This is a genomic window from uncultured Jatrophihabitans sp., assembly GCF_964244045.1.
In the GTDB taxonomy this organism is placed as follows: domain Bacteria; phylum Actinomycetota; class Actinomycetes; order Mycobacteriales; family Jatrophihabitantaceae; genus Jatrophihabitans.
Genome location: NZ_CAXTHK010000001.1, coordinates 162,999 through 220,669 on the forward strand (window position 1 = coordinate 162,999; position 57,671 = coordinate 220,669).

Sequence of the window (57,671 nt, forward strand, 5' to 3'; positions counted from 1 at the left end):
GGGCGAGTGCCGGCGGTGTCGCTTCGACTTCCGGCGCCGGTTCACGCCAGCACGTCGGCAGATAGGAAAAGAAGAGCTGGGCCTGCTCGATCGCGTCCTCGTCGTCGACCGCGAGGTTGTCCCCGCACCCCGATACGGTGGCGTGCATGCGCGCACCGCCCATCTCGTCGAGAGTGACCTTCTCGCCGACGACCATCTCGGCCATGCGCGGCGAACCGAGGTACATCGAAGCGTTGCCCTCGACCATGATGACGATGTCGCAGAACGCCGGGATGTAGGCGCCACCGGCGGCTGACGGCCCGAACAGGCAGCAGATCTGCGGCACCTTGCCCGACAGCGCGACCTGGTTGCGGAAGATCCGCCCGGCCCCACGGCGGCCGGGGAACAGCGCCACCTGATCAGTGATGCGGGCACCTGCGGAGTCGATCAACCAGAAAATAGGCAGTTCTTCGGACAGCGCCCGCTCGGTGATCCGGATGATCTTCTCGACCGTCCGCGCGCCCCACGAGCCGGCCTTCACCGTCGGGTCGTTCGCGACGACGAGTGCTGGGCGCCCGTCGACCAGGCCCTGGCCGGTGACGACACCGTCAGCGGGCAGGCCGGCCGCCAATGCGTTGGCCAGCTGACCGTCCTCGACGAAGCTGCCTTCGTCGACGAGCAGGGCGATGCGGTCGCGGACGTACAGCTTGCCCTGCTGCGCCAGCTTCGCCGCCGCCTTCTCGGGCGGCGCCAGCGTCGAGTCGCGGGCGACCGCGATGTCCTTACTGCTCATGCGACGGGCAAGCCGAGCCCGCGGGCGATGAGCATCCGCTGGACCTCGGAGGTCCCCTCACCGATCTCGAGGATCTTCGCGTCGCGGTAGAACCGGGCCACGGGGTACTCCTCCATGAAGCCGTTGCCACCGAAGACCTGCGTGGCGGTGCGCGTGGCGGTGACCGCGGCCTCGGTGGCGTACAGCTTGGCGATCGACGCAGCCTGCTTGAGCTTGGCCGGCGCGGTGCCGGCGTCCTTCAGCGCAGCGGCCTTGTACGTCAGCAACCGGGCGGCCTCGACCGCGACGGCGAGGTCGGACAGCTGGAACGCCACGCCCTGCCGCGACCCGATCGGGGTGCCGAACGTCGTGCGGCCCTTGGCGTAGTCGACGGAGAGGTCCAGGCAGGCCTGCGCCAACCCGACCGCCAGTGCGGCGATGGCGATCCGGCCGTCGTCGAGCACGGCCAGGAACTGGCGGAACCCGTCGCCGCGGCGCCCGAGCAGGTTCTCCTCCGGCACCCGGCAGTCCTCGAAGGTCAACCCGTGAGTGTCGGAGATGTGCCAGCCGAGCTTCTCGTACGGAGGTTCGACGACGAAGCCGGGCGTGCCGGCCGGCACGATGATCGAAGAGATCTCGTTCTCGGCTGTCTTGGCCGTGACGGTGACCAGCGACGTCATGTCGGTGCCGGAGTTCGTGATGAAGGCCTTGGCGCCGTTGATCGTCCAGTAACCGTCGTCCAGGCTTGCTCGGGTGCGGGTGGCACCGGCGTCGGAACCTGCCTCGGGCTCGGTGAGACCGAAGCCGGCCAGCGCGCGGCCGGCCACGAGGTCGGGCAGCCACGTCTGCTTCTGCTCGTCCGTGCCGTAGGTCAGGATCGGGTTGATGCCCAGCCCGACGCCGGCCTCGAGGGTGATGCCGATGGACTGGTCGACGCGGCCGAGCTCCTCGATGGCCACGCACAGGCTGGTGAAGTCACCGCCCGCGCCGCCGAACTCCTCGGGCACGGCCAGGCCGAACAGCCCGAGGTCGCCCATCTGCCGGACGATCTCCAGCGGCAGGTGGTGGTCGCGGTCCCACTGGGCGACGTGGGGTGCGACCTCGCGCTCGGCGAAGTCGCGCACCACCTTGCGGAAGTTCTCGTGGTCGTCACTGAGCTCGAAAGCGGTCATCGCGGTACTCCCCACGTCAGCCTTGACGTTTACGTAAAGGTAAGGCGACTATAACGGCATGACCGCGACGGACGCCATACCCCGCGACGCGGACCGGACCTGGACGGTCGGGCAGCTCGCCGACGAGCTCGGCGTCACGACCCGCACCCTGCGGCACTGGGAGGCCGAGGGTCTGCTGACGCCCTCGCGCATCGGCCCGAACCGGGTCTACGGCGTGCGCGACCGCGCCCGGCTGCGGCTCATCCTGCGCGGGCGGCGCTTCGGGATGACGGTGGCGGAATGCCGCGAGATCGTCGACATGTACGACGGCGCCGGCTCGTCGGAACGCCGCCAATTGACGACCTTGCTCGGTCGGCTCGACGAGATCGCCGACGACCTCACCCGTCGCCGCGCCGACCTGGACCGCACGCTGCGCGAGGTCACCGACGTCGCGGGGCGGTGCCGCGACCGCCTCGCCGAACTCGCCCACTGACGCCCGCGCCCTCCCGACTTGTCCGCCCTACGACCTGCTCAGACGTGGCTCAGGGCGGACAACTCGCAAGGGGTGGGGAAGTTGTCCGCCCTACGACCCGCTCAGACGTGGCTGAGGGCGGACAACTCGCGGGGGACGGGGAGCGCGACCTGCCGGCGGTCGTAGCGGAACGACGCGACGGCCACGCCCAGACCGAGCAGGGCCAGCACCGCCGCCACCGCGTTGGGTGACGAATAGCCCCAGCCGAAGCCGATGGCGAGACCGCCGAGCCAGGCACCGAGTGAGTTGGCGATGTTGAACGCGGCGTGGATCGAGGCCGACGCCAGATTCGGCGCGCCGCCGGCGATCGTCACGATGCGAGCCTGGATGGCCGGCAGCATCGCCATGCTCGTGAACGGGAAGGCGAAGATCGTGATGGCTGAGGCGATCTTGTCGTGCGAGGTCAGCAGGAAGGCCAGGGCCACCACGACCTCTGCGCCCAATGCCGCGAAGATCGTCGGCATGAGCGAACGATCGGCCAACCGAGCGCCGACCACGTTGCCGGCTGTCATGCCCAGTCCGAAGAGCACGAGCAGCCAGGTGACCGACGAGTCGGCATAACCGGCCACGTGCGTCATCATCGGCGCGATGTAGCTGAAGCTGGCGAACATCGCCCCGCCGCCGATGGTGGCGATGCCGAGCGCGAGCCAGACCGGCGGCGTGCGGAAGACGCGTAGTTCACGGCGCAGGGCCTCCCGTCCGTGGTGCTCGACCGGGACGCGCAAGACGAAGGCGGCGATCAGGGCTGCGCACAGTATTTCGACTGCGGCCACCGCGACGAACACGACCCGCCAGCTGGCGGCCTGGCCGAGCCAGGTCGTCGCGGGGACGCCGACGATGTTGGCGATGGTCAGGCCGGCGAAGACGGCGGCCATCGCCTGGCTGCGACGCTCGGGGACGACCAGCCGGGCGGCCACCACTGACGCGACGCCGAAGAACGCGCCGTGTGGCAGGCCGGCCACGAAGCGCAGCACCAGCACGCTGGCGAAGTTCGGCGCTACGGCCGAGCCCAGGTTGCCGACGGCCAATGCCACGGCCAGGGCGATCAGCAGACCCTTGCGGGGCAGGTGCGACGTCAGGGCGGTGACGGTGGGCGCCCCGACCACCACCCCGAGCGCATACGCCGAGATCAGGTACCCGCCGTGCGGGATGGAGGTGTGCGGGTCGTGGGCGACGTCGGGCAGCAGGCCCAGCATCACGAACTCACCGGTACCGATGCCGAAGCCGCCCACGGCCAGGGTGAGGAGTGCCCGGCGAGCCGGGCTCAATGCAGGCATGGACGAACCTTCGAACGGGAGGTGGGCAATCCCAGTAGAACCGAAAGCGGTTACGGCTTTGTTCCGAGGGCGCCCTGACGCGACGCACCTCACGGCCCGGTAATCTGCGCCGGGGCGTTGTGCCGCCAAGCAATCAGGAGGCTGAACCGTGCAGAAGGTGCTCATCGCGAACCGGGGCGAGATCGCGGTCCGGGTCATCCGGGCCTGCCGCGACGCCGGGTACACCTCGGTGGCCGTGTACGCCGAGCCGGACCGTGACGCGTTGCACGTCCGGGTGGCCGACGAGGCGTTCGCACTGGGCGGCAACACCCCCGGCGACAGCTACCTGGTCATCGACAAGATCATCGAGGCCTGCACGAAGTCCGGCGCCGACGCGGTGCACCCCGGTTACGGGTTCCTGTCCGAGAACGCCGACTTCGCCCAGGCCGTGATCGACGCCGGGCTGACCTGGATCGGCCCGTCCCCGCAGGCCATCCGGGACCTCGGTGACAAGGCCGTGGCCCGGCACATCGCGGCCCGCGCCGGCGCGCCGCTGGTGGCCGGCACCAAGGACCCGGTCGCCGGGGCGGATGAGGTCGTCGCCTTCGCGCAGGAGCACGGGTTGCCGATCGCGATCAAGGCCGTCTACGGCGGCGGCGGGCGGGGCATGAAGATCGCCCGCGAGATGGACGAGGTCGAGGAGCTCTACAACTCCGCTGTGCGCGAGGCCGTCTCGGCGTTCGGCCGCGGCGAGTGCTTCGTCGAGCGCTACCTGGACCGATCCCGGCACGTCGAGGCCCAGGTGCTGGCCGACACCCACGGCAACGTCATCGTGGTCGGCACCCGCGATTGCTCGCTGCAGCGCCGCAACCAAAAGCTGGTCGAGGAGGCCCCGGCGCCGTACCTCACCGACGAGCAGCGCGCCAAGATCCACGAGAGCGCCAAGGCCATCTGCAAGGAGGCCGACTACTACGGCGCCGGTACGGTCGAGTACCTCGTCGGCAACGACGGCGTCATCAGCTTCCTGGAGGTCAACACCCGCCTGCAGGTCGAGCACCCGGTCACCGAGGAGACCTCGGGGATCGACCTCGTCCGCGAGCAGTTCCGCATCGCCGAGGGCGAGAAGCTGCGCTTCACCGAGGACCCGACCCCGCGCGGGCACGCCTTCGAGTTCCGCATCAACGGTGAGGACCCGGGCCGCAACTTCCTGCCCGCCCCCGGCACCGTCACGAAGTACGTCGAGCCGGCCGGGCCCGGCGTGCGCGTCGACTCCGGCATCGAGGGCACCTCTGTCATCGGCGGTGCCTTCGACTCGCTGCTGGCCAAGCTGATCGTCACCGGCGAGAACCGCATCGAGGCCCTCGAGCGGGCCCGCCGGGCCCTGGACGAGTTCATCGTCGAGGGCATGGCCACCGCACTGCCGTTCCACCGCGCCGTGGTGCGCGACCCCGCGTTCGCCACCACCGACGACGAGCCGTTCACCATCTTCACCCAGTGGATCGAGAAGGAGTTCGACAACCAGATCGAGCCCTTCGCCGGTGGCGCCGACGCCGACGAGCCGCAGGCCGCCCGCGAGACCGTGGTCGTCGAGGTCGGTGGCAAGCGTCTCGAGGTCTCGCTGCCCGCCGGGTTCGGCGGCGGCAGCGGGGGCGGCGGCCGCAAGGCCGCGCCCAAGCGCTCGGCCAGCAAGAAGGCCGGCGCTGCGGCGTCCGGCGACTCCCTCACCGCACCCATGCAGGGCACCATCGTCAAGGTCGCGGTCAGCGACGGCGACACCGTCGAGGCCGGTCAGACCATCGTGGTGCTCGAAGCCATGAAGATGGAACAGCCCATCAACGCCCACAAGGCCGGCACCATCACCGGCCTGCAGGCCGAGGTCGGCGCCGTCGTCACCTCCGGCTCGGTCCTCTGCGAGATCAAGGACTAGTCCTTGGACTAGTCCGCCTCCCCGGACTTCACTGTTGTTGTCGCGCCTGAGCGTCTGATGCGGTTACGCCGTCGCCGGTTGTTCCAGCGCTGCGGCCCAGGCCTCAGCGGTCCGCCGATACGCGCTCGGCCGGTTGTTCGTCGTCGGCGGCGAAGTCGGCCGGGCGGAAGCGCCCGTCCTGCAGGTGCGCCTCGATCTTCTCCAGGCTGCGGCCGGTGAGCTCGGGCATCCGACGCCACACGAAGATCCACGCTGCCACGTTGAACGCGGCATAGAGCCACATCGTCTGCCCGACCCCGATGGTGTTGATCACCGTCAGCACCGTCAGGGTGATGAGCATGTTCGTGCTCCACAGCATCGTGGCCTGCACGCTGGTGCCCGCCGAGCGGACGGCCAGCGGGTAGATCTCCGCCCCGGTCAGCCACCCCATGAGCTGCAGCCCGCCGGCGTTGAAGAACATGAACACAATCAGGCAGGCGATGATGAACGGGATGTCGGAGCGGCCGCTGTTGCCGGTGACGAACAGGGTGCCTAGGACCGCCAGTGCCGCTGCCGCACCCGGGATCATCGTGAGGGTGAGGCGGCGGCGCCCGATGCGGTCGACGATGTTCAGCCCGATGATCATCATCACCAGGTAGGTGACACCGAGGGCCACGCTGACCCGCAGTGCGGCCGAGTGCGAGAACCCGTTGTCGGTGAGGATCGTCGGGGCGTAGTAGATGATCATCTCGATGCCGCTGAGCTGGGTGAAGATCGCGATGCCGCAGCCCACGATCAGCGCCGGCCGCACCCACTGCTGGGTGAGGCCGTGCCAGCCGCGTCGGCTCTCCGAGACGCCCCGCTCCTCCTTGTCCAGGTCCAGGATCTCCTGCAGCTCGCTGTCGATGTCGGCGCCGTCCGCACGCACCCGCTTGAGCACCTCTTGTGCTTCGTCGCGGCGGTCGTGCTTGACCAGCCACCGCGGGCTCTCCGGCAGCATCAGCATGACCAGGAACAGCACCACCGCCGGGACGCAGGCCGACCCGACGGACACCCGCCAGGACACGCTCTCGCTGGCGCCGACGAGGGTCGACACGACGATGCCCACGCCGATGCCGACCTGGAAGGTGAGCACCAGGGTGCCGCGGTGCTTCGCCGGCGCGAGCTCGGCGACGTACATCGGCACCGTCTGCGTCGCGCCACCCACGGCGAAGCCGAGGATGATCCGGGCGGCCGAGAGGAGCAGAGCACTCGGCGCCGCGGCCGAGGTCAGGGTGCCGACCACGAAGATGCAGGCCAGGATGAGGACGGTCCGCCGGCGGCCCAACTGCTCAGACAGCCGGCTGCAGATCAGCGCCCCGAGGGCCGCGCCCAGCAGGATGCTGCCGGCGATCACCTGCTCCATGCCGCTGCCGGTGTGGAAGTCCTTGCGGATCTGCAGCAGTGCGCCGGAGATGATGCCGGTGTCGTAGCCGTAGAGCAGCGAGGAGATGGCAGAGACGGCGGCGGCGAGCAGGACCACAGCGGTGAAACGCTGCGACTTGCTGTCGGACCTGCTGTCGGACCTGCTGTCCGGCTTGTTGTCGGCGGTTGCGGACATCAACGCTCCTCGGTGGGGCGGCGGCGGTGCGCAGTGTTACGCACGTCACGCCAGCGTTCCCGGACGGACGCCTCCGCACACACCTGATTTCCGGCAAAGGCGAGAAGCCGGGCCCGAACGGGAAGGACGCAGGTCATGACCGCGTCCAACACCGTTCCGCAGCTGTCCGCGGCGTCGCTGCCCGAGCTCGCCCCGGACATCGACGCACCGTGTTACGACCGGACGAAGGTCCAGGTCGGCATCGTGCACTTCGGCGTGGGCGGCTTCCACCGCGCCCACCAGGCCACCTACCTGCACCGGCTCATGCAGCGCGGCCAGGCCCTGGACTACGGCATCTGCGGAGTCGGCCTGCTGGCCGGTGACGCCCGGATGCGTGACGTCCTGCACTCGCAGGACGGGCTGTACACGGTGATCGAGCAGGCCGCGGACGGCACCCGGACGGCCCGCGTGGTGGGGTCGATCGTGCGCTACCTGTTCGCCCCGGACGACCCGGCGGCCGTCCTCGACGCCCTCACCGACCCCGCTGTGCGCATCGTGTCGATGACCGTGACCGAAGGCGGCTACTGCCGGGACCCGCACGGCGACTTCGACCCCGACCACCCGGACGTCCGTGCTGACCTGGCCGGCACCGACGCCCCGCACACGCCGTTCGGCCTCGTCGTCGACGCGCTCGCCCGGCGCCGGGCGCAGGGCACGGCCGCGTTCACGGTGCTGTCCTGCGACAACGTGCCGAACAACGGCCGGATCGCCCGGGACACCGTCTGCGGTTTCGCGGCGCTACGCGACAACGATCTCGCCGACTGGATCCGCGAGTCGGTGTCGTTCCCCGCCTCGATGGTCGACCGCATCACCCCGGCCACCGCGGACTCCGACCTCGACGAGGTTGCCGACCGGCTCGGCGCCCGCGACGAGTGGCCCGTGCTGTGCGAGTCCTTCACCCAGTGGGTCGTTGAGGACGAGTTCCCGACCGGCCGCCCGCCGCTCCAGGACGTCGGCGTCCAGCTGGTCGACGACTCCGAGCCGTACGAGACGCTCAAGCTGCGGCTGTTGAACGGCGGGCATCAGGCCCTGGGTTATCTGGGCGCGCTCGCCGGACACCGCTACGTCGACGACGCCGCCGGTGATCCGCAGCTGAGCTCGTTCTTCACGGCCTACACCGACGAGGTCATCCCGACCCTGCCGGCCGTCGAGGGCATCGATGTCCCGGCCTACCGCGACGAGCTGCTCGAACGCTTCGGCAACCCCGCGGTGCGCGACACCCTGGAACGCATCTGCTCCTACAGCTCCGACCGGATCCCCACGTTCGTGCTGCCTGCGCTGCGGGACAACCTCGCGGCTGGCCGCGATGTGCGGGCTGCGGCGCTGCTCCTCGCGGCCTGGGCGCGCTACTGCGAGGGCGCGGCCGACGACGGGACGCCGCTGGAACTGGTCGACCCGCGCGCCGACCAGCTTCGGGAGACGGCCGACCGGCGCACGAAGGACCCGCTGGCCTTCCTGCGCGACCGCTCGCTGTTCGGTGATCTCGTCGACGACGCCCGGTTCACCGACCACTACGCCACGGCACTGGATTTGCTGGTCACCCGCGGTGCGACGGCCACCTGCGGCGATTACACCTGATCTTCGCGCTTCGCCCTGATGCGATCGATGATCTCGCCGCGCCGGCGGGCCAGCGTCGCCATCTCCTCGGTCCGGCGGCGCACCGCGTCCTCGTCCACGCCCAAGGTGAAGACCATGGCCCAGCCACCGTCGCCCTCGAGCTCGGGGATGCGCTCGACGAGCCGCTCCTGCTCGACGTGGTGCGTGCCGGTGAAGGAATGGTCATCATCGACCACGGCCACGAGCACGTGCCCGTCGGGCACCTCGGGCAGCGCAGCGACGATGTGTTCGGCGTGGTCGGCGAACACCGCCGCTGCGTCGACGGTGCGCCCGGCTCGATCCCGGGCTTCGGGCGAGAGGTCGCCGTGCATGGCCATGGGGTCCTCCTCTAGGAACGTCAGGTGAGGTCGTCATGCAGCATCAACCGGCGGGCGGCCTCGGCGATCGAACCGGACAGCGCCGGATAGACCCCGATTGTTCCCGCCAGGTCGTTGACCGTGAGCCCGCGCTGCACGGCGAGCGTCAACGGAAAGATCAATTCCGACGCGGCCGGGGCAACGACGACTCCACCGATCACCGCACCGGTGGCCGGGCGGCAGAACAGCTTGACGAAGCCCTCCTGATGGCCCTGCATCTTGGCCCGCGCGTTGGTGGACAACGGCAGGGTGACAGACCGGGCCGGCACCTCGCCGGACTCGATGGCCTGCGACCCGATGCCGATCGTCGCGATCTCGGGGTTGGTGAAGATGTTGGCCGCCACCGTCTTCAACCGCAGGGGCGCGACGGCCTCGCCGAGCGCGTGCCACATGGCGATTCGGCCCTGCATACCGGCGACCGAGGCCAGCAGCAGCACGCCCGTGCAGTCACCGGCGGCATAGATCGACGGCACGTTCGTGCGCGACACCCGGTCGACGCCGATGTAACCACGCTCGTCGAGCTCGACCCCGACGTGCTCGAGTCCGAGCCCATCCACGTTCGGCACCGAGCCCACACACATCAGCGCGTGCGAACCGTGCACCTCGCGACCGTCGGCAAGCTCGACCACCACGCCGTCGTCGGTGCGGCGAACTGCGGCAGCACGAGCCTGCTTGACCAACGTTCCGCCGCGCTGGGTGAACACCTTCTCGATGACGTCGGCGGCATCGGCGTCCTCGTTGGGCAGCACACGGTCGCGGCTGGAGACGAGGGTGACGGGCACGCCGATCTCGCTGTACGCACTGGCGAACTCCGCACCGGTGACGCCGGACCCGACCACGACCAGGTGCTCGGGAACGTCGGCGAGGTCGTACATGTCGCGCCAGGACAGGATGCGTTCGCCATCCGGGACGGCGGTGGGCAGCACGCGCGGCGTGCCGCCGGTAGCGAGCAGTACGACGTCGGCCTCGACCGCCTCCGACACCGATCCGTCGTCGCCCACCACCTCGAGGCGGTGTGCCCGAGCGGGCTGCTCGGGGGCGAACCGTCCTCGGCCGGCGACGACGCTCACGCCCTCACGGATGAGTCGTTTGGTGATGTCGTCGGACTGCTGCTGGGCGAGGTCCTTGATGCGCCGGTCGACCTTGCCGAAGTCGACCAGCACCTCGCCCGAGCTGCCAACGCCGACGCGGGGCGCATCGCGCAGGGCCGTGACGCGGTCGCTGGTGGCGATGAGCGTCTTGCTGGGCACGCAGTCGGTGAGCACGCAGGCGCCACCGATACCGTCGCGGTCGATCACCGTCACCTGCGCACCGAGTTGCGCGGCCACCAGCGCCGACTCGTATCCGGCCGGTCCGCCACCCACGATCACGATGCGCATCACCACACTATTGTCCCCGCTCCAGAAACCCACTCCCAGCGTCAGGTAGGTACGCTCCCCCGGACCGGTCCGCCGCGAGCAGTGCGGTGGCGGCGTGAGGAGCACGGTGAGCGGTTCGTCCGGCGGGCTGTACGCGGCCTACGGCTCCAACATGGACCCCGAGCAGATGCTCGAGCGTTGCCCGCACTCCCCCGCCGCCGGCACCGGCTGGCTCACCGGCTGGCGGCTCACCTTCGGCGCCGAGGAGCACGGCTGGGACGGCGCGCTGCCGATGATCGTCCCGGACTCAGCTGGGCAGGTTTTCGTGGCGCTGTACGAGGTGTCGACGCAGGACCTCGCGCTCCTCGACTCGTGGGAGGGCGCCGACACCGGCCTGTACAGCCGCATCAAGCTGCGCGTCTCGACGCTGGAGGCTGACGTCCTGGCCGCCGGCTACATCCTCGATGGCTACGAGGGCGGCCTGCCCTCCGCCCGGATGATCGGGTTGATCGCCGACGCCGCCGAGGCGGCCGGCGCACCCACCGAGTACGTGGACGAACTGCGCGCCCGGCCCTGCCGCTCGCTCGGCGAGTAGCCGGGACCACAGCCTCTGTAGGGACTACAGCCTCTCGCCGTTGTCGGAACGACGGGCTACGTTCCTCGCATCGTCTGGGTCCGGGGGGAACTCGATGCGCAGGTCTTTCGTCGCCGCAGTATTGGCCGCAGTGTTGCTGGTGCCTGCGCTGCTCGCCGTTCCGGTCGCCGCAGGCGCGTCGGCCGCGGGTTCGTCCGGCGTCCCGCACTTCGACCACGTCGTGGTGGTCGTCGAGGAGAACCACGCAGAAGGCGGGATCATCGGCAACGCGAACGCGCCGTACATCACCTCGCTGGCCCAGCAGAATGCCAACTTCACCCAGTCCTACGCCGAGACCCATCCCAGCGAACCGAACTACCTCGCGTTGTTCTCCGGCTCGACGCAAGGGCTCACCGACGACAGCTGCCCGCACTCGTACTCGGCCCCGGACCTCGGCTCGTCGGCGCTCGCGGCGGGCGTCGGTTTCACCGGCTACTCCGAAGCTCTACCGTCTGCCGGCTACACCGGCTGCGGCAGCGGCACGTACGCCCGCAAGCACAACCCATGGGTGAACTTCCCGGCAGTGCCTGCGAGCGCCAACCAGCCCTTCGATGCTTTCAGCGCACTCTCCCCCAATTACTCCCAATTGCCAGGCGTCTCGTTCGTGATCCCCAACCTCACCCACGACATGCACGACGGGACGATCGCGCAAGGCGACACGTGGCTGCAGCAGAACCTCGACGGCTACATCACCTGGGCCAAGACGCACAACAGCCTGTTCATCCTCACCTTCGACGAGGACGACGGCGGTGCGGCGAACCGCATCCCGACGATCTTCGCCGGGCAACGGGTGGCACCCGGCACCTACGCCGAGCCGATCAACCACTACAACGTCCTGCGGACGATCACCGACGCCTACGGTCTGGCCGCCCCAGGCAACGCCGCCACGGCCACGCCCATCACGGACGTGTGGTCGGCCCCGGCCGGTGACACCCCGCCGACCGCGGCGTTCACGAGCTCGTGCACCGGTCAGACCTGCAGCGTCGACGCGTCGGCCTCTGCCGATCCCGACGGCACGATCGCGAGCTACAGCTGGACCTTCGGCGACGGTACGACCGGGTCGGGCAGGACGACGACCCACACCTACGCCGCCGGCGGCAGCCACGCGATCACGTTGACCGTCATCGACAACCAGGGTGCGTCCGGCGCGGTCGCCCACTCCGTGACGACAACCGCACCCGCCGGCGCCGCTTTCGTCTCTGACACCTTCAACCGCACCACCGCGAACGGCTGGGGCGCTGCCGACGTCGGCGGGGCTTACACGGTGCTCGGCACGGCCGCGGACTTCTCGGTCGCGCCGCGTGCGGGTGTCCTCCGGCTCGCGAAGGTCGCCGCCACCCACACCGTTTACCTGCCGACGGCCACGAGCACCGACACCGATCTCGTGGCTACCGTGGCTCCGGACAAGGTACCGGTCGGTGGGCCGATCTACTCCCACTTGACCGGTCGACGGGTCGGCGCCGGGAACGAGTACGACGCTCGTTTCACTCTCACCGCCGGCGGCCAGGTCAATCTCTCCCTGGTCCGTCTCGTCGGTAACGTCGAAACGTCGTTGACGCCTGACACGACCGTCTCGGGCCTGACCTACGCGGCCGGCACCGGAGTGTCCGTTCGCCTGCAGGTAACCGGAACCGCGCCTACGACGTTGCGGGTGCGCGCGTGGAGGACGGGGACCAACGAACCCAGCACGTGGAACACCTCGGCGACCGACGCGACAGCCGCCCTGCAGGCCAGTGGCGCCGTCGGGTTGACGGAGTACCTGTCGAGCAAGGCCACGAACGCGCCGATCGCCGTGTCGGTACCGACCCTGACCGCGACGTCAACCACCTCGACGCCCAACACTGCGCCGGTCGCCGCATTCACCTCAGCCTGCACGCAGCTGTCCTGCTCACTCGACGGCTCCGCCTCGTCAGACACCGGGGGGTCGATCGCGGGCTGGGCGTGGGACTTCGGCGACGGCGCCATCGGGTCCGGCGCTCGCACCAGCCATGCCTGGGTCACGGGAGGCACCTATTCCGTCACCCTCGTCGTCACCGACGACCACGGCGCCACCGCGAGCATCCAGCACAGTGTCACGGTGACGACACCTCCGCCGGAGCAGCCGCCGTCGGCCGCGTTCATGTCGACGTGTTCGGCACTGTCGTGCACGTTCGACGGTTCGGGATCGAAAGACGGTGACGGCGATCCGGTGGTGGCCTGGGCCTGGGACTTCGGCGACTCGACCACCGGCTCCACGGCGACGCCGACGCACGCCTTCGCGACCGGCGGCACGTATTCGGTTCGTCTCGCCGTCACCGACGACGACGGCGCCACGGCCTCGGTGACGCATGCAGTCACTGTCGCCTCAGGACCGACTGTCCTTGCCTCGGACACCTTCGCGCGCACCGTGTCCGGCGGGTGGGGAAATGCTGCGATCGGCGGGGCCTGGAAGATCGCGGGTACCGCAGCAGACACATCCGTCGCCCCGGGTGCGGCGTCGATGAATCTGGCCACCGGACAGACGATCTCGGCTTACCTGCCCTCGGCGTCCGGTTCGGCCGCCGATCTGACGACCGATTTCATGCTGAGCAAGCTCCCCACGATCGGGCCGGCGTACCTGACTGTCGTGGTGCGCCGCGTGGGCACGGCCGAATACGCCGCGCGACTGACGGTCGCAGCGAGCGGCGCGATGAACCTGTGGCTCGTGAGGGTCGTCGGCGGCGTCGAGACGTACCTGACACCCGAGACGCGGGTGGCCGGCCTCACCGTGGTGGCCGGCAGCCGGTTGGCCGTGCATGTGCACATCGCCGGGACGAGTCCGACCACGTTCCAGGCACGGACGTGGCTGTTGTCCGGCACCGAGCCGAGCACCTGGGGTGCGAGCACCACCGACTCGGCCGCTGGACTCCAGGCGGCAGGATACCTCGGGGTACGGTCTTATCTCTCCAGCCGAGCGACCAACGGCCCGCTCATCGTGTCCTTCGGGCCGCTGCGAGCCACCGCAAGCTGAGACCAGGGCTGTGCGCGCGGGATGACGACATCGCGACCGGGCGACGCCGGCTTCATCGAAGCGGTGTTCTCGACCACGTCGTTCCTCGGCATGCTGGGCGGCGAGGATCGCAGCGCCCTTCTGGCGGCATGCCGAGTTCAGGAGTTCACTGTCGGTCAGCCGATCTTCCTCGAGGGCGGGTTGGACGAGCGGGTGGCCGTGCTGCTGAGCGGGCGCGTCAAGCTGGAGGCGCACGCCGTCTCGGGACGCAAGGTGCTGCTCGGCTTGCGTGGGCCCGGTGACCTGCTGGGTGAGATGCGGGCATTCGACGGACAGGGGCGTTCGGCTCGCATCGGCCCGACGGACGACGTCGTTGCCGGGGTTGTCCCGATGGAACGGTTCCGCACGCTGGTCGGCGAGCACCCGCAGATCGCCCTCGCCGCATTGCGCGTGCTCACGGGGCGTCTGCGTGAGGCGGACCGTCGTCGGCTCGACCTGGGCACGAACGACGCCATCGGCCGCGTGTGTGCGTGCCTGCTCGATCTTGCGCAGCAGTACGGGACCCCCGTCCGCGACGGAGTCGAGATGGCCTCTCCGCTGACCCAGGAGGAGCTCGGAACGTGGGCTGGGATCTCGCGGCCGGCGACCGCGCGAGCCCTTCGCCGCTTGCGCGAGGACGGGGTGGTCGAGCAACGCGGCCGACACCTACGAGTGAACGACGTGACTGCGCTGGTTCGGCTCGCCGATCGCTGACGTCAGCACGCCGCGGAACCCTCGTCAGCCGTGCACACTGCTCGCATGCACGTCGGGGACGCGGGTGACACGGGGGACGACGCCGGGGTGGGTCCCGGTCGCGTGCTGCGCGCCTTCCTCGTTGCCGACATCCGCGGCTACAGCACCTTCGCCGAGCTTCGGGGCATCGAGGCGACGGCTGCGCTGGCCGGTCGCTTCGTCGACATCGCCGCCAAGACCGTGGCCGAGCACGACGGCGTGGTGTCCAGCATCCGCGGTGACCAGGTGCTCGCGGTGTTCGAGTCACCGCGAGGCGCGCTGACCGCCGCCCTCGAGTTGCAGCGCAGGCTGCTGGCCGCCACCCGGGCAGACCCCTCGCTACCGCTGCCGGTGGGCGTCGGGCTCGACCTCGGCGAGGCACTGTACGTCGAGGGTGAGTGGAGTGCGACTGCGGTCAACGTCGCCGCCCGGTTGTCCGACAAGGCTGCGGGTGGAGAGGTCCTAGTCACCGCAGGCCTCATCGACGTCGTGGGCCGGCTCGACGGCGCCCGCGTCACCACTCGGCGCGGTACGACGGTGAGCGGTGCCACCGTCCTGAAGGGGATCGCGCGTCCGGTCCGCGTCCTGCGCGTTTCCTCCGCTGATCTCGACAGCACCGTCGAGCTGCGCCAGCTGGGCCTCGCGCGCGCTGCTGCGCCGGTCCGTCGGCCACGTCGCCGGGCGCTCATCCCGCTGATCGCCGTTCTCGTCCTGGCTGCCAGCGCGGTCGTTGCGACGGTTCACGCCCACACGACGCACGACCACCGTGGCGCGTCGCGGCTCGTGACCAACTCGCTCGGCGGGTTCGACGCGACGACCGGCGCGCGCGTGGCCGACGTGCGGTTGGGCGTTGCGCCGAGTGCGCTCGCTGTCGGGGCCGGCGCTGTGTGGGTGGTGAGCGCATCGGACAACACCGTGACCCGGGTGCCCGGAACAGATGCGGGCGACCCGACGGTCAGCGTGCAGGTCGGTGCGCAACCGGGAGCGGTGGCCGTGGGGTATGGAGCCGTCTGGGTCGCCAACTCCGCAGCTCGCTCGGTGTCCCGCGTCGACGCCGCTGCCGTCCCCAGAGTCACGGACACCGTGGGGGTGGGCGGCAATCCGAGCGCGATAGCCGTGGGACACGACCGGGTGTGGGTCGCGAACGAGCTGGACGGGACCGTCAGCGTCATCGATCCCTATCCTGCATCAGATGGGCTTTCCTCGGATGGGCCCTCGTCGAACGGCGTCGTCGACCGGGTCGTCGCAACGATCCCGGTCGGGTCGCAGCCCGACGCGATCGTGGCCGACGGCGACGGCGTCTGGGTCGCACTCGGCGCGACCGCGAGCGTTGTGCGGATCAACCCCTCGTCGTTGCAGGTCGAGGCCTCCGTCGGCGTCGGCAACGGTCCGGGTGCGCTCGCCGTGGACCGCAGCGGTGTGTGGGTGGCCAACGCCATTGACGGAACGGTCAGTCACGTCGACGCCCGGACCGTCGCCGTCGATCGCACGGCGCGCGTGGGGCGGGCACCTGATGCGCTGTGCGTCGTCGGTGGCGACCTGTGGGTAGCCAACCGCGACAGCGACGACCTCCGCCGACTGAACGGTTCGACGGCCACCGTCCGCCGCGTCGTACCCCTGACGCAGTCACCGGTGGGATTGACTGCCGGCGACGGTCGGCTCTGGGTGGCGGTGGGCGAGTCGAGTTCCGCCCACCGCGGGGGGACGTTGCGTGTGGTGGGGTCCGCCGACCTACACACCCTCGACCCGGCTCGCGGATACTCCACTCTCGCGTGGAGTGTCGAGTCGATGATCCATGATGGGCTGGTCACGTTCCAGCGCACGGCGGGACCGTCGGGCGGGATCGTGGTGCCGGACCTGGCAGTGCGGCTGCCGCAGATCAGCCGAGACGGGCTGAGCTACACCTTCCAGCTGCGTCCTGGCCTTCGATACTCGAACGGGACGCCGGTGCGGGCCTCCGACGTCCGCGCCTCGTTCGAGAGGTTGCTCCGATCGGCAGACGTCCCGCCGTACTACGGCAAGATCGTCGGCGCGTCCGCCTGCTCGCCGACCCGGATCACCTGCGACCTGTCCCGCGGCGTCCGCACCGACGATTCCACCGGCACCGTGCAGCTCCGCCTGTCGGCGCCCGACCCGGACCTGCTCGACGAGCTGGCCGTTCCGTTCGCGTCGATCCTGCCGGCAGGCACGCCCGCCGCCGACCTCGGCCTGTCGGCGCGGCCGAGCACCGGACCGTACGTGCTCTCGTCCTCGTCGCCGACCACTGTGACCCTGGTGCGCAACCGGCGTTTCGTCCCCTGGTCGGACGTGGCCCAGCCGCCCGGTCGGCCCGACCGCATCCTCGTCACGTACGCGCTTACGTCGGGCGAGAACACTGCCGACGACGCAGCACGCGCGACATTGGCCGGCCGGTTCGACTGGTCGGCCGACCCGATCGGGCCGACGCAGCTCTCCGTCCTGCTCAAGACGCGTGCGTCGCAACTGCGGGAGTTCCCCGACGGGTCGGTGCACTATTCCTTCTTGAACTCGACCCAGGCACCGTTCACGGACGTTCGCGTACGTCGGGCCGTCAATCTTGCCGTGGATCGTCAGGCCGCGGTCCGGGCGTTCGGGGGCGCGGCGGTCGGTACGCCGACCTGTCAGATCCTGCCCCCGTCGTTGCCCGGGTACCGGCCGAACTGCCCGTACACCGCCCGGCCGGACCGCTCCGGCACATGGTCGGCGCCGGCCCTCGGTCCGGCACGTGCGCTGGTCCGGCAGGCGCACGCCACCGGCGCGCGGGTGGCGGTGTACGTCCCTTCCGGGCAGGACGCGGCCGGCCGGGTCCTGGTGAACGCCATGACGGCGGTCGGTTTGCGGGCCCGCCTCGTAGCCGTCCAGGGTTCGGGACAGGCCTACTACGACTACATCCTCACGCCCGCACACCACGTGCAGACCGGGCTGGAGGGTTGGGTAGCGGACTACCCGTCACCGTCGAACGTGTTCGGGCCGCTGCTGCGCTGCGATTCGCGCACCACGATCGACAACCTCGACGAGTCGCTGTTCTGCAACCCTGGCATCGATCGCGCGATGGACGCTGCCGCGGCTCTCCAGACCACCGATCCGACGACGGCCGGGGCCCGGTGGGCCGACGTCGATCGGGCCATCACGGCGCTGGCCCCGTGGGTGCCGCTGACGAACGGCATCGTGTACAACGCGGTGTCGCGGCGGCTGGGCAACTTCCAGGCGCACCCCGAGTTCGGCATGCTGATCGATCAGGCGTGGGTCCAGTGAGCTGCCGTCGGCCGGACTGTCTCATCTGAGACAGACAAGGTCTCCCGCCGTCTGTTTCGATTCGCGCGCGCCGGTGTCGGTGCGCTGGGGCGAGCACCGGGGGTAGCAATGCAGCGTCGAACAGGTGGCCGGGTCGCGGGGATCATCACGATCACGATCGCTGTGCTCGTCGCAGGTGGGGCGGTCGCAGGTCAGGCAGACGCGGCGCCGGCCCGTCCAGGCGGCCCGGCGATCACCGCGCCGCCGACGACGCCGGCCCGCTCGACGGCGGCGCGGCTCCGCAACACGCGGCAACGCGCGCTCGAGCGGCACGTCGCGAGCCCGCAGGGGCCGAGCGCACGCGGTGCGCGATCGGTGCCGTTGGGCACGTCGACCCAGTCCTTGACGGTCGACGCCCAGACCGGGACGGCCTACGTGAGCAGCGACGAGGGCACGATCTCGGTGGTTGACGTCGCGCACTGCAACATCCGCCGCGCGAGTTCCTGCGCAGGCCCGATCGCCGAGCTGACGGGTCCGGCCGAGGCGATCGGCGTCGCGGTGTACCGAAAGACGCTGTACGTGACCAGCGGTGTCAGCGGCACGGACGGAGCGGTGTCGGTGTACGACATCACGCACTGCCACGCAGGAGATGTTGCGGGGTGCGGGGCGGCCGTCGCCACCGTGCCGCTCGCCGACATCCCCACAGGTGCCACGGTGGACAGCTCGACCGGGACCCTGTTCGTGGGCAACACGGCTGACCACATCGACGTGTTGGCCCTCGCGTCGTGCCGGGCTGCGGACGTGTCCGGCTGCGGCAGCACGGTGGTCGGCTCGATCCCGGCCACGGACGGGCCGGTGTACCCCACGTTGGACGCCCGCACCCGCACCCTGTACGTACCGGCGAACGGCCCGGGCGCGGACGCGTCAGGCGACAGCGTCCACGTCATCGACATCCGGCACTGCCACGCCGGCGACACGTCGGGGTGTGCAGCGCCGGAAGCGTCCCTGTCCGCCGACACCGGCGCGGTGTTCAGCCTCTTGGACCAGCGCACCGGCACCTTGTACGTGGAGAACCAGTCGGCCACCAGCGTGTCGATCCTCGACGTGCGTCGATGCACCGGTTCCCAGCAGGCAGGCTGCGCACAGACGCCGGTCGACGTTCCCGTCGGCGACAACCCCTCGGGTGGCATCATCGAGACCGTCGACGGTCGGCTCTTCATCGCCAACAGCGACTCGGACACGTTGTCGACCTTCAACACCCGCTGGTGCCGGGCGGGCGTCACGAGCGGCTGCCCGACCTCGCCACCGCCCACCGTTCGCGCGGACGGCGCCCCGTTCTCCCTCGACTACGACCCGGCAACCGGCACAATCTTCACCGTCGAGCACTCCGGCAAAGCCCTCGGCGTGCTCGACGCGAACCTGTGCGGCCCCAGCGGACGAGGATGCCGCCACCTGCTGCCCTCCATCGCCGGCAACCAGGAGCAGCTGGCCGATCAGGGCGTGCACACCTGGTACGGCGTCGACGACGACGGCAACCTGACCCTCACCGACACCCGCGTCTGCACCGCGAAACACGCGGCACGGTGCGCGTCCGCTGCGGTTCACACCTCCGTCCCCAACACGTCGGGCGGACAACTGGTCGCCGACGACAGCACGCACAGCCTGTACCTGATCCAGACGGACCAGGACACGTTCCGCGGCTCGCTTGTCGTCCTGGACACCCGGACCTGCAACGCAAGGGTGCACACCGACTGTTCGCCGGTCGCGGCGCCGATGCCGCTGCCGAACTACACCGCGGTCATCGCCTTCGACCCGAGCACGCACACCGTGTACGTCACGACACAAGACGACAGCACGCTGCAGGTCATCGACGGCACGCGATGCAACGCGATCACGCAGACCGCGTGCTCGGCCCCGGTCGGTCAGGCGCCGCTCGACGGCAACGTCTACGGCGTCGCAGTCGATCCGTCCTCCAGGACCGTGTACGTCAGCGAGTTCGGATCCGACTTCGACGACGACGTCGTCTACGCCGTCGACAGCACGCACTGCAAGGCGACGGACGTCACGGGTTGCGGACAGACCCCGAAACAGTTCACCAGTGGACTGGCTCCGCTCGGGATGGTCGTCGATCGTGCGCACCACACGCTCTACGTGCTCGCCAACGCCGGCGGTGACCATGAGGGACAGATCGACGTCTTCGACACCCGCACCTGCAACGCGCGAGGGACCGGAGGCTGCACGCCCGCGGCCGCCTTCGACGTCGGGCGCGCGCCGTTCGTCGCCGGGCTGGATCCGGTGACCCACCACCTGTTCGTCGCCGACTTCGAACACGCCGCGGTCACCGTGATAAACACCAGGCAATGCAACGCGACCCGCACCACGGGGTGTCGCGACCGCCAGGTGGAAATCGGCGACACGCCTGGACAGGTCGCGATCGACCCGGCGACCCACTCGGCCTTCCTCCTCGCCGCCCACTACAACAGGTCGTACTACCTGGACACCCGGTTGGGCTGAGCGGGTCGGACCGCCGAGAGCTCTAGCCGCGCAGGCTTCAGAACATCGCGAGGGCGGTGTGGGCCAGTGCGACGGTGTAGTCGACGCCCACCGCGAGCGCATCCTCGTCGATGTCGAACGTGCCCTGGTGCAGATCGAACGCGGCTCCGTCAGGCGGGCGCACGCCCAACCGGGCCAGGGCACCGGGCACCTTGTCGAGGTACCAGGCGAAGTCCTCACCGCCCATGCTCTGCTCGGTGTCGGTGAGCGCCGCCTCGCCCAGCCCAGCGAGCACGGCCGCGCGCTGCACGTCGACCGCGGCGGCGTCGTTGACCACCGGCGGCACACCGCGGGTGTACGTGGTGGCGGCCTGCACCCCGGACGGCGCAACGACCTGCTGCACGAGCGTCTCGAGCAGCGGCTTGGCGTCGGCCCATGCGTCACGATCGAACACGCGCAGCGTGCCGCGCAGCCGCCCGGACATCGGAATGGCGTTGGCCGCCTGGCCGGCCTCGACCGCACCCCACACCAGCGACAGTGCCGCCCGCGGGTCGACCCGCCGCGACAGCAGCGACGGCAGCTCGGTGATCAGCTGCCCGAGCGCGAAGACGACGTCCTGGGTCAGGTGCGGGCGCGCCGTGTGGCCGCCGGAGCCACGCAGCAGCACCTCGAGGTGGTCGCAGGCAGCGGTGATCGAGCCCACCCGCAGGCCCACCTGGCCGGTGGCGATGCGCGGGTCGCAGTGCAGCGCGAAGATCTGCCCGACGTCGTCGAGCACCCCGGCGGCCATGGCCACGGGCGCGCCCCCGGGCACGGTCTCCTCGGCGGGCTGGAAGATCAACCGCACGCGACCGGGTGGCGGCGTGGCGACCAGTGCGGCCGCCGCACCGAGCAGGATCGCGGTGTGCGCGTCATGTCCGCACCCATGACACACCCCGTTGACCGACGAGCGGTACGGCACGTCCTTGTCGTCGCCGATCGGCAGAGCGTCGATGTCGGCACGCAGCGCCACGACCGGGCCGTCGCCCGAACCGAGCTCGCACACCGCGCCGGTACCGCTGGGTAGCACCTCCGGCTGCAGGCCGAGATCGCGCAGGAGGTCGACGATCACGCCGGTCGTACGGTGCTCGGCGAACGCGAGCTCCGGGTGGCGATGCAGATCCCGGCGGATCGCGACCACGTCGAGGTCAGAACTCACAGATGCAACCCGTCGCGCATCTCGGCCAGCAGCAGGTCGACGACCGGCTCGAGCTGCCCGCCGTTCTCGGCCGCGACTGCCCGCTGGCGCTGGTAGCTGCCACCGCGCTCGACCAGTCGCGGAATCATCTCCAGCTCGTCGGCGCACTCCAGGCGACGCGCGATGGGCAGCAGGTCTTCAACGACGTCGTTGAGCGCATCCTTCACCGGCTGCACCCGCCCGGTGTTGTCGATGACGATCTCCGCGTCGAGCCCGTAGCGCGCTGCGCGCCACTTGTTCTCGCGCACCAACCAGGGCCGCGGTTCGGGCAGCGTGTAGCCGTCGTCGAGCTGGCGGTCGAAGCGCTCCACCAGGCACTGGGCCAGTGCAGCGACGCACGTGATCTCGTCCAGCGAGGGCAGGCCGTCGCAGATCCGCAGCTCAACGGTGCCGAAGTTCGGGTGCGGGCGGATGTCCCACCACACCTCGCGGATCGACTCGATCGCATTCGAGGAGATCAGGATCTCCATGTACTTCTCGAACTCGTCCCACCCGGACAGCTGGTAGGGCAAGCCGGCTGTCGGCAGCGCCTCGAAGACCTTCGAGCGATAGGACGCGAGCCCGGTGTCCGCCCCGATCCAGTACGGCGAGGACGCCGACAGCGAGAGGAAGTGCGGCAGGTACTGCAGCAGCGCGTTGACGATCGGGATCGCCTTCTCCGGCGCCCGGATGCCGCAGTGCACGTGGACACCGAAGATCTGCAGCTGGCGGGCCATCCACTGGTTGCGTTCGATGAGCGCGTGGTACCGCTCGGTGTCGGTGATCTGCTGCGTCGACCAGTCGGTGATCGGGTGCGACCCGCTGCACATCAGCCCGACGTTCCTCTTGCCCGCGTATCCGGCCAGCTCATCGACCGTCCCGGCCAGATCGGCACGGGCCTCGGCCACCGTCTGGCAGATGCCGGTGATGACCTCGACGCACGACTGCAGCAGCTCGTGCTTGGCCTTGGGGTGCTCGCCATCGCCGTCCGCAGAGATCTCGGCCAGCAGCTCGTTGGAGACGCCCGTCAGCTGGCGGGTGTCGAGGTCGACGAGCTCGAGCTCCCATTCCACCCCGAGACTCGTCCGCTGGGACGGGGTGAAGTCGATACGCACGGGCTCAGCGTATCCGGCGCCTCACCGATGCGACGGCGCGCGGAAGGCGGCGTCCGGGCTCTCGTCGTCATGGGCGAGGGCCAGCACCTCGTCCCCGGCGCGCAGATCGGTGTCCCCGCGCACCTGGACGAGGTGGCCGTCGCGGCTGACCATGCTCACCCAGAAGTTCTCACCGACGGCCAGCCTGCGGATGGAGCAGCCGTCGGCCGGCGAACCGGGCTCGACGACGTAGCGGTGTAGGCCCTCGGGCTCGTTGCGAAAACGCATCCCGAGAGCGAACGGCTCGGGCTCGACGACCCGCATCGGCACCTTGCAGACCTTCGCGGCGAGCGGCACGAAACTTCCCTGGGCCAGGACGGACACCAGGACGACGACAAAGATGATGTTGTAGACCTTGCCGGCGTCAGCCGCGTGCTCGGCGAGCACGTAGGTGCCGAGCAGGATCGGGACGGCGCCCTTGAGCCCGCTGAACAGCACGAACGACCGCTCGCCGCGGGTCATCGGTAGCGGCAGGATCAGCAGCCCCACCAGCACCGGCCGGACGACGACGATGAGCAGCGCCGCGATGCCCAGGCCGATCCAGAATGTGTCGCCGTCGAAGAGCGCAGTGACGTCGATCGACAGGCCGAGGACGACGAACGCGACGATCTCGGCGATGCTGGCGAGCGCCGCCGCGAACCGTTCGATCTCGCGCTTGTAGGGCGCCCGCTCGTCGCCGATGAAGATGCCGGCGATGAATACCGCGAGGTATCCCGAGCCCGCGGCCACGGTAGCCACCCCGTACAGCGCAAGGGCGAACGCCACCGTCTGCACCGGGTACAGCGCCTCGTTGGGCAGTGGCAGGCGACGCATCACCTGCAGCAGCAGCCAGCCGCCGACCAGCCCGACGACCGCCCCGACCGCCAGCTGCAGCGCGAAGTGCCCCACGCCGCTGCCCACGGCGCCCAACCCGGCACCGGACGCGCCCAGGATGCTGATCAGCAGGGCGATGCCGACCGGGTCGTTGGCCCCGGACTCGCCCTCGAGGATCGTCCCGGACGGACCGGAGATCTCGCGGCGGCCGAGCACCGAGAACACCACCGCCGGGTCGGTCGGCGCCAGCGCGGCGCCGACGATCAACGCCGTGCGCCACTCGAAGCCGAACAGGTAGTGCGCGCCGAGCGCGAGCGCCGCGGAAGTGACGACGGTGCCTGCAACCCCGATCCACGCAACACTGCCCGCCGCCGGGCGCATCCGTTCCCATCCGATGTGCATGCCGCCGTCGAACAGGATGATCACCAGTGCGACGGTGACGATCCGCTGGTTGTCGACGACGCTCAACGAGCCGAGATCAGCGAAGACGTTCGAGGCCACCGCGGCGACGATCAGGAACAGCGCCGGCGCCGGGATGTGCAACCGCTCGGCGACCCGGTTCGAGCCGACCAACAACAGCAGGGCGACAGCCAGGATCAGGATGACCTCGGCGAACGGAATCAGGTCGTCCATCGTCGGCAGCACTCCTCGCGTCAGGCGGCCCTCGTTCGGGCAGGCGGCAGGTCGATGCCGACCAGGCTTCCCGGCGCTCCGTCAGTCAGCCTACGCAAAGTTGTTGGGATTCCCTGGTCCGCAACCCCGCGATCGACCCAGATCCGGGCTTCAGAGGCGCCTCAGCTCGACACGGCTGCTAACATTTGTTTAACGCGAGGTGTGAGTGGCTAAGGCGTCCCGAGGAAGCGAGATGCCGATGCCGGACCGAGCAGCACTGGCGTTCCCTAGATCACGACTGCGCGCTGCTCGTCGTTCGGCTGAGGTCGGGATTCAGCACGATCTGCCGGCGCTGGGTAGCGCGGCGTCGCACCACGTCGACGTGCGCGTGCACGGCGCCATCTCTCTTGCGATCGGCGCGCTGGCCACGATTGTTGGGCCGGTCGCCGACGTCCACCACGTCGGTTTCATCGTCGTTGTCGGACTGCTGACCTGCGTCGTAGGCGTCGTGCATCTGCTGGTCGAGCCAAGCCGCATTTCGCAGCGGGCGCTGATGGTCGGCCATCTGCTGGCGGTCATCGGCGTGGTGACGTGCGCGGCTGCCAGCGGACACGGGATGGACCTGAGCGCCGGACCGATCTTGATCGTCATCGCGATCATTAACGCGGCCTGTTTTCGGACCAGTCGCGAGACCTGGCGGCTGTTGATCTGGTCGTTGGCCTGGTACGGCGGAGTGTTGGCCTTCACCATCAGCGCAGCCCGAACGACCGGCGCAGTCTGCCTGCTCGCCGCGACCCTGCTGCCGATTGCCATCACCCTGACCTGGCTCCGCGGCCGCATCGACTTGCTTGTTGCCGAGTTGCGGCGCCTCGCTGATCATGACGTGCTGACCGGACTGCTGAACCGCGAGGGCCTGCGGCGACGGGCGGCCGACGTCTCCAGCACTGCAGCAGCGGCCGGAGACGGCCACGATGGCCTCGCCCTGATGCTGCTGGACGTCGACCGGTTCAAGGTCCTCAACGACACGAACGGCCACCCGGCCGGCGATGCTGCGCTTGCCTGGTTGGGCGACCAACTCAGGGCTTCCGTGCGCGAGCCGGCGATCGTGGCCCGCTACGGCGGCGAGGAATTCATCGTGCTGCTTCCAGTCGATTCGGTCACGACCGCGGCCGCTCGCGCCGAAGAGATCCGCCGGACCGTCGAATCAGCGAGTCGTAGTCAGCCGTCCGCGATGACCGTCAGCATCGGAGTCAGCGTCGGCCGGCACGACGAACAGTTCGCCGACCTCTACGTACGTGCGGACCTCGCGCTGTACGCCGCGAAGCACAACGGACGCAACCGGATCGAAATGCAGACCGTCGAGCGGGTCCACGCGGCCTGACACCGACCGGCGTGGAGCCCGCGCCTTCACGTCAGCCTCGTGCTTGGTCCAGTTGATCCAGGATCGCGTTCGCGGCCTGGTCGGGGGTCTGCTCGCCTGCGCGCACCGCCTGCTCCGCGGCGCGGACCGCTTCGCGCACGCCGGCCGCCGTCAACCGGGCCAGCAGCCGGTCGCGCACCATGGCCCGTGTCCACTGCACCATCTGTTCACGGCGCTTCGCCTCGAGGCCGCCGTGGGCGTCGAGCCAGTCGCGGTGCCGGTTGACGTGCTTCCACACCCGATCGAGGTTCACGTTGTGCAGCCCCGAACAGGTGACGACGGGGGCCTGCCAGTCGTCGTCGGCGCCGCGCAGCAACCGCAGGGCGCCGGACAGTTCGCGGGCGGCGCGCTCGGAGCCGTCCTCGTGTTCCTCGTCGGCCTTGTTCACCGCGATGACGTCGGCCAGCTCGAGGATGCCGCGCTTCATGCCCTGCAGGGAGTCGCCCGTGCGGGCGAGGGTCAGGAACAGGAACGTATCGACCATCTCGGCGACCACGTACTCCGACTGCCCCACCCCGACGGTCTCGACGAGCACCACGTCGTAACCGGCGGCCTCCATCACCAGCATCGTCTCGCGGGTCGCCTTCGCGACCCCGCCCAAGGTGCCCGCGCTCGGTGACGGCCGGACGAAGGCGTCGTCGCTGATCGCGAGCCGCCCCATCCGCGTCTTGTCACCGAGGATCGAGCCGCCCGTCCGGCCCGATGACGGGTCGACGGCGAGCACCGCGACCCGATGCCCGTCGCCGATCAGGTTGCTGCCGAGTTGGTCGATGAACGTCGATTTCCCGACGCCCGGCACGCCGCTGATGCCGATGCGCTGCACCGATCGGGTGCCGTTGCCGGTGTCGGGCAGCAGCTCGGCGAGCAGCTGCTGGGCCTGCTTCTGGTGGTCGGCACGCCGGGACTCCACGAGCGTGATGGCGCGCGCGATCGCTGACCGCGTCCCGGAGCGCACACCGTCGGCCAGGTCGTCGGTCGCGGTCATCTCAGCTGGCGTGCGACAGCTGCTCGGTGAGCTTGTCGAGGATCTCGATCGCGGACTTCGCAATCACCGTGCCGGGCGGGTAGATCGCCGCTGCGCCGGCTTCGCGCAACGCCGCGAAGTCACCCGGCGGGATGACGCCCCCGACGATGATCATGATGTCACCGCGCCCCTGCTCCGCGAGCTCGTCGCGCAGCTCGGGCACCAGCGTCAGGTGCCCCGCGGCGAGCGAGTTGACGCCGACGACATGCACGTCGGCCTCGACCGCTTGCCGGGCGACCTCGGCGGGGGTCTGGAACAACGGGCCCACATCGACGTCGAAGCCGAGGTCGGCGTAGGCCGTCGACAGCACCTTCTGCCCACGGTCGTGCCCGTCCTGGCCCATTTTCGCCATCAGAATGCGCGGACGCCGGCCCTGTGCCTCCGCGAACTCGTCCGCTGCCGCGCGGGCCTGGCTAATCAGATCCACGGTGCCTCCAGCCCCAGCTTCGCCCAGGTACACCCCGCTGATCGTGCGGATCGTCGCCCGGTGCCGCCCGTACACCGCCTCCAACGCGTCGCTGATCTCACCGACCGTCGCCTTGGCCCGCGCGGCGTCGATCGCCAGCTCGAGCAGGTTGCCGTTGTCCTTCGACCCGGCCGCGTTGGTCAACTTCTCGAGCGAGGCCTGGACGTCGTCGTCGTCGCGCTCGTCCCGCAGCCGCTGCAGCTTCTCGGCCTGCTCACGACGGACGTTGGCGTTGTCGACCTTCAGGACGTCGAGTTCGTCCTCGGTGTCGAGCCGGTACTTGTTGACACCGATGAGCGGTTGCCGCCCGGAGTCGATGCGGGCCTGGGTGCGGGCCGCGGCCTCTTCGATGCGCATCTTGGGCAGGCCCTCGTCGATGGCGCGGGCCATGCCGCCGGCCTGCTCGACCTCGGTGATGTGTCCCCACGCGCGTCGCGCGAGGTCGTAGGTCAGCTTCTCGACGTACGCCGAGCCGCCCCACGGGTCGATGACGCGGGTGGTGCCGGACTCCTGCTGCAGCAGGATCTGCGTGTTGCGGGCGATGCGGGCGCTGAAGTCGGTGGGCAGCGCCAGCGCCTCGTCCAACGCGTTGGTGTGCAGGCTCTGGGTGTGGCCCTGCGTCGCGGCCATCGCCTCGACGCACGTGCGGATGACGTTGTTGAACACGTCCTGCGCGGTCAGCGACCAGCCCGAGGTCTGCGAATGCGTCCGGAGCGACAGCGACTTGGCGCTCTGCGGGTCGAACTGCTTGACCAGCTTGGCCCAGAGCAGCCGCCCGGCCCGCAGCTTCGCGACCTCCATGAAGAAGTTCATCCCGATGGCCCAGAAGAACGACAGCCGCGGCGCGAACTTGTCGATGGACAAGCCTGCGTCGAGCCCGGCCCGGATGTACTCGACGCCGTCGGCCAGCGTGTAGGCCAGCTCGAGGTCAGCCGTGGCTCCGGCCTCCTGGATGTGGTAGCCGGAGATCGAGATCGAGTTGTACTTCGGCATCCGCTGCGAGGTGAACTCGAAGATGTCGCTGATGATGCGCATCGACGGGTTGGGTGGATAGATGTAGGTGTTGCGGACCATGAACTCTTTGAGGATGTCGTTCTGGATCGTTCCCGAGAGCTGCTCCGGCGCGACACCCTGCTCCTCGGCCGCCACCACGTACAGCGCGAGCACCGGCAGCACGGCGCCGTTCATCGTCATCGACACCGACATCCGGTCGAGCGGGATGCCGTCGAAGAGTTGCCGCATGTCGTAGATCGAGTCGATGGCTACGCCGGCCATACCGACGTCACCCACCACGCGCGGATTGTCGCTGTCGTAGCCACGGTGCGTCGGTAGGTCGAAGGCGATCGACAGACCCTTCTGACCCATCGCCAGATTGCGTCGGTAGAAGGCGTTGGACTCGACGGCGGTCGAGAAGCCGGCGTACTGACGGATCGTCCACGGCTGGTTGACGTACATCGTCGGATACGGCCCGCGCAGGAACGGGGCAAGTCCCGGGAAGGTGTGCAGCGTGTCCAGGTCGGCGAGGTCGGAGTCGGTGTAGACGGGCGGGACGGCGATGCCCTCCGGCGTCTGCCAGGTGGGCACGTCGGTGGTCCCTGCAGCGTTCGGCGCCGCCACGGTCCGGCCCAGTGTGGCCTCCGAGAAGTCGGGAATCGCCATTAGTTCACTCCCAACATCTCGACGGTGCTACGCAGGACGGCCAGCGCATCACACCCGACGTGGACGTACCCGTCCACACCGTCGGTCTCATGCTTGCCCGCAAGCCAGAGCTGGGTGGCGCCGGCCTCGCGCAGTGCAGCTGCCGCGGGAGCTGCCGCCTCGGTGTAGATCTTGTCCGTCGAACACAGGCAGGCGACCGTCGTGCCGCTGTCGCGGAACGCCGCGACGAGCTCGTCGGTGTTGCCGGCCGCGGTGACGCATTCCAGGCCGGCGGACTGGAAGAGGTTGGCCGCGAATCCGGACCGCCCTGCCGACGCGGCCAGCGACCCGAGGCCGGCCAGGAACACCTTCGGCCGCTGGCCGGAGTGCTCGGCCCATTCATCAGTCAGGTCGCGCAGCTCCTCGAAGTCCTGCGCGTAGCGCAGCGCCGGCAGCAGGGCCGCCGATCGATCGACGGCGGGCGCGGCGGCGCGCTCGACGGACGGCTCGCCGACGAACGCAAACTCGGTGACGCCGGTGATAGGCGCGCGGCGGTGCGCGATGTCGTCGGCGCGCTGCTCCTGGGTGGCGTTGAGCAGGTCGGCGAGCGTGCCGTCGTCCAAGGCGGCGAGCGCGCCGCCGGCCCTCTCCAGGTCGGTGAACACCGTCCACGCCTTCTCGGCGAGCTCATCGGTGAGAGCCTCGACGAACCACGATCCGCCGGCGGCGTCGAGCACGCGGGCCAGGCTGGACTCGTCGTGCAGGACGGCCTGGGTGTTGCGGGCGATGCGCCGGCTGAAGTCGTCGGGCAGACCGATCGCGGCGTCGAAGGGCAGGACGGTGACGGCGGCCGCGCCGCCGATCGCCGCGGCAAAGCAGCCGATCGTGCCGCGCAGCAGGTTCACCCACGGGTCGCGCTGGGTGAGCATCGCCGCGGAGGTCACCGCATGCTGGTGCTGCCCGGGGCGGTCGTCGCCGGCCCCGCTCAGCTCGGCGATGCGGTCCCAGATCCGCCGGGCGGCGCGCAGCTTGGCGATGGACGGAAATTGCTCGGCCGTCACGGCGTAGCGGAACTCGATCGCGACGAGCGCGTCGTCGACCGACAACCCGCCGTCGACCAGCGCGCGCAGGTAGGCGACACCCACCGAGGCGGCAACGCCGAGTTCCTGCGCGTCGCTGGCGCCGGCCTCGTGGTAGACCGTCGCGTCGACCGTGGCGATGTGTAGCCTTGGCGCCCTTTTGCTCTGCTCAACCAGAGTGAGCAACAGGCTCAGGTCAGCCGGCGCGCCGGTCCGCGCCCGCAACCCGATCGGGTCGGCGCCCAGCGAGCCGGCGAGGTCGCCCCGGTCGACGCCGCGTTGCTCAGCCAGACTGAGCAGAGCAAAAGCGGCGCGTTCGGTATCCCCGCCGGCGTCGAGCACGATCGGGGCGAGGTCGAGGTAGACCCCGTCCAGGACGGCGGGCAGGTCGTCGACGGCGATGCCGGCGTCACCCAGGACGAGCCAGAGCGAGGTCGCGCCACGCTCGAGGTCCTCGAGCACCGCGCGCGACGTGCGGGCGGCATCGGGGTCGGCGTGCCGGGCGCGGACGTCCCAACCGCCGGCCGCGGCACCATCTTCGCTGGCTCCGCGGACGAACGGCGGATGACCGGGCCGGCCGTCCTCGGCGAGCGAATGCGTGTCTTCAGCGGTGTAGAGCGGGCGGATGATGATGCCGTCGTAGGTGGTGAACGACAGCTCGGCGACCGGATCGGCATCTGCAGGGACGCCCGACTTGGCGAGCACCGCGGACACTGCGGCCCGCCACTGCTCGAGGTCCGCGGCCGGGAAGTCCGCAGCGAGCGACAGCGAGTCGGGTTCGGGCGGCGGCTCGGGCTCGGCGGACATGGCCCTGATCGTAGGCAGCCGGGCGAGCCGCCGCGTGACCAAGGTGGTCGATCTCTCGCCGGCCGGTCAGCCGAGGAGCAGGACCGCGTAGCAGGCGAGCCAGTGCTCCGTCATCCACCCGCCACCTACGACAGCCGGCAGCGACGCCGCGGCGTGTCGGTTACGCGCCGTCCGCAGCACCGCCCGCCGCGGGTCGCCGTCGCTCAGGTGCTCGGCCAGCAGGCCGAAGGCGTAGGCGCGATACAGGTTCAACCCGTGCAGGTGCGCGCCCTGGCCGTCTTCGGGATCAGTGACGAGAACGGGCGTGAACAGCGACTCGGGCACGCCGTCGGCCAACCCGGGCAGGAACAGCGACAGCCACTGCGGGAACGCCTCGGCGGGGCGACCGATCGCGGCCAACAGCTCGGCCTCGGCCAGGGCCGGCGACAGGAAGTCGTCCTGGCTCGGTTCCCAGTTGGCCGGGTACTCGACGTCGGAGGCGAACCAGCGCACGGCGGCCTCGGAGATGGCGTCGAGAAGTACGGAGTCCCCCGCTGCAGCTCGACGCCGCGCCCAGGGCAAGGCTCGGGAGAGCGCGAAGGCGGAATTCGCGTGGGCGCCGCCACGGTGCGGATAGGCCGAGCGCGGCAACCAGTCCACGAAGCCGGTCACGATGACATCGACGAGAGGCGTGAGGTTCGCAGACCACCGGGCCGCGTCGTCGTCGTCCCAGTCGGCGAGCTCGTCGGCCAGGGTCAGCACCCACCCCCAGCCGTAGGGCCGTTCCCACCCCGCGCGTTCGGCCAGGTAGCGCGCCTCGACCTCGAGGGCATCGGCGCGCAGGTGCTCGTCGAGAGCGGCGCGGACCTCGGCGGCGGGCACCGCTCCCGGGCAGACCCGCAGCATTCGCACGAGGGCCCAGTGCATCTCGACGGCGGAGTGCCAGTCGTAGCAGCCGTAGAACGCCGGGTGCGCCTCCCGCGGCGTCGGCCGGTCATCGGGGCCGAGGAGCGCGTGCCGCATCCCGTTCGGGTACTCACGCCGCACGGCGGCGACGGCGGCCTCGGCGTACCCGGCCGCGACGTCGGCCAAGCCGGGAAGGGTCATTGGTCAGACCGTGGTGCGGGCGCCGCCGTCGAGCCCGAAGAGCGGAGCCAGCCCGGCGATGGCCACGGTTCGCATGGCCGAGGGCGGTACGGACTCGAGGACGAGTTGCTTGCCGGTGTTCTCGGTGGCGTTGCGCAGCTCGATCCAGCAGCCCAGGCCCGTCGAGTCCAGGAACGACAACCCCGCGAGGTCGAGGACCAGGGTCGTGCAGGTCGGATCGTTGAGCGCAGGCTGCGCGGCCTCGCGCAGCTGGGGCACGGTGGCGAGGTCGAGCTCACCTTCCAACGACACGATCAAACGGTCGGCATCGCGGCGCGTACTCAACGTCAACGAACTCACTCCACTACTCTGTCACAGCACCGGGCGCGCGGGAATGCGAACGCGCGACGCGCGCTGACCCGGCGGCACGGAACGCTTCAACCGAGAGGCGAGGTAGCGATGTCGGCCATTGAGCGCGAATTCGTCGGTGCCGCGACCGCTCCCTCTGACGCACGGCTGTTCGCGAGGCAGGCCCTGCTCGATCTCGTCGGGCACGACGTCGCCGGCGGAATGCTGGGCGGGGACGTCGAGCTGATCGTCAGTGAACTGGTCACCAACTCGGTTCGAGCCGCAAGCCCGATCGTGCATGTCGCCCTGTCGCTGAGCGAGGCAAAGCTCCTGGTCAGCGTTGGCGACGAGGCCGCCGGGTGGCCCGAGCAACGCGAGGCCGGCATTCACGACACCGGCGGCCGCGGGTTGCCGCTCGTCAGCGCCATCAGCTCCTCATGGGGTGTGCGAATGCTCGAGACGGGCAAGACGGTCTGGGCCGAGCTCGACGTTCCTGATTGACCCCGCTCTCAGCGGATTCCTCTTCCGGTCACCGTGAGCTCGTGGGCGTGGCGACAACTGTCGTGGGGGTTGGCGAACACCAGCCGAGGAGCCCCCATGACGCGCACCGCATACCCGCCCCGCCCGGACTTCATCGAGTCGATGCGCCGGACCCTCGTCGCCCAGCGGGACTTCCGCCGCGAGCAGCTCGCCCACCTCGATCGCCAGCGCGACGGGCGGGCCCTGTCCGGCGCGCACCGCGAGGTGTACGTGTCGCTGGCCGTCGGCGCCCGGATCGCCCTGCAGGACGCGCAGTCCGCGCTGTGGCGCATCGAGCACGGTCGCTTCGGGCTGTGCGTGCGGTGCGGTGACGAACTCGATCTCGAGGTGCTCGAGACGCTGCCGCAGACCGCGCGCTGTCTCGCCTGCCAGCGGACCGCCCTGGACTCCGAAGAGGCTCGCGCACAGCCCACCTTGCAGGGGTAGCAGCGGCAGGTACCCCTGTAGCGTCGCCGGGTGTGACCGACCTCCGCACTGATCCTGCTGGTGCCGCACAGGCCGCCGCGGCCGTGCTCGCCGAACGCACCGGCGTCGCCCGCCACGACCTGGCGATCGTCCTGGGCTCGGGGTGGGTCCCCGCGGTCGACGTGCTGGGCGAGACCATCGCCGACTTCCCGGTCACCGACCTGCCGGGCTTCCTGCCGCCCGCCGTCGAGGGCCACGCGGGACGGATCCGTTCGCTCGACGTGGGCGGCAAGCGGGTGCTGGCTTTCCTCGGCCGTACACATCTCTACGAAGGCCGCGGCGTCGAACCGGTCGTGCACGGCGTCCGGGTGGCGGCCGCCGTCGGCTGCTCGACGATCGTGCTGACCAATGCCTGCGGTTGCCTCAAGCAGGGCATCGCCGTCGGCGACCCGGTGCTGATCAGCGACCACCTCAACTTCACCGGGCGCACCGGACTCGTCGGCCCGCGTTTCGTCGACCTCACCGACGTCTACGCCCGGCGGCTGCGCGACCTCGTCCACGAGATCGACCCGTCGATCGTCGAGGGGGTCTACGCGCAATTCCCCGGCCCACAGTACGAGACACCCGCCGAGGTGCGGATGGCCGGGATCCTGGGCGCCGATCTCGTGGGCATGTCGACAGTGCTCGAGGCCGTCGCTGCGCACGCCGAAGGTTGCGAGGTACTCGGGATCTCGCTGGTCACCAACCTGGCCGCCGGGTTGGGCGACCCGCTCGACCACGAGGAGGTGCTGGCCGTCGGTACGGCGTCGGCCACCCGCATGGGCGAGCTGCTCGGACAGGTCATCCCACGCATATGAGCCCGGTGTTGCTCACCGGCGCGGCGGGCCGCATCGGTACCGCGCTGCGTTCACGACTCCCCGATTTGGGATGGGACGTCCGCAGCTTCGACCGCGTTGCCGTACCCGGGGGCATGGTCGGCGATCTGTCGTCGGACGCTGACCTCGACGCTGCCGTGGCGGGCGTCTCCGCGATCGTGCATCTGGCCGGTCAACCGAACGAGGCCCCCTGGCCGGTGATCAGGGACGCGAACATCGACGGGCTGGTGCGGCTGTTCGAAGCGGCCCGGCGCGCCGGCGTGCCGCGCGTCGTATTCGCTTCGTCGAACCACGCGACCGGTTTCACACCGGTGACCGCCGAACTCGGCGTCGACGGCCCGAACCGTCCGGACACCCTGTACGGAGTCAGCAAAGTATTTGGCGAGGCCCTCGGGCGCTACTACGTCGACCGCTACGACATGCAGGTCGCCTGCCTGCGCATCGGCACGTTCGCCGACCGGCCCGACGACATGCGCACGCTGTCGACGTGGCTGTCGCCCGACGACTCGGCTCGGCTCGTCGACGCCTGCCTGCGCTCGCCCGATCTGACGTACTCGGTGGTATGGGGCATCTCGGCCAACACCCGCCGGACATGGAGTCTCGACTCGGCGTACGCCCTGGGGTACCGCCCGCAGGACGACGCGGAGGCGTACGCCGGTTCGCTTGCCCGGCCCGAACCCGACCCTTCCGACGGCCTGGTGGGTGGCGGTTTCACCGGTCCTGGTTTCGGGCTGGACGAGGTGGCGGCCAGGTCATGACCTTTTCCATCGAGGACATCCGAGCCTGGATCGCTGACGACGTCGACCCTGCGGCGGCGGCCGAGCTGCAGGTCCTGCTGGACACGGGCGCCGACTCCGAACAGGCAGCGACTGAGCTCGCCGACCGGTTCAGCGGGCCGCTCGTCTTCGGCACGGCCGGGTTACGCGGCCCGCTGCGAGCCGGGCCCAACGGCATGAACCGCACCGTTGTACGCCGCGCTGCCGCGGGCCTGGCCGCCTGGCTCGTCGCGCACGGCGGTCCGGGTCGAGCGGTCGTGATCGGCTACGACGCGCGCTACGGCTCGCTGGACTTCGCGCGCGACTCGGCCGCGATCCTTGCTGCCGCCGGTTTCGAGGCGCAGTTGCTGCCGCGCGTGCTGCCGACGCCGGTGCTGGCGTTCGCGGTCCGCCAGCTGGGTGCGGCCGCCGGCGTCATGGTCACCGCCTCGCACAATCCGCCCCGGGACAACGGCTACAAGGTCTACGCCGCCGACGGTGCCCAGATCGTGCCGCCGGCTGACCGCGAGATCGAGGCCGCGATCCGCGCCGTCGGTCCGTCCCGCGACGTCCCGCTCGACCCGGACAGCGTGCTCGTGCTGGACGAGGCCATCGTGGCGTCCTACGTCGCCGCGGTCACCGCGCTGGTGCCCGAAGGTCCCCGCGAACTGCGCATCGTGCACACGGCGCTGCACGGGGTCGGTACCGAGACGGTGCGCGCGGTGTTGGATTCGGCCGGCTTCACCGACTTCCTGCCGGTGCCCGAGCAGGAGTTGCCCGACCCCGAATTCCCCACCGTCACCTTCCCGAATCCCGAGGAGCCCGGCGCACTCGACCTCGCCCTGGCCCTGGCCCGCGACCACAACGCCGACATCGTGCTGGCCAACGACCCGGATGCAGACCGCTGCGCCGTTGCAGTGCCCGGCCCCGACGGCTGGCGGATGCTGCGCGGCGACGAGGTCGGCGTCCTGCTGGCCGACGCGCTGCTGCGCGACGGCATCCGCGGGACGTATGCGACCACCATCGTCTCGTCGGCGATGCTCGGTGCGCTCGCGGGACGCCACGGCGTCGGCTACGTCGAGACGCTGACCGGTTTCAAATGGATCGTCCGAGCCGCGCCGGATCTCGTGTTCGGCTACGAGGAAGCACTGGGGTACGCGGTGGCGCCCGGACTCGTCCGCGACAAGGACGGCATCAGCGCGGCGCTGCGGGTAGCCGTCCTGGCCGCAACCTTGAAGCGGGACGGCTCGTCGCTGCTCGCCCGGCTCGACGAGCTCGCAGCGGAGTACGGCCGATTCGCCACTGATCAGGTTTCTGTCCGCGTCGAGGACCTGGCAGACATCAGCGACACCATGCAGCGCCTGCGCGCCGAGCCACCGGCGACCCTGCTGGGCGCACCGGCGAGCGTCGAGGACCTGCTGCCGGCCACCGACGGGCTGCGCTGGCGCGGCGAGGGCACCCGGGTGGTGATCCGCCCGTCCGGCACCGAACCGAAGCTCAAGGCTTACCTGGAGGTCGTGGAACCCAGCGGATCGGCCGACACCGCCCGCGCCACACTGGCCCGGCTGCGGGCCGAGGTCGAGACCGCCTTACGACTCTGACCCGCTCAGCTGGTGGGGACGAGGCCGCCGGTGCGCCACGTCGACCAGTTCACGTTCCAGTCGCCGTAGCCGGCGCCCAGGGTCATGGCGGGGCCGTTGGCATTCGGATAGATCACGACGTCGCCGATGCCCAGGAACCCGTACAGCTTCTGTGCGTCCGTGGGCAGCAGGTTGGTGCAGCCGTTGGACGAGTCCCGGCCGTCGTCGATGTTGGCGATGTTCCATGGGGCGGAGTGCAGGTACTCGCCGCCGTAGGTCAGACGCTGCGTCCACTTGATGCCGCACTCGGAGTACCCCGGGCCGCTCATGCAGATCGAGCGGCCTTTCTCCATGATCACCTTCGTGCCACGGGTGGTTGGCGTGCTCGAGGCGCCCAGCGACACCGGGAAGGTGCCGTACTTCTTGCCGTTGTCCGTAACGGTCATCCGGTGCGTCGAGTCGTCGACGGTCGAGACGATGCGGTCGTGGGTGCGGAAGTCGAGCGCCAGGCTGTTGTCGTACGACAGCCCCGTCCCGGCGGACAGCCCCTCGACCGGGATGGCCACATGGATCCTGGAGTTGGCGGGCCAGTAGTTCTCGAGGCGGAAGTGGCCCTCGATCGGGTAGCCCTTGTTGGCTGAGGAGTACTCGAAGTACCAGGCGCCCGTGGCGGGCTTGCCGTCGACGGTGACCGTCGTGGCGTCCTGCAGCGGCTTCGCGTTCTTGATCTTCTTCGAGAAGAAGGCGATGACCGGCATGCCCACGCCGTAGTCCGAGCCGTCGGAATTCAGCAACTTCACGTGCACCGCGGTATCCCGGCCCGGGCCGGCGAGGGCGGCGGCCGAACTCGACGCAGCCGGGGCCGACGCGAGTGCACTCGGGGCCGCTGAGGGACCTGCGAGTCGCCGGTGCCCGTCATCGGAGCCGGACGAGATGAAGGCCACGGTCAGCACGAGCGCGAGGACGGCCGCGGCGGCGACGAGCGGTGCACCCACCCGCACCCAGCGCCGGTGTGCCGGGGCCGCCAGCTCGTCGGCGAAGCGGGGTGGCGGCGCCTGGGTGTGCTCACCGAAGGCGCCGCGGGCCTGGGCGTCGAACGCGTCGGAGAGCAGCCGCCCGAGCTCGTCGTCACGCATCGAAGTCACCGCCGCTTAGGACGCGATGCAGGGTGGCCAACCCACGGCTGGCGGCCGATTTCACCGAACCGGGCGAGATGTTGAGCGCCGCGGCGATCTCGCGCTCGGACAACCCTGACCAGTACCGCAGCACCAGCACTTCCCGCTGGTGGCGCGGCAGGGCCTTGACCGCCCGCAGCGCCGCACGGTGCTCGTCTCGCAGCAGGACGTCGTGATCGGCGCCGGCCGTGCTCTCGGGCTCGGCCACCTTGAGGTGCTTGCGGGCCACCTGCCGGCGGCGGATGACCGAGCGTGACAGGTTCACCACGCTCGCACGCAGGTAACCCAGGGCGGCGTCGGGGTCGCGCAGCGAATCGGTCTTGCGGTACAGCGCTACGAAGGCGTCCTGAACGACGTCCTCGGCGCTGGCAACGTCGTCGACAAGCAGGACGGCCATCCGCACCAGGTAGCTCCAGTGGGCGTTGTAGAGCCCGTGCAGATCGACGGGGTCGGCGGACCCTGCCGACCGACCGGTCAGCCCCGCCGCACGCTCCTCCGCCTCCACCGGCGTCAACACTGCCACACGGGATGGACGTCAGCCGGGCCCACGAGGTTGCCTCTTCTGCGCACTGTGATCCGGGCCGCTACTGCGTCGCCGACGGGGCAGGATGGGCGCATGCAGCCCGTCACCCCAGGACCCGGCCAGGAGTCGGTATGGGACTACCCGCGCCCGCCGGCCTGCGTCGCCTCCGACCGGCACGTCGTCGTGCGACTCGGCGAGACCCTCATCGCCGACACCACCGCTGCCTACCGGGTGCTCGAGACGAGCCACCCGCCGACCTGGTACCTGCCGCGATCGTCGGTCGTCGACGGGTTGCTGACGCCGTCACGGGCCCGCTCGACGTTCTGCGAATGGAAGGGCGACGCGACCTATTGGGACGTCCTGGGCCACGAGGGTGCGATGTGGTCCTACGAGCACCCGACGCCCGGCTTCACCGCAATCACCGGCTACGTCACCTGCTACCCGTCGGCATTCGAATGTTTCGTCGACGACGAGCGGGTGCGCCCGCAGGAGGGCGGCTTCTACGGCGGTTGGATCACCGACGACGTCGTCGGCCCGTTCAAAGGCGGACCGGGGACATGGGGTTGGTGAGATCGGCGCTCGCGGGGCTGCTGGCTCTCATCCTGTTGGGTGCCGGCTGCGCGTCGGCCGCGCCGCCGACGCGGTCGGCGACGAAGGTCAGGCACCTGCCGCCCGTCGCCGCGATTGCCGACTACCAGCTCGGGGGGTCCTACCGACCGGCGAAGGACGTGCGCATCGTCGATCGCGACCGCACTTCCTCGCCCGCGCGCGGCCGGTACAACATCTGCTACCTCAACGCCTTCCAGACCCAGCCGGAGGAGAACGGTTTCTGGCGGGCGAAGCACCGGTCGCTGCTGCTCAGGGTGCGCGGCCACTACGTCCAGGACCCCGGCTGGCCGGGTGAGTACCTGCTCGACACGTCCACAGCGGCGAAGCGCAGCGCGCTGATCAAGGTCGTCGGCAGCTGGATCGACGGCTGCGCCCCTAAGGGGTTCGCTGCGGTCGAGCCGGACAACCTGGATTCGTGGACGCGGCAGGGCGTGCGCGGCGCGATCACCCGGGCCGACAACGTCGCCTTCGCGCGGCTGTTGATCGCCCGGGCCCACGCCCGCGGGCTCGCCATCGCGCAGAAGAACACCGCGGGTCTGGACGGGGTGAGAATCGGCTTCGACTTCGCGGTGGCCGAGGAGTGCCAGGTGTACCGCGAGTGCGGCGCGTACAAGAAGTTCTTCGGGCGCCACGTGATCGAGATCGAGTACACCGACAACCCGCGCTCGGCCTGGACAACTGCCTGCCGGTTACGGCACGGCAAGATCTCGATCATCCTGCGCGACCGCGACGTCGTCCCCCGCGGCGCCCGGGGGTACCGCTACGCGCACTGCTGACCCCCCTCCTGTGATCAACAGCGCCGAACCGTCGACAGCCAACGTTTCAGCGCTGTTGATCACCAGGGGGAAGGGGCGCTAGCGGGGTCCGAACTGCCGATCGCCGGCGTCGCCGAGACCGGGCACGATGTAGGCGTTCTCGTTCAGCCGCTCGTCGACGCTGGCCGTGAAAAGCCGCAGGTCGAGACCTGATTCGTCGAGGGCTCGGACGCCGTCCGGGGCGGTCAGGGCGCAGACGACGGTGAGATCGGTGGCGCCGCGCGTCGCCAGCAGCCGCAGCGAGTGCAGCAGCGAACCGCCCGTCGCCAGCATCGGGTCCAGGACGATCACCGGCCGCCCGGCCAAGGAGTCGGGCAGCGAAGCCATGTAGGCGTGCGGCTCATGCGTCTGCTCATCGCGCGCGACACCGACGAAGCCCATCTGCGACTCAGGCAACAGGTTGAACGCCGCCTCGGCCATGCCCAGCCCGGCACGCAGCACCGGCACGAGCAGCGGCGGATTGGCGATGGCCGTGCCGGTCGTCGGCGCCACCGGCGTCGTGATCGGCACATCAATGCGCTCGAAATCGCGGGTGGCCTCGTAGACCAGCAGCGTCGCCAACTCGCGCAGCGCGGCGCGGAACTCTGAGTTGGTGCTGCGTTCGTCGCGCATCACCGTTAACCGGGCCTGGACGATCGGATGGTCGACGACGGTCACGGTGGCTGCCACGGCTGAAACCCTAGTCGGGCGGCGTGCCGTCCCAACGGAGGTAGACCATCGTCGCGTCGTCCCGGAGGCGGTTGCCGGAATGCTCGATCGCGGTGCGGAGCAGGCGCCGGACAACCTCGTGCGGGGAGGCGCCGGCGGCGTGTTCCCGGGCAAGGAGGTCGGCGAGCCGGTCCTCTCCGAACGCGGCACCGTCCGGCATGAGGGAGTCCGTGACGCCGTCGGTGTACAGCAGTACGCCATCACCTGGCTGCAGGCGCAGCTCGACGATGTCGCCGACGACCGGGCCGAGTCCACCGATGCCCAAGGGCAGCCCGGGTTTCACGGCCGGCTGGGACAGGATCGAGCCGTCGCGAACGACGATCGGCACGGGGTGCCCGCAGGTCATCCAGGTCAGCGTCGTGGCGAAGGTATCGAGTCGGCCGATGATCGCAGTGGCGAAGGCGGGTAGTCCGGGGAACGTGCGGGCCGCGGCGTCGATCCTCGACGCGAGTTCGGAAAGGGTGTCCCCCGCGCGCCGGCCGTGCCGGTACGCCCCGATCAGGAGGGCGGCGAGCACGGCACTGCTCAGGCCGTGGCCCACCGTGTCCAGGACGGCGAACTCGAGGCAACCGGCATTGAAGGCGTAGTCGAAACAGTCCCCGCCGACCTCGTACGCGGGCTCGAGCAGCCCTGCGATCGTCACGCCCGCAGCGGAAAAGGCCAACGGGGGCAGCAGCGACCATTGCATCTCCGCAGCCAGTCCCATGTCCTGTCGGCGGCGCAGCAGGTGCGGCAGATCGGTGTACTGGGCGCTGGCCAGCAACAACGGGGCGGCGGCCAGACCCAGTTCGGTGACGAGGAACTCGATCTCCTCGTCCCAGCGGGACAGGGTCATCGCGAGCACGCCAAGTCGATTCGACTGCTCGCTCACCGGCACCCAGACGTGCCACCCGTCGGCACGTTCCAGGGCCAGGGCCGACGACGAGGTGAAGGCCCTGCCGACCATCGACCCGTCGAGTGAGGCGACCTCCGGCTCGCTGCCATGGACCAGGGTGTCCGGGTGCGGTGTCAGCGCGACGTTGGCGTAATCGATGAGGAACAGCACGACGTCACGGCCGCCGATACCGGTGACCGCGGTGGCCAGCGTGTCCACGAATGCGTCGGGTTGTGCCGTCTGATGCGCCAGCAACAGCCGGGTGACCGGTCTGTCTCGTGCGTCGATCGGCACAGCTGCCTCCCCGGCGCGTCGCGGGGGTCGCGGCCCGAAACGTCGAGCGTAGTCGCCATCCGGCAGGACGCGCGCGGAGGCGACCGTGACCTCCGGGCTTCTAGGATGAAGCGGTGACGGCCACCGAAGTCCTTTCCTCGGACGGCACCCGCAGCGCCGCCGACCTGCGCCGGTTCCTACAGGGGCTGCCCGGCGTCGACCAGGTCGGGGCGGAGGGGCGCGCCGCCGCGCTGGCCACCCGCAGCATCAAGACCACGGCCAAGGTCTGGGCCATCGACGCCGCGATCGGCATGGTCGACCTGACCACGCTGGAGGGATCTGACACCCCGGGCAAGGTCCGCTCGCTGTGCGTCAAGGCTGCGCACCCCGACCCGTCGGACCCGTCGTGCCCGCCCGCGGCCGCGGTGTGCGTCTACCCCGATCTTGTGGGGACCGCGGTGCATGCGCTACGCGGTTCCGACGTGCAGATCGCGTCGGTCGCGACCGCCTTCCCGTCCGGTCGGGCGTCGCTCGAGACCAAGTTGCACGACGTTCGGGACGCAGTCGCTGCCGGCGCTACCGAGATCGACATGGTCATCGACCGAGGCGCGTTCCTGGCCGGGCGCTACCAGCAGGTGTTCGACGAGATCGTCGCCACGAAGCAGGCGTGTAAGACGGCGCACCTCAAGGTGATCCTCGAGACGGGCGAGCTAGCAACTCTCGACAACGTGCGCCGCGCGTCGTGGCTGGCGCTGCTGGCCGGCGGCGACTTCATCAAGACCTCGACGGGCAAGATCAGCCCGGCCGCGACGCCGCCGGTGGCGCTGGTAATGCTCGAGGCGGTGCGCGACTTCCACACCCGGACAGGCGAGCGACGCGGCGTCAAGCTGGCCGGCGGAATCCGCACGACCAAGGAGGCGGTGCGCTACCTCGTCATGGTCAACGAGGTGGCCGGCCCCGAGTGGCTGACGCCGACACTGTTCCGCTTCGGCGCCTCCAGCCTGCTCAACGACCTTTTGCAGCAACGGCACAAGCTGACGACGGGCGCCTACGACGGCCCCGATTATGTCTCTCTGGACTGATCGATGAACCCCTTTGAATATGCCCCCGCACCCGAGGCGCGCGACATCGCCCGGCTCAGACCGAGCTACCAGAACTTCATCGACGGGCAGTTCCGCGACGGCGCGGGCGAAGCGGTCAAGACGATCAACCCGGCCGACGAGACCCCGCTCGCGGAGGTGGCCGAGGCCGGACCGTCCGACGTGGACGATGCAGTGCGCGCCGCCCGTCGTGCCTTCGACGGGCCGTGGTCTGCGATGTCGGGCGCCGAGCGCGGCAAGTACCTGTTCCGCATCGCCCGGGCGATCCAGGAGCGCGGCCGCGAGCTGGCCGTGCTCGAGTCGCTCGACAACGGCAAGCCGATCCGCGAGTCGCGCGACGTCGACATCCCGACCGCGGCGGCGCACTTCTTCTACTACGCGGGCTGGGCCGACAAGCTGGGGTACGCCGGCTTCGGCCCCTCGCCCCGCCCGATCGGCGTGGCCGGGCAGATCATCCCGTGGAACTTCCCGCTGCTGATGGCGGCGTGGAAGATCGCGCCGGCCCTGGCCACCGGCAACACGGTCGTGCTCAAGCCAGCCGAGACGACGCCATTGACCGCGCTCGTGCTCGCCGAGATCATCGCCGAGGCCGACCTGCCCCCGGGGGTGGTCAACATCCTGGCCGGCGGGCCGTCGATCGGGCAGGCGATCGTCGAGCACGGCGACGTCGACAAGATCGCCTTCACCGGCTCGACCGATGTCGGCAAGATCATTCAGCGTTCGACAGCCGGGTCGGGCAAGCGGCTGACGCTCGAGCTCGGGGGCAAGGCGGCCAACATCGTCTTCGACGACGCGCCGCTCGACCAGGCCGTCGAGGGCATCGTCAGCGGCATCTTCTTCAACCAGGGCCAGGTGTGCTGCGCCGGGTCGCGGTTACTCGTCCAGGAGTCGATTGCCGACGAGCTGATCGCTGCGTTGCAGCGGCGGCTGGGCACGCTGCGCGTAGGCGACCCGCTGGACAAGAACACCGACGTCGGAGCGATCAACTCTGCCGAGCAGCTCGCGCGCATCCGCTCGCTCGTCGACGTCGGCGAGGCGGAAGGCGCCACCCGCTGGTCACCGGCGTGTTCGCTTCCGGAGCGTGGCTACTGGTTCGCGCCGACCGTCTTCACCGATGTCTCGCCGGCGCACCGCATCGCGCGGGAGGAGATCTTCGGGCCGGTGCTGTCGGTGCTGACCTTCCGCACCCCGGACGAGGCGGTGGCCAAGGCGAACAACACGCCCTACGGGTTGTCGGCCGGCATCTGGACCGAGAAGGGCTCGCGGATCCTGGCCATCGCCAACCAGCTGCGCGCCGGGGTGGTGTGGGCGAACACCTTCAACCGCTTCGATCCGACGGCGCCGTTCGGCGGATACCAGGAGTCCGGTTTCGGTCGCGAGGGCGGTCGGCACGGTCTGGCGGGGTACCTCGATGTCTGATCGCGTGGACGTGCGCAAGACGTACAAGCTGTACCTCGGCGGGGCGTTCCCCCGCTCGGAGTCCGGCCGCTCGTACCCGGTGCACGGTCCCAACGGTGAACTGCTGGCCAACGCCGCGCAGGCATCCCGCAAGGACGTCCGCGACGCGGTGGTGGCGGCGCGATCGGCCTTTGCGAAGTGGTCGACGGCCACCGCCTACAACCGCGGGCAGATCCTGTACCGGGTCGCCGAGATGCTCGAGGGACGGCGCGCGCAGTTCGTCGACGAGGTGGTGTCGTCCGAGGGCGGCACCGCCACAGCAGCCGGTGCCCAGGTCGACGCCGCGGTCGACCGGTTCGTGCACTACGCCGGGTGGACCGACAAGTACGCGCAGGTCGTCGGCTCGACCAACCCGGTGGCCGGCCCGTACTTCACCTTCTCGATGCCCGAACCGACCGGCGTGGTGGCCGTGTTGGCGCCGCAGGACTCGTCACTGCTAGGCCTGGTGTCGGTCGTCGCGCCCGTCATCGCTATTGGCAACACCTGCGTCGTGATCGCCTCGCAGGACCGCCCACTGCCCGCCGGATCGCTGGCCGAGGCGCTGGCGACCTCCGACCTGCCCGGCGGCGTGCTCAACCTGCTGACCGGGTTCACTGCCGAGCTCGCGCCGTGGCTCGCCTCGCACCGCGACGTCAACGCGATCGACCTCACCGGCGCCGAGCCCGACGCGCGGGCCGCGCTGCAGGTCGCCGCGGCCGACAACGTCAAGCGCGTCTACGTCCCCCGCCCGACCGACTGGTCGGCCGACCCGGGGCTGTCCCGGCTCTCGGCGTTCGTCGAGACCAAGACCGTCTGGCACCCGATCGGGCTCTGATCAGCCGGACGCCCGCAGCGCCTCGAGCAGGGCGGTGCCGACCGGGACACCGAGGCCGGTGCACGGATCCCAACCGGGAGCGGCCGAGTAGGCGCCGTTCGACCCCGCGGTGATGTCACGGAAGCCCGGCGGGACCACGCCCGGAGCGGCGCCGGCGTAGATCGCCGGCTGCAGGAGACCCAACGGACGGCCCAGCGCTGCCGCAAGACGGCAGACGATACCGGCCCACAGCGGTGCCACCGCCGACGTGCCGCCGATGACGGTGTCGGTGCCGTCGACCCGCACCCGGTAACCGGTCTCGGGATCGGCGACACCGGCGACGTCCGGCACCCCGCGCCCCGCCTTGCCGCCGACGCCTGCCCGCACCGGCACGCCGGCCTTCAGCTGCCACGTCGGCACCGGGAACGTGTCGCTCACTCCGCCGCCGGTGGCACCACCGGAGCCGCCGTCGTTCCAGACGGTCTCGCTCTTGACCGACCCGTCGGCGTCGAGGTGCAGCGCGGTGCCGCCGCAGCCCAGGACGTGCGGTGACGACGCCGGGAAGTCGGCGCGCGGGGCGCTGCTCGCCTGCCCGTCGGAGGCACTGGCCGCGTCGGTGCTGCCGTTGTCACCGGCCGCCGCGGTGACCGTGACCCCCAACAGCGTGGCGTCGGCGATCGCGCGGTCCATCGCACGGCGCCCCTGCGCGCTCCACTGATCCTCGCTCTGACCCCAGCTGATGCTCATGGCGGTCGGCACCGGGTCGGCGTGCGCGGCCTGGGTGATGGCGTCGACGAAGCCGTCGTCGGTGTTGGGCGCGAAGTAGACCAGCTGCTTCGCGCCGGGGGCGATAGCGCCGGCGACCTCGATGTCGAGCAGCACCTCGCCGTCGGCCCCGTTCGGGTCCTTGCCTGCGACGTTCGACGCACCGTCGACCCCCACGGCGGTGACCGTCGGTCCGGTGATGCCGAGCTCGCCGAAGTAGGCGTCGAGGTCGGCCTGCCCGAAACCGCCGCCCAATTCGATGATCGCGATCGTCTGACCCGCCCCGTCACCGTCCGGCAGGTCGTAGGCGGCGGCCAGTTGCAGCGGCGTGTACGAGACCGACGCTGTGTGAGCCTGCGACTGCAGGAAGCGCGCCCTGGCCTGTGGGCGATCGTCGAGCCCGAGGACGGCTTCCAGCGCACCGGCCAGCGGTTGCGGGACGGACAGCTCGCCGCTGCGCCGCCGGGTTCCGGGGGTCGTGTCGGTCGTTCGGTGCAGCGACGTGCCGAACAGCTCGCTGAGCGTGCCGGCGCTGCCCCGCACCCGGAGGAGCCGGGACGCAGCGTCGGCGGACACCACCTCGGCACCGGCGGCGGTCACCGTCGCCCGAACGGCCTCGAGGTCGGCCGGGTCGGCGCCGTACCGCTCGGCCAGTTCGGCGCGGGTGAGGGGCGCGCGCGTGAAGGCGGCTTCCGGTGGCTCGGCCCGGCGGCGCAGCACAAGCGTGATCTCGATGATGGTCGCCGGGTCGAGGGGCCCGGCGAGCTCACCGGGAGCGGCGGCGGCGCGAGCGCTGCCGGGCAGGGTGGTGCGGGCGGAGCCGGCGGAAGGATCAGTCATGCACCTCATTGTGCGACCGGCACTGACGAATTGTGCGACCGGCACTGACGATTTCGACAGCCTGCACGGGCGGTAAGTTCGCGGACATGACGAGCCAAGCTGCGTCCATCGTGCCGATCACCCTCACCGTCGACGACCGCACCGGGCTGACCCTGTACGCCCCGCCGTGGGAGGACGAGGACGGCGAGGAGTGGCAGGGCTTCCTGGGCGACGGACGCAAGATCCTGCTGTATCCGAGCACCGAGGAACTCGCCGCCTTCATCGCCACCGGCGAGGAGAACGACCTGTCCGACCACCCCGGTTACGGCCAGGTCCTCAAAGCCACGCCCGATGAGCTGAAACCGAGCCCCGAAAATCACTACGACCTGGATCAGGTCTACGAGTGGGCCGGCGGTGAGCCCGATCCGGTGCACGTCAGCGCACTGGCCGACGTCGTCGACATGGTGACCCGCATCGCCGACTGCTGCGACGACGGCGCGTTGCGGCGTCTGCTCGAGGGCACGCCCGCCTATGCCGAGCTGGTCGACGAGGACAACTCCTACCAGGGCAAGGACGGCCGTAAGCGCTGGAACGAGTTGGGCGACACCATCGCCGAGTCGTGGGAGCGCGCCATCAAGCGGGCGTCCGACTGGCTCGAGTGGGTCGGGGACTTCAGCGAGACCGAGTTCGACGCTGACGACTCGGTGTGGGAGCGGGTGGGCGCGGAACCGATCGCCATCCGCATCGGCGACGAGACCTACCTGACCGTCCGGGCCGAGATCCCGATCGACCCGGACACCGACGAGGTCGAGATGGCCTTCCTGGGCTCGGACGGTACGGTGTCCGTCTTCCATGAGGTCACCGACCTTGCCCGCTTCTGCCGCGAGGCCACCGGCCACCGGTTGCACAAGCTCGAGTGGTGGGACGAGCTCGCCGAGCTCGACGACGAGGACTTCACCCCGGACGAGGACGCCACCTTCGACCTGCGCAAGCCGTCCGGACCCGGCACCGAACTCGTCGTCGAGCTGGCCGAGTTCTGCGGGCTGGAAGCCGACCTCGACGTGCTGGACGGGCCGAACGTCGACCGCGACGACTGGCGCGCGCTCGTCGACGAGGTGCGGACCTGCCTGCAGCCGGCGGACTGACACCGGAACAGGCCTCCGCACGGCAGCGTTCCACCCACATGACCGACCTCCGCTGCGCTCCGGCCGCCAAAGGCCATGCCCATCCGTCCCGCGCTCACGGTGTTCGCGCGTGACCGACCTGCCGCGCATCCCGCTGTCCGTTCTCGACCTCGCGCCGGTCGGTGACGGCGCCAGCACCACCGATGCGCTGCGCTCGACGATCGCGTTGGCGCAGCGGGCCGAGCAGCTCGGTTACACCCGCTTCTGGGTCGCCGAGCACCACAACATGATCGGCATCGCCAGCTCGGCGCCCGCCGTCCTGATCAGCGCGATCGCCGCCGCCACCGAGCAGATCCGAGTGGGTTCCGGCGGGGTCATGCTGCCCAACCACGCCCCGCTGGCGATCGCAGAGCAGTTCGGCACCCTCGCCTCGCTCTACCCGGGCCGCATCGACCTCGGGCTGGGCCGCGCGCCGGGCAGTGACGGGCTGACCGCGGCCGCGCTACGACGCACCAATAACCTCCAGGCCGACCGGTTTCCCGAGGAGCTCGGCGAGTTGGCCTGTTTCCTTGCCGATGACTTCCCGGCCGACCACCCGTTCGCACGGGTCAAGGCCGTGCCCGCCGCCGACCTGCAGCCGCCGATCTGGCTGCTCGGGTCCAGCAGCTTCAGCGCCGAGCTCGCCGGCCTGCTCGGCCTGCCGTTCGCGTTCGCGCACCACTTCAGCGGCGCCCACACCGTCCCGGCGCTCCAGGCCTACCGGGAGTCGTTTCGCGAGGGTGGGCTGCTGACCAAGCCGTACGCCATGGTCACCGTCAACGCCGTCTGCGCGCCCACCGACGCCGAGGCCGACCGGCTCGCACTGTCCGGCGCGCTCTCGTTCCTTCGCTTGCGCCAGGGCCAGCCCGGACGCCTGCCTACTCCCGAGCAGGCCGCCGCCCACCCGTGGACGCCGCGCGAGCAGCAGTTCGTCCTGGAGCGACGCGCCGGCCAGGCCATCGGCAGCCCCGACACCGTCCGGCGCGAGCTGGGCCGCCTGCTCGAGGCCACCGACGCCGACGAGCTGATGGTCACCGCTCAGATCTACGACATCGACGACCGGCGCCGCTCCATCGAGCTGGTCCGTGAGCTGTTCGCCGAGGCCCCGCTGGGGCTGCAGCAGGGCTGAGCTCGACCAGGTCCGGCGGTCCGTACAGTGCGGGCATGTCGAGCCGAGCTGTCCGCGTCATTGCGGGCGTGGCTTTGACGCTGTCACTCGTGTCGTGCTCCCCCGACGGATCGCAAGCGGCCCGGACGTCAGTGCCCGCATCGTCGACCCGGGCACCGGACACCGACGCACCGGCGCTCACCGGCGCGGCGCGCCTTTCGTCATCGGAGACCCACACCGCGCCGGCGAGGGCGCTGGCAGCCATCGCCGCCATGAGCCTGCGACAGCGGGTGGGTCAGCTGCTGATGGTCGACTGCCCGAGCACCGGGGTCGCCTCGGCAACCGTCTCGGCAATCACCCGTTACGACGTGGGGTCGGTGATCCTCGACGGCACGACGACGTCCGGCTCGAGCGCGATCCGCGCGCTCACGAAACGCCTGCAGCGCTACGCGCCAAAGCGGGCGAAGCTGTTCATCGCCACCGACCAGGAGGGCGGTCTCGTCCAGCGCCTGCAGGGCCCTGGGTTCAGCATCGTGCCGGCCGCCCTCGTGCAGGGCAGCCGGCGGCCGGCGACGCTGCGTTCGCAGGCCCGCGCCTGGGGTCAGCAGCTCAAGCGAGCCGGCGTGAACGTCAATCTGGCGCCGGTCCTCGACACCGTGCCGGCCCGGGGCCGCCCGAACCCGCCCATCGGTGACCTCGACCGCGAGTACGGGCACACGCCGGCGACGGTCCGCAGCCACGGCCTGGCCTACGCGGAAGGGATGGCCGACGCCGGGATCGCGGCCACCGTCAAACACTTCCCCGGGCTGGGACGGGTGTCGGGCAACACCGACGTCGCGTCCCGGGTCACCGATCGGGTCACCACGCGCGCCGACGCCTACCTCGCGCCGTTCCGGGCCGCGGTGCAGGCGCATGTCCCGTTCGTGATGATGTCGACCGCGATCTACTCGCGCATCGACCCGCGCAACCCCGCGGCGTTCTCGCACACCGTCGTCACCGGCATGCTGCGCGGAGCCCTGGGTTACCGAGGCCTGATCATCAGCGACGACGTCGGAGCGGCCCGCCAGCTCAGCGGTGTCACGCCGGGTCAGCGTGCAGTGCGGTTCGTCCGGGCCGGCGGCGACGTCGTGCTCACCGTGGTCGCCGGGCAGGCGCGCGCGATGACGTCTGCGTTGCTGGCCGAGGCCAGGGCGAGCTCATCGTTTCGCGCCAAGGTCAACGCGGCCGCGCTGCTCGTGCTGCAGGCCAAGGCGCGCGCCGGGCTGCTCTGAGCTTCGCGGGTCAGTGCGCCAGCAGGGTGACCGACAGCAGCGACGGCGGGGCGAAGCAGGGTCGTCCGTCGGCGTCGACGATGTGCCAGTAGGCGGCAAGGGTGCCCGGCGCGTCGGGCACCCCGATCTTGAACAGCACCTCGACGGTTTGGCCCGGGTCGCACGGCGGGATCGGGACCTCGGGGTCGCTCGAGATCAGCCGTAGCGCCGTGGGCGCGCCCACCCGTGCCAGCGCCCGCCCCGTCCACGGGATGCGACCGGCGTTGCGCAGCGTCCAGCCTGCGGTGAGCTGGGCGCCGACCTCAGCCGACTCACCGGACGCCACGACGGACGACACGACCTCGAATGCGTCACCGGACAACGTGGCGGTGCCGGGTCCGCGCCTCGGCGCCGCCCCGCGCGCTGTCCGGGCCTCGACGTACATGGCCAGCAACAACCCGTCCCCGCCAAGCTCGGCGTCGTACCACTCGACCTGCTCGCGGTTCGGCCGCGCCCGGCCGTTCTCGATCTGCGACAGCGTCCCGCGACCCCAGAAGCTCGACCGTTCGACGGCTCGCAGAGACCGTCCGGCGTGCTTGCGCAGCGCCCGCATGGTCGCGCCTAGCTCGGCCCACAACTCATCAGTCACCGTTTGACCCCCGTCACGACCGAGGGATTGTCCTGTCCCGCGATCTTGAACGAAATATGCCATCGCGACGAAATCGTGAGTCGCTGAGATGGAAACCCCGTACAAACCCGTACGCCGTGTCACGGACGTTTACAGTCTCACCGTGGGCGATGTCGTGGACCCGACCGCGATCCGTACCCGGGCGGACTTCGGCGCCGGACTGAATGCGTTGCGTGATGCGGCCGGGTTCACCGTGCGCGACCTGGCCAAACAGATCGGCCGGCCGGCCGGCACGCTGGGCGACTACCTGCGCGGCCGGCACGTCCCGTCACCGGCGCAACAGACGTTGATCGTCGATGTCCTCACCGCCTGCGGGGTCGACGACCCGGCCGAGATCGACGCCTGGTTGGCCGCGTTGCGCCGCGCCCGGGCCTCGTCGGACCGGCGCAAGAACCGGACCGTCGCGCCCTACCGCGGACTCAAACCGTTCGAACCCGAGGACGCCGCACTGTTCTTCGGCCGCCGCGAGCAGACCGACGAGATCGTGCAGCTGGTCGCCCGGTTGCGCTCCGAACGCGGCCCTAGCCACGGGATCCTCGCCGTCATCGGCCCGTCCGGCTCGGGGAAGTCGTCGCTGCTGCGCGCTGGGGTGATGGCCACCGTCCGCGCCGGCGCCCTCGACAACGGCGACGGCGACGGCGACGACGGCGACGGCGACGGCGACGGCGACGGCGACGACGGCGACGACATGGAGTGGACGTGCGCGCTCGCCACGCCAGGCAATCAGCCGCAAGCCGCCATCGCAACCGCGCTGGCGGCGCGCGGCGCGGGGCCGCACCTTGTGGTGCTGGACCAGTTGGAGGAGATCTTCACGCTCACCCAGGACGCCGCGGCCCGTTCGGCGTTCCTGGACAGCCTCGCGTCGTCCGGTCCGGATGTCGTCGTCGCCCTCGGCATGCGGGCGGACTTCTTCGCCGAGGCCGCTCGGGAGCCGGTGCTGCTCGCTGCCCTGCGGCATGCGCAGGTGGTGGTCGGTCCGCTGGCCGCTGAGCAGTTGCAGGAGGTTGTGCTCGGCCCGGCACGGCAGATCGGCCTCGCGGTCGAGGACGGCCTGGTTGAGCTGGTCCTGGCCGACCTCGGCCCGCACCACGCCGGTGCCCTGCCCCTGCTCTCGCACGCGCTGCTGGCCACCTGGGACCGTTCCAACGGACGGCGGTTGACCATCGCGGACTACCGGGCCACCGGTGGTCTGGACGCCGCCGTCCAGCGCACCGCCGAGGAGGTCTTCACGTCCCTGGACCCGTCGCAGCAAGAGGGCGCACACGACCTGTTCGCCCGCCTCGTCAACGTCGGGGACGACGTCGCCACGACCAGGCGACGCATCTCGCGCTCCGAGCTCGGGCTCGACGTGCAGGACGCCGGTCACGACGCCATCCGCGACATCGTCGACCGGTTCGCCGCACGTCGCCTGCTGACCCTCACCGAGGACTCGGTCGAGGTCAGTCACGAGGCGCTGCTGACAGCCTGGCCGCGGTTGCGGGGCTGGCTGGACACCGACCGGGCCGGGCTGCTGGTCCATCGCCGCATCACGACAGGCGCCAACGCATGGGACGCCGGCGGACGCGACCCGGCGACCCTGCCCCACGGATCGACCCTCGACATCGCTGCCGAGTGGGCGGCGGAGCCGCGCAATCGCCGTCGGATGAACGCGGTGGAGGTGAGCTACCTCGACGCCGGTGTCCGCCGCCGCGAGGAGCTGGCGCAGGCTGCGCGTCGACGGTCCCGCCGCCTCGTTCAATTGCTCGCCGCGGTGGCCGTGTTGGCCCTGGTGGCCACCGGTCTGGCGATCTGGGCCCGCACGTCGCAGCGCACTGCCGACCACGAGCGTCGGGTCGCCACGGCCGCCCGCGACGACGCGCTCTCCCGTCAGGTCGCCTTCCAGGCCCGCCAGCTCAACGGTTCGGATCCGGCCCTCGCCCAGCAGCTCGCGCTCGCCGCCTACCGCATCGCGCCCAGCAACGTCGCCAAGGCCGCCATGGCCGACGAGTCGGCCACTCCCGTGATCACTCGCGTCCTGGGCCCGCTGGGGCCGACGCCGCTCGCGCTCGCACCGGCCCGGCACCTCGTCGCGGTGGGCCACGCCGACGGCACGGTCCACCTGTTCGGCCTGCGCTCCGGGGCGCCACCGCAACGCCTGGCAACGCTGGCCACTCCGCCCGGCGATGATCAGGTGTTCGGCCTGGCGTTCTCACCCGACGGTCGCCTCCTCGCCACCGGTGGCGAATCGCACCTGATCACCCTGTGGGACGTCGCGGACCCGCGCCACCCGCGGGTGCGGGCCTCGTTCGACCCGCACTTCGACGGCGACGTGCAGTCGATCGCGCTCAGCGCCGACGGCCACACGCTGGTCGCCTCGAGCCGGGGGCGCGCACCGGTCGAACGGTGGGACATCCACGACCCGGACCACCCGGTGCCGCTGCCGCCACCCCACGGCGTCCCGGCCACGGTCACGGTCAACGACGTCGCCTACTCCGCCGACGGTCACGAGCTGGCTGACGCCGAGGACGACGGGACCACGCTGGTGTGGCGGGCGGCCGGCGCCCAATGGACGACCGCGCGGCACATTGCCACAGGCACCGCGAACGTCTCGACCGTCGCTTTTCTGCCCGCCGCTCACGACATCCTGCTCGGCGCCCGAGACGGGTCGGTGCAGATCTGGTCGGACACTGCGGTCCCGCACCGGCTTCGCAGGCTGACCGGTTCGACCAACGCCATCCCGACGGCCATCGCCGTGCGGCCCGATCAGCGCGAAATCGCGGTCGGCTACTCCGACGGCACCCTGCGCACCTGGGCCGTCGGCGGCTGGGTACCCCTCAGCTCGCTCGCGAACCCGGGGCCGGTGACCGGCGCGGCGTTCAGCGCCGACAGCGGGACGTTGCTGTCGACCGCCGCCGACGGCACGTTGCGGCTGGTGTCCGCCGGCAGCCGCGCGATTCCGGTGGCCGGCACCGTCTTCGGGATGGGCTACACCGCGCGGGGCAGCACGCTGGCAATCGGCGACAACGGCACACCGGCCGGGGTGCGGCTCTGGGACGTCGCCGATCCCGGTGCGCCGCACCCGCTCACGCCGCTGTTGACCATGCCGGCCGGCACGCCGGCGTCGGACGGCACGGCGGCCGTGCGTCGCGACGGCTCGCTCGTCGCCACCGGCAACCGCAACGGGCAGGTGGAGCTGTGGGACACCCGCGATGCCGCGCACACCCGGGCCGCCGTCGCGCCGTTCGTCGCGGCGACGGCACTCGTCGAAGGCCTCCAGTTCAGCCCCGACGGGCGGCTGCTCGCGGTGGCGGCCGATGACGGCAACGTCTCCTTGTGGGACGTCGCCGACCCGGCCGCCCCCCGCGTGCTCACCCGGCTGCACGGAGCCAGCCTGATGCTGAATGTTGCCTTCAGCCCTGACGGACGGCTCGTGGCCGGCGCCAGCGCCGACGACACCGTGTACCTCTGGGACGTCAGCGACCCCACCTCAGCGCACCGCGTCGCGCGCCTGCGCGGGTTCGCCAGCTACGTCTACGGCGTGGCCTTCGCGCCCGACTCGAGCCTGCTCGCGGCCTCGAGTTCCGATCACACCACGCGCGTGTGGGACGTCTCGGCCCCGACGCACCCCACCCTGCGCGCCGGCCCGCTGATCGGCCCGACCGGGTACGCGCTGTCCGCAGCGTTCGCCCCGAACGGCCACGACCTCGCCATCGGCAGCGACGACGACAGCGTGCGCATCTTCGACCTGCGCAACCACCGCGACGTCCCGACCCAGACGTTGACCGCCCTGCCCGGCGCCGTCTGGTCGTTGGCCTTCAGCCCGTCAGGACGCACGCTGGTGGCCGCGGGCCGGGCGCCCAACGTGGTCTTCTGGTCGACCGACTACGCGGGCTACGCCGACCGGTTGTGCCCGCTCGCGGGCACAACCATCACCCGGCAGGAGTGGTCGCTGTACGTGCCGGGGGCGAGATACGACCCGCCGTGCCGGTGAGTCGGGTCAAGCAGCCGGGTCAGTCGCCGAGCAGGGCGGCGTAGACGGGCTTGATCTGGGTGTTGATGATCGCCAGCCGCTCGTCGAAGCCGATGAACGCGCTCTTCATCGCGTTGATCGTGAACCACTGCAGGTCTCGCCAGCCATAGTCGAACGCCTCGGCCAGCAGCGTCATCTCGCGGGTCATGGACGTCCCGCTCATCAACCGGTTGTCGGTGTTGACGGTGACCCGGAAGTGCAGCTGGCGCAGCAGGCCGATGGGGTGCTCGGCGATGGACTTGGCTGCGCCGGTCTGCACGTTCGACGACGGGCACATCTCGAGCGGGATGCGCTTGTCGCGGACGTACTGCGCGAGCCGGCCCAACGTGCCGTCGCTGGCGATGTCGTCGATGATCCGCACTCCGTGCCCGAGCCGGTCGGTGCCGCACCATTGCAGTGCCTCCCAGATCGACGGCAGCCCGAACGCCTCCCCGGCGTGGATCGTGAAGTGGTAGTTCTCGCGACGCAGGTACTCGAACGCATCGAGGTGCCGGGTGGGCGGGTAGCCGGCCTCGGCCCCGGCAATGTCGAAACCGACCACGCCGGCGTCGCGGTAGCGCACCGCCAGTTCGGCGATCTCGCGCGAGCGGGCCGCGTGCCGCATAGCCGTGGCCAGCGCCCCGACGCGGATGGTGTGCCCGTGCTCGGCGGCGGCCGCCTCGCCCTCGCGGAACCCCGCGAGCACGGCCTCGACGACCTGCTCCAGCGACAGGCCCTGCTCGGTGTGCTGCTCCGGCGCCCAGCGGATCTCGGCGTAGACGACGCCGTCGGCGGCGAGGTCCTCGACCGCCTCCCGGGCGACTCGGGTCAGCCCGGCGGGCGTCTGCATGACGGCCACGGTGTGCGCGAACGTCTCGAGGTAGCGCACCAACGAGCCCGAGGACGACGCCTCGCGGAACCACGCGGACAGATCGTCGGCGTTGTCGGCCGGCAGGGCGTCATAGCCGATCTCGCTGGCGATGTCGACGATGGTGGCCGGCCGCAGCCCGCCGTCGAGGTGGTCGTGCAGCAGCACCTTTGGCGCGGTCTGGATCGAGTCCGCGGTCAGCGGGACGGGCGGGGCGGGCGGGGTGACCATGGCTCCACCGTATCGAGAGCCACCCCCCACCCCGTTGAGTGTCGGGTTACGCGTCGAGTGTCGATCTATAACCCGACACTCGACCCGTAACCCGACACTCAACGCGGGTGCGGCGGGGCGGGCGTCAGTCGATGCGGGCGAGGACGAGTGGGTTCAACCCGGCCGCGGCGCCAATTTCCCAGCTGCCCTCGAGCGACTGCAGCGCCCGGTCGAAGCGGGCGGGTTCGTCGGTGCGCAGTTCGAACAGCACCTGTCCCTCGGTGACCTCGTCGCCGGGCTTGGCGTGCATGACCACGCCGGCGCCCGCCGACACCGGGTCCTCCTTGCGGGCGCGACCGGCGCCGAGACGCCAGGCGGCGACGCCGACGGACAGCGCGTCCAGCCGGGTCAATACGCCCGAGGACGGCGCGGTGATCGTGTGCGTCTCGCGAGCCTGCGCCAGCGGCGCATCCGGGTCGCCGCCCTGGGCCGCGATCATTGCCCGCCAGGTGTCCATGGCCCGGCCGTCGGCCAATGCCTCGGCCGGGTCGACGTCGACGAGCCCGGCGCCGTCGAGCATCTCGCGGGCCAGGGCCAGGGTGAGCTCGACGACGTCCGCCGGCCCGCCGCCGGCCAGCACCTCGAGTGATTCCTCGACCTCGATCGCGTTGCCGGCGGTCAGCCCCAGTGGAATGGACATGTCGGTGAGCAGCGCGACCGTGTGCACGCCGTGGGCGCGGCCCAGCTCGACCATGGTGCGGGCGAGCTCCCGCGCGTCGTCAGCGTTCTTCATGAACGCGCCGGACCCGACCTTGACGTCCAGGACGAGCGCCGACGAGCCCTCGGCGATCTTCTTGCTCATGATCGACGACGCGATCAACGGAATCGCCTCGACAGTGCCGGTGACGTCGCGCAGCGCGTACAGCTTGCGGTCGGCCGGCGCGAGCCCGTCACCGGCGGCGCAGACCACCGCGCCGACGTCGTTGAGCTGGGACACGAACTCCTCGTTCGACAACCGCGCCCGCCAGCCGGGGATCGACTCGAGCTTGTCGAGCGTCCCGCCGGTGTGCCCGAGGCCGCGACCTGACAGCTGCGGCACCGCGGCACCGCAGGCCGCAACGAGCGGCGCGAGCGGCAGGGTGATCTTGTCGCCGACGCCGCCGGTGGAGTGCTTGTCGACGGTCGGTCGGGTGATGCCGGACAGGTCGAGCCGCTCACCGGAGGCGATCATGGCCGCCGTCCAGGTGGCGATCTCGTCGGCCGTCATGCCGCGCAGCAGGATGGCCATGGCCAGCGCCGACATCTGCTCGTCGGCCACCGCGCCGCGGGTGTAGGCGTCGACCACCCAGTCGATCTGCGCGTCGGTGAGTGTGCCGCCGTCGCGCTTGGTGCGGATGACGTCGACGGCGTCGAAGTTCTCCGAGCTCAACGCAGGTGCTCCGGGCCGAACGCCTGGGGCAGCACGTCGGTCATCGCCTTGATGCCCTCCGGGGTGTCGAGCAGCAGCTCGCGACCACCGTGCTCGTAGAGCAACTGCCGGCAACGGCCGCACGGCATCAGCGCCGCACCCGCGCCGTCGACGCACGCGAAGGCGACGAGCCGTCCGCCGCCCGTGGCCTGCAGCGAAGAGACCAACCCGCACTCGGCACACAGTCCGACGCCGTACGAGGCGTTCTCGACGTTGCACCCGGACACCACCCGCCCGTCATCGACGAGCGCCGCCGCCCCGACGGAGTAGTTCGAGTAGGGCGCATAGGCGTGGCTCATCGCGTCACGGGCAGCGTCCCGCAGGGCCGGCCAATCGATGTCGCTCATGCGGGTGATGCTGTCAGATCGTCACGGGCAGCGAGCGCACGCCGCGGATCACGAACTCCGGCCGGCGTTCCGGCGCGGCCGCCAGCGCGAGGTTGGGAAAGCGCTGCAGCAACGTGTGCAGCGAAGCCTGCAGCTCGACGCGCGCCAGCGGGGCGCCGACGCAGAAGTGGATGCCGGCACCGAACCCG

The 57,671-nt window shown here is 70.5% G+C and carries 47 protein-coding genes and 1 pseudogene (2 of these 48 cut by a window edge); 24 read left to right on the top strand and 24 right to left on the bottom strand.

Annotation, left to right across the window (positions count from 1 at the left end; genetic code table 11):
* Positions 1-772, bottom strand: the 5' portion of a protein-coding gene (locus ACFFC4_RS00850) for an acyl-CoA carboxylase subunit beta (RefSeq protein WP_375496814.1). 749 nt of this gene lie to the left of the window's left edge; 772 of the gene's 1,521 nt are visible here — the first part of the coding sequence; it begins with the start codon at positions 770-772; its stop codon lies off the left edge, out of view.
* Positions 769-1,923: an acyl-CoA dehydrogenase family protein gene (locus ACFFC4_RS00855; protein ID WP_375496816.1), complete on the bottom strand. Its 1,155-nt coding sequence runs from the start codon at positions 1,921-1,923 to the stop codon at positions 769-771. The genes ACFFC4_RS00850 and ACFFC4_RS00855 overlap by 4 nt, the downstream gene beginning before the upstream one ends.
* 58 nt (positions 1,924-1,981) lie before the next feature.
* On the opposite strand from ACFFC4_RS00855, the gene ACFFC4_RS00860 reads away from it, so the two are divergent.
* Positions 1,982-2,395 carry a MerR family transcriptional regulator gene (locus ACFFC4_RS00860; protein WP_375496818.1) on the top strand — a complete coding sequence of 138 codons (414 nt, stop codon included), beginning with the start codon at positions 1,982-1,984 and terminating at the stop codon, positions 2,393-2,395.
* Positions 2,396-2,496: 101 nt separating this feature from the next.
* Here the strand turns inward: ACFFC4_RS00860 and ACFFC4_RS00865 are convergent, their stop codons facing one another.
* Positions 2,497-3,711, bottom strand: coding sequence for an MFS transporter (locus tag ACFFC4_RS00865; protein ID WP_375496820.1), 1,215 nt, complete (start codon positions 3,709-3,711; stop codon positions 2,497-2,499).
* 148 nt (positions 3,712-3,859) lie between these two features.
* On the opposite strand from ACFFC4_RS00865, the gene ACFFC4_RS00870 reads away from it, so the two are divergent.
* Positions 3,860-5,617, top strand: coding sequence for an acetyl/propionyl/methylcrotonyl-CoA carboxylase subunit alpha (locus ACFFC4_RS00870; protein ID WP_375496822.1), 1,758 nt, complete (start codon positions 3,860-3,862; stop codon positions 5,615-5,617).
* A 103-nt stretch (positions 5,618-5,720) separates the two neighbouring features.
* Here ACFFC4_RS00870 and ACFFC4_RS00875 read toward each other — a convergent pair whose 3' ends face one another.
* Entirely contained in the window at positions 5,721-7,196 is a 1,476-nt protein-coding gene (locus ACFFC4_RS00875) for a sugar porter family MFS transporter (protein ID WP_375496824.1), read from the bottom strand.
* Between the two features lie 135 nt (positions 7,197-7,331).
* Between ACFFC4_RS00875 and ACFFC4_RS00880 the strand changes: the two genes are divergently transcribed.
* Positions 7,332-8,813 carry a mannitol dehydrogenase family protein gene (locus tag ACFFC4_RS00880; RefSeq protein ID WP_375496826.1) on the top strand — a complete coding sequence of 494 codons (1,482 nt, stop codon included), beginning with the start codon at positions 7,332-7,334 and terminating at the stop codon, positions 8,811-8,813.
* Here the strand turns inward: ACFFC4_RS00880 and ACFFC4_RS00885 are convergent.
* Positions 8,804-9,169 carry a hypothetical protein gene (locus ACFFC4_RS00885; protein WP_375496828.1) on the bottom strand — a complete coding sequence of 122 codons (366 nt, stop codon included), beginning with the start codon at positions 9,167-9,169 and terminating at the stop codon, positions 8,804-8,806. The two genes, ACFFC4_RS00880 and ACFFC4_RS00885, sit on opposite strands and share 10 nt — an antisense overlap.
* A 20-nt stretch (positions 9,170-9,189) precedes the next feature.
* Positions 9,190-10,590, bottom strand: coding sequence for an NAD(P)H-quinone dehydrogenase (locus ACFFC4_RS00890; protein ID WP_375496830.1), 1,401 nt, complete (start codon positions 10,588-10,590; stop codon positions 9,190-9,192).
* Positions 10,591-10,681: 91 nt separating this feature from the next.
* Between ACFFC4_RS00890 and ACFFC4_RS00895 the strand changes: the two genes are divergently transcribed.
* The 6 genes and pseudogenes from ACFFC4_RS00895 to ACFFC4_RS00920 all read left to right on the top strand — a co-directional run bounded on the left by ACFFC4_RS00895 (position 10,682) and on the right by ACFFC4_RS00920 (position 20,705).
* Positions 10,682-11,161, top strand: a complete 480-nt coding sequence (locus ACFFC4_RS00895) for a gamma-glutamylcyclotransferase family protein (RefSeq protein ID WP_375496832.1) — start codon at positions 10,682-10,684, stop codon at positions 11,159-11,161.
* A gap of 133 nt (positions 11,162-11,294) precedes the next feature.
* Positions 11,295-12,116: pseudogene (locus tag ACFFC4_RS00900) on the top strand (alkaline phosphatase family protein); the annotation flags it as partial.
* A complete protein-coding gene (locus tag ACFFC4_RS00905) occupies positions 12,108-14,189 on the top strand; it encodes a PKD domain-containing protein (RefSeq protein ID WP_375497160.1) in 2,082 nt (693 codons plus the stop codon). The pseudogene ACFFC4_RS00900 and the gene ACFFC4_RS00905, both read left to right, overlap by 9 nt.
* Before the next feature lie 21 nt (positions 14,190-14,210).
* Entirely contained in the window at positions 14,211-14,921 is a 711-nt protein-coding gene (locus ACFFC4_RS00910) for a Crp/Fnr family transcriptional regulator (RefSeq protein ID WP_375496834.1), read from the top strand.
* A 45-nt stretch (positions 14,922-14,966) separates the two neighbouring features.
* Positions 14,967-18,212, top strand: a complete 3,246-nt coding sequence (locus ACFFC4_RS00915) for an ABC transporter substrate-binding protein (RefSeq protein WP_375496836.1) — start codon at positions 14,967-14,969, stop codon at positions 18,210-18,212.
* A gap of 108 nt (positions 18,213-18,320) precedes the next feature.
* Positions 18,321-20,705 carry a YncE family protein gene (locus ACFFC4_RS00920; RefSeq protein WP_375496838.1) on the top strand — a complete coding sequence of 795 codons (2,385 nt, stop codon included), beginning with the start codon at positions 18,321-18,323 and terminating at the stop codon, positions 20,703-20,705.
* 37 nt (positions 20,706-20,742) lie between these two features.
* Here the strand turns inward: ACFFC4_RS00920 and ACFFC4_RS00925 are convergent, their stop codons facing one another.
* Genes ACFFC4_RS00925 through ACFFC4_RS00935 form a run of 3 tightly spaced genes read right to left on the bottom strand, consistent with a single transcriptional unit; the run spans position 20,743 to position 24,500 of the window.
* Positions 20,743-21,882, bottom strand: coding sequence for an amidohydrolase (locus ACFFC4_RS00925; protein ID WP_375496840.1), 1,140 nt, complete (start codon positions 21,880-21,882; stop codon positions 20,743-20,745).
* Entirely contained in the window at positions 21,879-23,015 is a 1,137-nt protein-coding gene (locus tag ACFFC4_RS00930; protein ID WP_375496842.1) for a glutamate--cysteine ligase, read from the bottom strand. The genes ACFFC4_RS00925 and ACFFC4_RS00930 overlap by 4 nt, the downstream gene beginning before the upstream one ends.
* 21 nt (positions 23,016-23,036) lie before the next feature.
* Positions 23,037-24,500: a potassium/proton antiporter gene (locus tag ACFFC4_RS00935; protein WP_375496844.1), complete on the bottom strand. Its 1,464-nt coding sequence runs from the start codon at positions 24,498-24,500 to the stop codon at positions 23,037-23,039.
* Between the two features lie 238 nt (positions 24,501-24,738).
* Between ACFFC4_RS00935 and ACFFC4_RS00940 the strand changes: the two genes are divergently transcribed.
* On the top strand, positions 24,739-25,860 hold the full coding sequence (locus tag ACFFC4_RS00940; RefSeq protein ID WP_375496846.1) for a diguanylate cyclase: 1,122 nt from the start codon (positions 24,739-24,741) through the stop codon (positions 25,858-25,860).
* 31 nt (positions 25,861-25,891) lie between these two features.
* On the opposite strand, the gene meaB is transcribed toward ACFFC4_RS00940, so the two are convergent.
* The 5 genes from meaB to ACFFC4_RS00965 form a co-directional block, all read right to left on the bottom strand.
* Complete coding sequence (meaB, locus tag ACFFC4_RS00945) at positions 25,892-26,884, bottom strand: methylmalonyl Co-A mutase-associated GTPase MeaB (protein WP_375496848.1); 993 nt, start codon at positions 26,882-26,884, stop codon at positions 25,892-25,894.
* Position 26,885: 1 nt separating this feature from the next.
* Entirely contained in the window at positions 26,886-29,048 is a 2,163-nt protein-coding gene (gene scpA / locus ACFFC4_RS00950; protein WP_375496850.1) for a methylmalonyl-CoA mutase, read from the bottom strand.
* Entirely contained in the window at positions 29,048-30,913 is a 1,866-nt protein-coding gene (locus tag ACFFC4_RS00955) for a methylmalonyl-CoA mutase family protein (RefSeq protein ID WP_375496852.1), read from the bottom strand. Before ACFFC4_RS00955 ends, scpA begins: the two co-directional genes overlap by 1 nt.
* A 66-nt stretch (positions 30,914-30,979) precedes the next feature.
* A complete protein-coding gene (locus ACFFC4_RS00960) occupies positions 30,980-31,999 on the bottom strand; it encodes a DUF2891 domain-containing protein (protein ID WP_375496854.1) in 1,020 nt (339 codons plus the stop codon).
* A 3-nt stretch (positions 32,000-32,002) separates the two neighbouring features.
* Complete coding sequence (locus tag ACFFC4_RS00965; RefSeq protein ID WP_375496856.1) at positions 32,003-32,338, bottom strand: STAS domain-containing protein; 336 nt, start codon at positions 32,336-32,338, stop codon at positions 32,003-32,005.
* Between the two features lie 99 nt (positions 32,339-32,437).
* On the opposite strand from ACFFC4_RS00965, the gene ACFFC4_RS00970 reads away from it, so the two are divergent.
* The 5 genes from ACFFC4_RS00970 (at position 32,438) to ACFFC4_RS00990 (ending at position 36,502) form a co-directional block, all read left to right on the top strand.
* Positions 32,438-32,827: an ATP-binding protein gene (locus ACFFC4_RS00970; protein ID WP_375496858.1), complete on the top strand. Its 390-nt coding sequence runs from the start codon at positions 32,438-32,440 to the stop codon at positions 32,825-32,827.
* A 96-nt stretch (positions 32,828-32,923) separates the two neighbouring features.
* Complete coding sequence (locus tag ACFFC4_RS00975) at positions 32,924-33,292, top strand: TraR/DksA family transcriptional regulator (RefSeq protein ID WP_375496860.1); 369 nt, start codon at positions 32,924-32,926, stop codon at positions 33,290-33,292.
* A gap of 32 nt (positions 33,293-33,324) precedes the next feature.
* The gene (locus tag ACFFC4_RS00980; protein ID WP_375496862.1) at positions 33,325-34,128 is read left to right on the top strand and encodes a purine-nucleoside phosphorylase; all 804 of its coding nucleotides are present in this window, start codon (positions 33,325-33,327) and stop codon (positions 34,126-34,128) included.
* Complete coding sequence (locus ACFFC4_RS00985) at positions 34,125-34,904, top strand: NAD-dependent epimerase/dehydratase family protein (protein ID WP_375496864.1); 780 nt, start codon at positions 34,125-34,127, stop codon at positions 34,902-34,904. The genes ACFFC4_RS00980 and ACFFC4_RS00985 overlap by 4 nt, the downstream gene beginning before the upstream one ends.
* Entirely contained in the window at positions 34,901-36,502 is a 1,602-nt protein-coding gene (locus ACFFC4_RS00990; RefSeq protein ID WP_375496866.1) for a phospho-sugar mutase, read from the top strand. Before ACFFC4_RS00985 ends, ACFFC4_RS00990 begins: the two co-directional genes overlap by 4 nt.
* A 5-nt stretch (positions 36,503-36,507) precedes the next feature.
* Here ACFFC4_RS00990 and ACFFC4_RS00995 read toward each other — a convergent pair whose 3' ends face one another.
* A complete protein-coding gene (locus ACFFC4_RS00995) occupies positions 36,508-37,617 on the bottom strand; it encodes a L,D-transpeptidase (RefSeq protein ID WP_375496868.1) in 1,110 nt (369 codons plus the stop codon).
* Positions 37,610-38,173: an RNA polymerase sigma factor gene (locus tag ACFFC4_RS01000; RefSeq protein ID WP_375496870.1), complete on the bottom strand. Its 564-nt coding sequence runs from the start codon at positions 38,171-38,173 to the stop codon at positions 37,610-37,612. Before ACFFC4_RS01000 ends, ACFFC4_RS00995 begins: the two co-directional genes overlap by 8 nt.
* A gap of 99 nt (positions 38,174-38,272) precedes the next feature.
* Here ACFFC4_RS01000 and ACFFC4_RS01005 point away from each other — a divergent pair, with 99 nt between their 5' ends.
* Positions 38,273-38,749: a DUF427 domain-containing protein gene (locus tag ACFFC4_RS01005; RefSeq protein WP_375496872.1), complete on the top strand. Its 477-nt coding sequence runs from the start codon at positions 38,273-38,275 to the stop codon at positions 38,747-38,749.
* Positions 38,737-39,564, top strand: coding sequence for an endo alpha-1,4 polygalactosaminidase (locus ACFFC4_RS01010; RefSeq protein ID WP_375496874.1), 828 nt, complete (start codon positions 38,737-38,739; stop codon positions 39,562-39,564). Before ACFFC4_RS01005 ends, ACFFC4_RS01010 begins: the two co-directional genes overlap by 13 nt.
* 78 nt (positions 39,565-39,642) lie before the next feature.
* Here the strand turns inward: ACFFC4_RS01010 and upp are convergent, their stop codons facing one another.
* Both upp and ACFFC4_RS01020 read right to left on the bottom strand, forming a co-directional pair.
* Positions 39,643-40,272, bottom strand: coding sequence for a uracil phosphoribosyltransferase (gene upp, locus ACFFC4_RS01015; protein ID WP_375496876.1), 630 nt, complete (start codon positions 40,270-40,272; stop codon positions 39,643-39,645).
* Positions 40,273-40,282: 10 nt separating this feature from the next.
* Positions 40,283-41,479, bottom strand: coding sequence for a PP2C family protein-serine/threonine phosphatase (locus ACFFC4_RS01020; protein WP_375496878.1), 1,197 nt, complete (start codon positions 41,477-41,479; stop codon positions 40,283-40,285).
* 113 nt (positions 41,480-41,592) lie between these two features.
* Here ACFFC4_RS01020 and deoC point away from each other — a divergent pair, with 113 nt between their 5' ends.
* Genes deoC through ACFFC4_RS01035 form a run of 3 tightly spaced genes read left to right on the top strand, consistent with a single transcriptional unit; the run spans position 41,593 to position 44,830 of the window.
* Positions 41,593-42,540, top strand: a complete 948-nt coding sequence (deoC, locus tag ACFFC4_RS01025) for a deoxyribose-phosphate aldolase (RefSeq protein WP_375496880.1) — start codon at positions 41,593-41,595, stop codon at positions 42,538-42,540.
* Between the two features lie 3 nt (positions 42,541-42,543).
* A complete protein-coding gene (locus tag ACFFC4_RS01030) occupies positions 42,544-43,977 on the top strand; it encodes an aldehyde dehydrogenase family protein (protein WP_375496882.1) in 1,434 nt (477 codons plus the stop codon).
* Positions 43,970-44,830 carry an aldehyde dehydrogenase family protein gene (locus ACFFC4_RS01035; protein WP_375496884.1) on the top strand — a complete coding sequence of 287 codons (861 nt, stop codon included), beginning with the start codon at positions 43,970-43,972 and terminating at the stop codon, positions 44,828-44,830. Before ACFFC4_RS01030 ends, ACFFC4_RS01035 begins: the two co-directional genes overlap by 8 nt.
* Here the strand turns inward: ACFFC4_RS01035 and ACFFC4_RS01040 are convergent, their stop codons facing one another.
* Positions 44,831-46,414 (bottom strand): protease pro-enzyme activation domain-containing protein, encoded by a 1,584-nt coding sequence (locus tag ACFFC4_RS01040; protein ID WP_375496886.1) that lies wholly within the window; start codon positions 46,412-46,414, stop codon positions 44,831-44,833. It lies immediately after the preceding gene.
* A gap of 86 nt (positions 46,415-46,500) precedes the next feature.
* Here ACFFC4_RS01040 and ACFFC4_RS01045 point away from each other — a divergent pair, with 86 nt between their 5' ends.
* The 3 genes from ACFFC4_RS01045 (at position 46,501) to ACFFC4_RS01055 (ending at position 49,935) form a co-directional block, all read left to right on the top strand.
* Positions 46,501-47,538, top strand: a complete 1,038-nt coding sequence (locus ACFFC4_RS01045) for a hypothetical protein (RefSeq protein ID WP_375496888.1) — start codon at positions 46,501-46,503, stop codon at positions 47,536-47,538.
* Positions 47,539-47,647: 109 nt separating this feature from the next.
* Positions 47,648-48,685, top strand: a complete 1,038-nt coding sequence (locus ACFFC4_RS01050; protein ID WP_375496890.1) for an LLM class flavin-dependent oxidoreductase — start codon at positions 47,648-47,650, stop codon at positions 48,683-48,685.
* Between the two features lie 35 nt (positions 48,686-48,720).
* Positions 48,721-49,935 carry a glycoside hydrolase family 3 N-terminal domain-containing protein gene (locus ACFFC4_RS01055; protein ID WP_375496892.1) on the top strand — a complete coding sequence of 405 codons (1,215 nt, stop codon included), beginning with the start codon at positions 48,721-48,723 and terminating at the stop codon, positions 49,933-49,935.
* A 10-nt stretch (positions 49,936-49,945) separates the two neighbouring features.
* Here ACFFC4_RS01055 and ACFFC4_RS01060 read toward each other — a convergent pair whose 3' ends face one another.
* Positions 49,946-50,563: an NBR1-Ig-like domain-containing protein gene (locus ACFFC4_RS01060; protein ID WP_375496894.1), complete on the bottom strand. Its 618-nt coding sequence runs from the start codon at positions 50,561-50,563 to the stop codon at positions 49,946-49,948.
* A gap of 142 nt (positions 50,564-50,705) precedes the next feature.
* On the opposite strand from ACFFC4_RS01060, the gene ACFFC4_RS01065 reads away from it, so the two are divergent.
* Positions 50,706-54,572 carry a helix-turn-helix domain-containing protein gene (locus ACFFC4_RS01065; protein ID WP_375496896.1) on the top strand — a complete coding sequence of 1,289 codons (3,867 nt, stop codon included), beginning with the start codon at positions 50,706-50,708 and terminating at the stop codon, positions 54,570-54,572.
* Positions 54,573-54,591: 19 nt separating this feature from the next.
* Here ACFFC4_RS01065 and ACFFC4_RS01070 read toward each other — a convergent pair whose 3' ends face one another.
* The 4 genes from ACFFC4_RS01070 to ACFFC4_RS01085 form a co-directional block, all read right to left on the bottom strand.
* Positions 54,592-55,689: an adenosine deaminase gene (locus tag ACFFC4_RS01070; RefSeq protein ID WP_375496898.1), complete on the bottom strand. Its 1,098-nt coding sequence runs from the start codon at positions 55,687-55,689 to the stop codon at positions 54,592-54,594.
* Positions 55,690-55,813: 124 nt separating this feature from the next.
* Positions 55,814-57,097, bottom strand: a complete 1,284-nt coding sequence (locus tag ACFFC4_RS01075; RefSeq protein ID WP_375496900.1) for a thymidine phosphorylase — start codon at positions 57,095-57,097, stop codon at positions 55,814-55,816.
* Complete coding sequence (locus ACFFC4_RS01080; RefSeq protein ID WP_375496902.1) at positions 57,094-57,483, bottom strand: cytidine deaminase; 390 nt, start codon at positions 57,481-57,483, stop codon at positions 57,094-57,096. Before ACFFC4_RS01080 ends, ACFFC4_RS01075 begins: the two co-directional genes overlap by 4 nt.
* A gap of 13 nt (positions 57,484-57,496) precedes the next feature.
* Positions 57,497-57,671 carry the end of a cytochrome P450 gene (locus ACFFC4_RS01085; protein ID WP_375496904.1) on the bottom strand. Its footprint extends 1,040 nt past the window's final position, so the window shows 175 of its 1,215 coding nt (coding positions 1,041-1,215); its start codon lies beyond the right edge, outside the window; its stop codon occupies positions 57,497-57,499.

Bases quoted from the DNA above. Each gene is read 5' to 3' on its own strand.
- ACFFC4_RS00885 (WP_375496828.1), bottom strand. From the start codon at position 9,169: ATGGCCATGCACGGCGACCTCTCGCCCGAAGCCCGGGATCGAGCCGGG.
- ACFFC4_RS00880 (WP_375496826.1), top strand. From the start codon at position 7,332: ATGACCGCGTCCAACACCGTTCCGCAGCTGTCCGCGGCGTCGCTGCCC.
- ACFFC4_RS01035 (WP_375496884.1), top strand. From the start codon at position 43,970: ATGTCTGATCGCGTGGACGTGCGCAAGACGTACAAGCTGTACCTCGGC.
- ACFFC4_RS00920 (WP_375496838.1), top strand. From the start codon at position 18,321: ATGCAGCGTCGAACAGGTGGCCGGGTCGCGGGGATCATCACGATCACG.
- ACFFC4_RS01030 (WP_375496882.1), top strand. From the start codon at position 42,544: ATGAACCCCTTTGAATATGCCCCCGCACCCGAGGCGCGCGACATCGCC.
- ACFFC4_RS00975 (WP_375496860.1), top strand. From the start codon at position 32,924: ATGACGCGCACCGCATACCCGCCCCGCCCGGACTTCATCGAGTCGATG.
- ACFFC4_RS00955 (WP_375496852.1), bottom strand. From the start codon at position 30,913: ATGTCCGCCGAGCCCGAGCCGCCGCCCGAACCCGACTCGCTGTCGCTC.
- ACFFC4_RS00910 (WP_375496834.1), top strand. From the start codon at position 14,211: ATGACGACATCGCGACCGGGCGACGCCGGCTTCATCGAAGCGGTGTTC.
- ACFFC4_RS00990 (WP_375496866.1), top strand. From the start codon at position 34,901: ATGACCTTTTCCATCGAGGACATCCGAGCCTGGATCGCTGACGACGTC.
- ACFFC4_RS00995 (WP_375496868.1), bottom strand. From the start codon at position 37,617: ATGCGTGACGACGAGCTCGGGCGGCTGCTCTCCGACGCGTTCGACGCC.
- ACFFC4_RS00940 (WP_375496846.1), top strand. From the start codon at position 24,739: ATGCCGGACCGAGCAGCACTGGCGTTCCCTAGATCACGACTGCGCGCT.
- ACFFC4_RS00855 (WP_375496816.1), bottom strand. From the start codon at position 1,923: ATGACCGCTTTCGAGCTCAGTGACGACCACGAGAACTTCCGCAAGGTG.
- ACFFC4_RS01040 (WP_375496886.1), bottom strand. From the start codon at position 46,414: ATGACTGATCCTTCCGCCGGCTCCGCCCGCACCACCCTGCCCGGCAGC.
- ACFFC4_RS01005 (WP_375496872.1), top strand. From the start codon at position 38,273: ATGCAGCCCGTCACCCCAGGACCCGGCCAGGAGTCGGTATGGGACTAC.
- ACFFC4_RS00860 (WP_375496818.1), top strand. From the start codon at position 1,982: ATGACCGCGACGGACGCCATACCCCGCGACGCGGACCGGACCTGGACG.
- ACFFC4_RS00960 (WP_375496854.1), bottom strand. From the start codon at position 31,999: ATGACCCTTCCCGGCTTGGCCGACGTCGCGGCCGGGTACGCCGAGGCC.
- ACFFC4_RS00970 (WP_375496858.1), top strand. From the start codon at position 32,438: ATGTCGGCCATTGAGCGCGAATTCGTCGGTGCCGCGACCGCTCCCTCT.
- scpA (WP_375496850.1), bottom strand. From the start codon at position 29,048: ATGGCGATTCCCGACTTCTCGGAGGCCACACTGGGCCGGACCGTGGCG.
- ACFFC4_RS00935 (WP_375496844.1), bottom strand. From the start codon at position 24,500: ATGGACGACCTGATTCCGTTCGCCGAGGTCATCCTGATCCTGGCTGTC.
- ACFFC4_RS01055 (WP_375496892.1), top strand. From the start codon at position 48,721: ATGTCGAGCCGAGCTGTCCGCGTCATTGCGGGCGTGGCTTTGACGCTG.
- ACFFC4_RS00865 (WP_375496820.1), bottom strand. From the start codon at position 3,711: ATGCCTGCATTGAGCCCGGCTCGCCGGGCACTCCTCACCCTGGCCGTG.
- ACFFC4_RS01010 (WP_375496874.1), top strand. From the start codon at position 38,737: ATGGGGTTGGTGAGATCGGCGCTCGCGGGGCTGCTGGCTCTCATCCTG.
- ACFFC4_RS01080 (WP_375496902.1), bottom strand. From the start codon at position 57,483: ATGAGCGACATCGATTGGCCGGCCCTGCGGGACGCTGCCCGTGACGCG.
- meaB (WP_375496848.1), bottom strand. From the start codon at position 26,884: ATGACCGCGACCGACGACCTGGCCGACGGTGTGCGCTCCGGGACGCGG.
- ACFFC4_RS00985 (WP_375496864.1), top strand. From the start codon at position 34,125: ATGAGCCCGGTGTTGCTCACCGGCGCGGCGGGCCGCATCGGTACCGCG.
- ACFFC4_RS00915 (WP_375496836.1), top strand. From the start codon at position 14,967: ATGCACGTCGGGGACGCGGGTGACACGGGGGACGACGCCGGGGTGGGT.
- ACFFC4_RS00875 (WP_375496824.1), bottom strand. From the start codon at position 7,196: ATGTCCGCAACCGCCGACAACAAGCCGGACAGCAGGTCCGACAGCAGG.
- ACFFC4_RS01045 (WP_375496888.1), top strand. From the start codon at position 46,501: ATGACGAGCCAAGCTGCGTCCATCGTGCCGATCACCCTCACCGTCGAC.
- ACFFC4_RS01070 (WP_375496898.1), bottom strand. From the start codon at position 55,689: ATGGTCACCCCGCCCGCCCCGCCCGTCCCGCTGACCGCGGACTCGATC.